Source organism: Mitsuaria sp. 7, from assembly GCF_001653795.1.
Taxonomy (GTDB): domain Bacteria; phylum Pseudomonadota; class Gammaproteobacteria; order Burkholderiales; family Burkholderiaceae_C; genus Roseateles.
In genome coordinates, this window is record NZ_CP011514.1 from 5,499,441 (window position 1) to 5,555,221 (window position 55,781).

A 55,781-nucleotide genomic window follows, 5' to 3' on the forward strand; every position below is an offset into this window, starting at 1 on the left:
AGCTTCCCGCCGGCGATCGCCCGCGCGCTGTCCATCAAGGCGGCCGTGCGCACCGGCACCATCCAGGACGTCGAGCACATCGTCGTCCTGACCCAGGAGAACCGCTCCTTCGACCACTACTTCGGCACGCTGAACGGCGTGCGCGGTTTCGGCGATCCGTTCCCGGCGCCGGTGGCCGACTCGGCCAACGTGAAGGGCCGCTCGGTCTGGGTCCAGCCCACGGTCAACAACGCCGCGCCCGGCGCGATCGCGCCCTTCCACCTGAACACCGCGCAGAACTTCGCCTTCATGCGCGTCAGCGGCACGCCGCACTCGTGGACCGACGCGCAGGCCGCCTGGGACAACGGCCGCATGAACAACTGGCCCAAGGCCAAGCAGAACCATTCGATGGGCCACTTCAAGGAGCAGGAGCTGCCCTTCCAGTTCGCCCTGGCCAACGCGTTCACGCTGTGCGACGCGTACCACTGCGCCACGCAGACCGGCACCAACACCAACCGCCTGTTCATCTGGACCGGTACCAACGATCCGCTGCGCCTGGGCAACGGCCCGTCCACCGACAACAGCCACGACTGGTTCAACCCGAACCCGCTCGACGACTACACCTGGACGACCTATCCCGAGCGGCTGCAGTCGGCCGGCATCAGCTGGCAGGTCTACCAGAACATGGACGACAACTTCACCGACAACTCGCTGGCCGGGTTCAAGGTGTTCCGCGACGGCTGGTACAACCGGCCGGGCTTCTCGCAGGTGCTGAAGGACCGCGGCATCTCGACGCGCGACCTCGACCTGCTGCGCGACGACGTGATCAACAACCGCCTGCCGCAGGTGTCGTGGATCGTCGCGACGGCGGAAGGGTCGGAGCATCCCGGCCCGTCCAGCCCCGCACAGGGCGCCGACTACACGGCGAAGGTACTGGACGCGCTCACCTCGAATCCCGACGTGTGGGCCAAGACCGTCCTGTTCATCAACTTCGACGAGAACGACGGCTTCTTCGACCACGTGCCGCCCCCGGCCGCGCCGTCGTACGTGACCTGGAACGCGAACCCGGCGCAGGCCGTGATCGCCGGCGCGTCGACGGTCGACACGACGGGCGAGTACTGCGAGATCCTCAACGGCGCGTCGCCCACCTATCTGCACCGTCCGTACGGCATGGGACCGCGCGTGCCGCTGTACATCGTGTCGCCGTGGAGCAAGGGCGGCTGGGTGAACTCGCAGACCTCGGACCACACCTCGGTGCTGCGCTTCATCGAAGCGCGTTTCGGCGTGAAGGAAACCAACATCGGCGCGTGGCGCCGTGCGGTGGCGGGCGACCTGACCTCGTGCTTCAACTTCGCCGATCCGGAAGACAGCGAGTTCTTCTCGAAGCTGCCCGCCACCGTCGCGCTCGCCAACAAGGCGCGCGCGCTGCCAGGCACGACGACGCCGCCCATCCCCGGCGCGCTGCAGCTGCCGTCGCAGAACGCGGGTGTGCGTCCGGCGCGTGCGCTGCCGTATGACCTGCAGGCCACCAGCGCGCTGACGCCCGGGGCGGGTCCGAACGCGACGTCGATCGCGGTCACGTTCCAGAACACGGGCAGCGCCGCGGCTGTGTTCCATGTCTACGACCGCACGCGTCTCAGCGAGGTGCCGCGCCGCTACACGGTCGAAGCGGGCAAGCAGCTCACCGGCAGCTTCTCGCCGCAGAGCGCGGGCGCGTATGACCTGTGGGTGCTCGGGCCCAACGGCTTCCACCGTCACCTCGCCGGCAATGCGCGTCGCGCCGCGGCGGCGGGCCAGCCCAATCCGGATGTCGTCGCGAAGTCCGCGCCGGCCACCGGCGAGCTGGTGCTGACGCTGGTGAACACGGGTCCGGTGGCGGCGACCTTCACCGTCGCGCACAACAAGTACCAGGGCACGACGCCGCGCACGGTGAACGTGCCGGCGCGCAGCAGCAGCGAAGTGCGCGTCCCCGTCGCCGTCGCGGCGCACTGGTATGACGTGTCGGTGCGCGTGAACGGACAGGCCGACTTCCTGCGCCGCTTCGCCGGGCACATCGAGACCGGCGCGCCGTCGGTCAGCGATCCGGCGATGGAAGGCGTGGCGAAGGCGGATCAGTACCGCGTGCAGGGCGCGTGAAGACCCGCTGAGCTCGGTGCACTCTCACTCCCTCTCCCGCTTGCGGGAGAGGGTGGGGTGAGGGCCAGCAGCCGTGGCAATGCATCCACCGGGAGCGATGCTTGCCCAACCCGGACCTCCCCATGAAATCACGGAGGTCCTCATGTCCGTCATGCGTCTTCGTCTACAACGACAACCGCGTTCCGTTCTCCGATCCACCCTGGCCGCGCTCGCGGCGGCTGCCGCATTCGGCGCGACCGCGACCGGCGCGCAGGCGCAAGCCGGCGCCGTGCCGCAGGATGCGATCGGCTTCACCGAATACGTCGCCTCGCAGCTCCGTCAGCAACTGGGCGACGCCACCGTCGTCGTCCGCGAGCCCTTGACGCTCGGCGTCGCGGACCAGCGCACGAAGCTCGACAAGCTCTACGCCGGTTGCCAGACCAACCGCGGCAACTGCGCCGACGACGTGGGCGTGTTCGTGAAGACGACGACGCAGCAGTTCCGCGCCTCGACCATCCCCGCGACGCGCGAGTCGCTGCGACTGGCCGTGCGCACCGCCGAATCGGTGCAGCAGGCGCAGCGCGAAGTCGGCGGCGATGCCGCGACCTTCCGCCCGCGGCCCTTCATCGGTCCGCTGGTGACGGTGCCGGTCTTCGACACGATGCGCGCGTCGCGGCTGATCAGCGAGAAGGACTACAAGACGCTGAACCTCTCCGTCGACCAGGTGCGCGAGACCGCGCGCAAGAACACCTACGACGCGATGCCGCAGGTGCTGCAGCACGCCAAGCCGGTGCCCGCGGGCGAGGTCGGCAAGCTCGACGGCCCGGTGCCGCAGCCGAGCCGGCTGATCTTCATCGACGACTGGAAGCCGCTGGCCGACGCGCAGAAGGGCAAGCTGGTCGTCGCCGCGCCGGCCAACGACACGGTGCTCTACGTCAGCGACGACGACGCGGCGACGCTGGACGCGCTGCGAGCCCAGGTGCGCGAGCTGATGGGCAAGTCGCCCAACCCGCTGACGGACGTGCTGCTGCGCTGGTCGCCGTCGGGCTGGGTGCCGGTGCAGTGACCGGCGGTCAGCGTCCGCCGTCCGCGGCGGACGTCGCCTGCCCGTCCCGGAACAGCCGGCGCGCCAGGTACCAGCCCGCGCGCTGCGCCGCGAGCCACAGACCCAGCGTCAGGTAGAACGTGCCGGCCATGATCGCGGCGCGCGGCAGGAGACCGATGTCGCCCACCGCGCTCCCCGCGGTGAAAGCGAGCGTGACGGCGCCCAGCGTCAGCCGCATGCCGCAGAGGCTGGACAGCCAGGCCATCAGCGTCGGCAGTCCGACGGTCAGGAGCAGTGCGATGGCCTTCCATCCGCCCGCCGGCCGCGCGGGCTGCACGCGGAAGGTCGGGTTGGGCACGTACAGGCGCAGGCGGTAGACCGAGACGCCGGCGGAGATCCACGCGGCCAGCAGTCCCGCGACCACGGGCATCATCGTCGGCACCGCCCACACGGTGAGGCCCCACAGCGCCACTGCGGTCGTGATCATCGCGGGCGGTCCCTTCAGGCCGAGCAGCAGACCGACCGGCAGGAACACCAGGCTCAGCACCGCCACGTCGCCGTACACCGGCAAGAGCTGCAGCGCCAGGCCGGCGAGGGCGAAGCTCGCGGAGCCCACCCAGGGTGACGCGCGGTCCCAGCCTCCCGACTTGGGCGTCTCGGCCGGCCCGTCGGGCTTGACCCAGCGCAGGAAGTCGAGCGCCCGGCCGACGTACCCCATGATCACGCAGAAGATGGCCACCGAGGACAGGGCGGAGAAGGCTTGGCCGAAGCCCTCTTCCACGCTGCCCGCCAGCACGCCGCTGAGCACGCCGGCCAGCACGCCGATCAACGGCAGCACCGCGTGGCGCGTCTTCACGCCCAGCTTCTGGACGGCGTCCAGCTCGGCTTCGTCGAGACCCAGCCGGCGCAGCCGTTGCCAGCCCGCCCATTGCAGATGCAGCAGCAGCGCGTGCCCCATGAGCATGGCGCCGATGAGGGCCTTGAACCTGTTCCGCTCGTTCCCGGAGTTGGAGAGCCGGGCGATGCGGATCGTCGGCCCGAACTCTTCGAGCGTGGCCGGATCGGTGATCGGCGGCGGATGGCGCGCCAGCACCGCCGCGAGCGCGGCCATGCGCTCTTCGCCGAGCATCCGCTCGGTGCGGAAGTCGCGTGACCAGTCGAAGTGCTCGCGCAGCAGATCGATCAGATGCGAGGGCAGGTGCTCCTCGAGCTGCACCACGAGGTCGGCGAATCGCGCCGAGGCTTCGAACTGCCGATCCAGCGAGAGTTCGCCGAGCTGGCGGCGAAACGCCGGCAACGCGGCTTCCAGTTTCGCCGGGCCGAGCTTGAGCAAGTCGACGAGCTCGTGGCACAGCGCCTCCGGGGACGGTCCCTCGGACGGAGCCGGGAAGACGGGCTGTGCGGGTGGAGGGGGCGGCGCGGGCGCAGTAGCAGTTGCGGGTGCAGGTGCAGGTGCAGGTGCAGGTGCAGGTGCAGGTGCAGGTGCAGGTGCGGGCGTGGGAGCGGGGGCGGGCGAGGACTCGGGCGGGAAGGGCGCCGCGGCGGGCCATTCGGCGGGCGCTTCCTCGACGGCCTGCGCCGCGATCCGTTCCTGCCGGCGCGCGTGCGCCACGAGCCGGTCATAAGCCTCGCGCAACGCCTGGTAGGCCAGTGCGTCGTCGTCGGGCCGGGTCTTGCGCAGCGTCTTCGCATAGGCGCGCTTGATCTCGCCCAGATCGCTGCTGGGCGCGTCCAGCCCCACCGTGGCGCAGTCGCGGTGCCAGTCCTCGTGCCATGCTTCCATCGCCGCGCTCCCGGATCAGAAGCGGAAGCCGCCGTCGATGCCGTCCAGGGCCTCGCGCATCTGCTGCCGGGCGTGGCGGATCACGCGCGGGTCCTGCGTGTCGAGCGCCTGCTCGAACTCGCCGAGCCAGGACTGGATCGCCACGCGCTGCTCGCCGAGCCGGTCCTCGTAGAGCCGCTTGGCGCGCTCGACGAGGTATCGGTTCTCCTCCTCGTCGCGCGGATGGCGCTTGAGCGCGCGCAGCTGCTGCAGCGCCTCGGCGATCTGCGACTCGCTCATCTCGGTGGCGGTGTTGCGGATCAGCGTGCTGACGGTGCCCCCGCCCTTCACGTCGCGGACGTCGACGTCCAGCAGACCGTTGGCGTCGTAGGTGAAGCGCACCTCGATCGCGGACTCGCCGGCCGGCGCGGGCGTCAGCGGGATAGCGAGCTTGCCCAGGTGCAGGTTGTCGCTGCCGATCGGCGATTCGCCCTGGCGGATGTCCAGCTCCACTTCCTTCTGGCCGTCGTGCATGCTGTAGAAGCGGTCCATGCGCGAGACCGGCACCGGCGTGTTGCGCTCGATGATGGGACTGAAACGGTCGCCCACCGTCTGGTTGCCGATGCGCTGCGACGTGATCACGCCCAGCGAGAACGGCATCACGTCCGTCAGCACGACCTCGTCCAGCGCCGCGTCGCGCGCCTTCAGGCCGGCCTGCACGGCCGCGCCCTGCGCGATGGCCTGGTCGGGATCGATGGTGCGCAGCGGCAGGCGCTGGAACAGCCGCGTGATCATCTGGCGGACCATCGGCATGCGCGTCGCGCCGCCGACCAGCACCACTTCGTTGAGCGCCGCCGGCGAGAGCTGCGCGTCCTGCAACGCGCGCTCGATCGGACGACGCAGGCGCTGCAGCAGCTCCGCGGTGGCGGTCTCGAAATCGGCGCGGGTGATCGCCAGCTCCGCGCGGCGACCGTCGAGCATCAGGCCCATGACGGCGCTCTCGCGCTCGCTGAGGTCGCGCTTGGCCTGCTCCGCGGCGCGCCACCACAGCGCGGGATCCTTCTGCAACCGCTCGCGCTCGGCGGTCGACAGCGCGCCGCAGCGCTCGATGAACAGCTTGCCCACGGCGTGCGCGAAATCCTCGCCGCCCAGGCGCGTGTCGCCGGCGCTGGCGCGCACCTCGACGACGCCGTCGAAGTACTCCAGCACCGACACGTCGAAGGTGCCGCCGCCCAGGTCGAAGACCAGGAAGGTGCTGTTGTCCGGCCGGTCCTGCAGGCCGTAGGCCAGGCCGGCGGCGGTGGGCTCGTTGAGCAGCCGCTCGACCTTCAGCCCGGCGAGCTCGCCCGCGGCGCGCGTGGCGCGGCGCTGGGCCTCGTTGAAGTAGGCGGGGACGGTGATGACGGCCTCGGTGACCGGCTCGCCGAGGAAGGCCTCGGCATCGGCCTTCAGCGACTGCAGCACCAGCGCGGACAGCTCCTCGGCGCGCAGCTGCCGGTCGCCGAGCCGCACCGTGCGGTCGGTGCCCATCATCCGCTTGAAGGCCTGCGCGGTGCGGGCCGGATCGGTGGCGGCGCGCTCGCGGGCGGCCAGGCCGGTGATCAGCCTGCCCGCGTCGTCGATCGCCACCGCCGACGGTGTGGCGAAGTCGCCCAGCGCGTTGGGGATCAGTTGCGGACGGCCGTCGCGGAAGACGGCGATGAGGCTGTTGGTCGTGCCGAGGTCGATGCCGACGATCATGGGAGGCGGAGGGGTCGGGTGTTGCGCGGCTCGCGCCGCGTGCGCGCGGATGCGCGAAGCGGCGGCAGGATATCAGCGCCCCGCCGCCGCGGACCCCCTCGCTCGCCCGGAGTTCCCCCGCCTGGGGGCGGGTTCCGTGCGAATCCCGCGTTCGTTCACACGGCCGTGGCGCCCGCGTTGCGCACCGTCAACAGATCGCCCAGCTGCACGCGGCGAAGGAACTCCGAGCGGATGCGGTCGGCGACCGCGCTGACGACGTTGCTGCCGTCCTCCGACGGATCGATGTGGACCCGGAACGGGCGTTGGCCGAAAGGCGCGCCCACCACATCCACCACCGCGCGCGCGACCTCGGTCGGATCCGCGTCCGCCGGTTCGGCCGCGGCCAGGTTGGTCATGATTTCCTGTGCCAGGCCTTGCGTCGGACCCTGGTCATAGGCCGCGACGCGTTCGACGTCGCCCGGCGAGCCCGAGTGCACGAAGTGGTTGGTGCCCTTGGTGAAGGCGCCGGGGACGACGATCGCCGTCTCGATGCCCCAGCGCGCCAGTTCACCGGCGTAGCTGACGGCGACCGCGTCCATCGCCGCCTTGGCCGCGAAGTAGGGCGCGAGGTACGGCGGCGTGCCGCCCCGCGTGCTGCTGCTGCCGATCCACAGCAGCAGGCCGCGCGCCTGCTTGCGCAGCTGCGGCAGCGCCGCGCGGTTGACCCGCTGCGCGCCGATGACGTTGACGTCGTAGAGCTGCGCGTACTGCTCCGGCAGGAAGGCTTCCGCCGGGCCGAAGGCCATGTGGCCGGCGTTGTGCATGACGACGTCGAGCCGGCCCTGCTCGGCCACGATGCGGGCGATGGCGGCGTCGGCAGACTCCTGCGACTGGACGTCGAGCTCCAGCGCACGGAGTCGCACGCCGTGCTCGCGGGCATAGGCGTCGACGGCGGCCACCTGCGGCGCGTTGCGGCCCTGCGTGGCGCGCATGCTGGCGTAGACGATGTGGCCGGCGTCGGCCAGCGCGCGGGCGCTCATGGCGCCGAAGCCGCTCGAGGCGCCGGTGACGAGGATGACCTGGGCGGAAGACGAGGACGTTGAAGTGCGCATGACAGTGCTCCTGGCAATGGGAACGAAGAGGAGACCCCTGGCGTTCAGGCGAAGCCGCCGTTGGCGCGCAGGACCTGGCTGTTGATCCAGCCGCCGTCCTTGCCGACGAGGAAGGACACGGCGTTGGCGATGTCCTCGGGCGTGCCCAGGCGTTCCAGCGGGGGAACCTTGGCGACGCTGTCGATCTGCTCCTGCGACTTGCCCTTGAAGAACAGCTCGGTGCCGACGGGCCCCGGGGCGACCGCGTTGACGGTGATCGAGCGGCCGCGCAGCTCGTTGGCCAGCACGTGCACGAGGCCTTCGACGCCGGCCTTGGACGCGATGTACGGGCCGTAGTTGGGGAAGGACTTGGCGATCACGCTGGTGGACAGCGCCACGATGCGGCCGCCGGCGGCGACCTTCTCGGCGGCGTGGCCCAGCACGAGGAAGGCGCCGCGCAGATTGGTGTCGATGACCTGGTCGAAGGCCTCCAGGCTGGACGGCTTGATCGCGGCCATCGGCATCACGCCGGCGCTGTGCACCACGGCGTCGAGGCGACCGTAGCGGCGCAGCGTCTCTTCGAACAGCGCGGCGACCTGGGCGGCGTCGGAGACATCGGCCTGCACGGCGGTGGCGCGGCCGCCGGCGGCTTCAATGGCGGCGACGGTTTCCTGGGCCGCGGCGGCATTGCCGGCGTAGTTGACGACGACCGAGTAGCCGTCTGCGGCCAGCCGCTTGGCGATGGCCTGGCCGATGCCGCGCGAGGCGCCGGTGACGAGGGCGGTGCGCAGGCCGCGGTCGGTGGAGAGGGCGGTCGAGATCGGGGTCGACGTGGAAGTGGCGGACATGGTTCGCTCCAAGGGTTGTCGGAAGTCGGGGGAGGGCTTCCGGGTTGCGATGGAACGAATTCTGGTTGTTGATTCAATCCGGAAAAAGACGCGACAATCGACTTGTTAATTCAACCTGACTCAACAAAAGCCTGGGAGGATGGCGGCATGGACCGATTCGACACGCTGCAGCTTTTCACCCGCATCGTGGAGCTGCGCAGCTTCACGCAGGCGGCCGCGCACCTGGACATCCCCCGGGCGACGGCCACGCACGCCATCAAGGCGCTGGAGGCGCGGCTGGGCACGCGGCTGCTCGATCGCACCACGCGCGACGTGCGTCCGACGCTGGACGGCCAGGCGTACTACGAGCGCTGCGTGCTGGTGCTCAACGAGCTGGACGATGCCGAGGCCTCGTTGAAGCAGGTGGCATCGAATCCGCGCGGCGTGCTGCGCGTGGACATGCACGGCATCCATGCGTCGCACGTCGTACTGCCGCGTATCGACGAGTTCCGCGCCCGCTTCCCGCAGATCGAGCTGGTGGTCAGCGGCGGCGACCGCCTGGTGGACTTGGTGCGCGAGGGCGTCGACTGCGTGCTGCGCGCGGGCACGCCGCGCGACTCGACGCTGATCGCGCGCAAGCTGGCCTCGATGCCGCAGATCATCTGCGCGAGTCCCGACTACCTCGCCCGCGCCGGCACGCCGCGGCATCCCGACGATCTGCCGTGGCATCAGACGGTGCGCTTCTTCGCCAGCGGCGGCGGGGCGGACTATCCGATCGAACTCATGGTGGACGGGCAACTGCGGCGCTACGCGCTGCCGGGCTGGATCTCGGTGAACGACGCGCAGAACTATCACGCCTGCGCGCTGCGCGGTTGCGGGCTGATCCAGGTGCCGCGCTTCCACCTGGAGCGGGACCTCGCGGAGGGGCGGCTCGTCGAAGTGCTGTCGGACTGGGAGAGTCCGGCGATGACGCTGTCGGCGCTCTATCCGCAGCATCGGCAGCTGTCGCCGCGGGTGCGGGTGTTCGTGGACTGGTTGGCGCAGCTTTATGCGGAGAAGTTTCCGGAGACCTCGGCCGCGCTTTGACGGGCGCGACCGAGGTGGCGACCGAGGTGGCGTCCGAAGGCGCGCCGCGCCGCAACGCATAGGGCGCTTGTCCTCTGCGGCAACAGGCTAGAGCATGTCCAGATCGATATGGTCCGGATTGAGCAAGGTCCTGCCTGCCGCCACCGTCTCCGGCGTAAAGGAGGCCGCCTGGTCGTCGAGAGCCGCCTGCAGGATGGCGGTCTTCTCTTCCACGTGGAGGAGGTAGCCGAGCCTCACCTTCAATCGCTTCAACTCGATCTCCAGGTTGGCGCTGCTCACAGAATCGACGTCCTGCGCATGCAAGCCCTGGTGCACCTCCAGGAAGCGACGCACCACGGCTGCCGGTGTTGCGTCCGCCGGCACCTCACGCGCAAGCGCCGCCGAGTTGATGGGCATCGGGATCAACGGGTGATCTTGCCCGTCCAGGCCGCGTCTCACGCCACCGTTCGATTGATTCCACTTGGTGCCGGCTGCCATGAACGGCAAGCTCGGCACACCTGCGCTGACCATGGCGATCGGCGCAGGAACGAGTCTCGCATCCTGGTTGGACGGCTTCTCCCAACCCCAGGCGATCGATCCGAGATAGGTGCCGGTCAGCTTTCCCTCGGTGACCAAGGCCGCGACCTCAAAAGACATCGACCACGCTTGTGCGGGGAATTCCAGCACAACTTGCGGACTGTCATAGATCTGGGCTGGAGCATCGCGCACCAATCGATTCCAGTGGGCGCCGAGGTCGGCGCCGGCAGCGGCGTGTTTGAGTTGTTCCGGATAAAGGCGATCCTTGTTCCTTGACGCGTACAGAGGGCTGACCTGAGGTTCCCCGTCGTCGGGATGCGTGTCGTACTTGTCGATGCCCCGTCCCAGATCCCCTTCCTCGGCCGTGAGCTTGAACTGCTCCTTGAGCGGGTTTCCAGGGGGCGTGTCCGGCGTCGCCGCCACTGCGGGATCGTCGCGGGTCGCCTTGAGTGTCTTCACCGTCTGGATCAAGCCGATCCGCTCAACCTGCTCCGCCATGGCGCTGATCGTGTCATTGGGTAGAAAGTCGAGCTTGATGTGCGCCCCCGCCACCGTCTGAGGACTGTCGTCCGATCCCGCAGTGAGATTCTTCGCCTCGTAAGTGGCCGCCTTGAAAGTACCACCGTTCGTCTGGACCTGCCGCTGCAGGACTCGGGGACCGAAGAGCTGCGCAATCCGCTTGCGTTGCGCGCTTTGACGAATGGATCCATCGATCGTCTCGGCAAGGGCGCCGACGGGCGTCGGTGCGCTGTCCACCTTCCGGCTGCCGGAATCGCGCTCGCCTTGACGTCGTGCGACTTCGGGAAGTGCGGGAAGAGGTGCGGCGGGGATCATCGATTCGCTCTCCATGCGGACGTCAAGAGTCTCAGGCCTGCGCAGGGGGATCGATATCGGAGATCTTCGGATTAAATGCTGAAGAAAGTCCTGGAAAGCAGGTGAGGGTCTTGAGCGATTGAACGCAGCATCCCGCCAAGGTTCCTCACAGGGCGAAGGGCATAAACGACTGCGCGCTTGACGTCTGGCGACTGTGTGTATTAATGTACCAATACACGCTGACAACACCGTCGGCGACCGCAGCTTGCCGATGGACGCCGACCTCCTCTTCAGCATCAACCCGGGCTCCCCTGAGCCGATCTACCGCCAGCTGGTGGAGCAGCTGCGCCGCCGCGTGGCCAGCGGGCAGCTGGTGGCGGGGCAGGAGATCCCTTCCGTGCGGGAGCTGGCGCAGGCATTGGCGGTGAATCCGATGACCGTCTCCAAGGCCTTCGGGCTGATGGAAGCCGAGGGGCTGGTGGAGCGCCGCCGCGGCTTGCCGATGGTGGTGGCGGCGCAGCATCAGAAGGCGATGAAGACGCGCGGCCGCGTGGAGCTGCTGCGTCCGGCGCTGGAGAAGGCCGCCGCGGAGGCGCGCCAGCTGGAGCTGCCGCCGGATCAGGCGCTGGCGCTGTTCAAGGCGCTGCTTGAGGACCAGGGAGAGACGCGATGAATCACACGCTGAAGCAGACACTGCACGAGACGCTCGATCACTCATTGACGATCAGCCCGGCGCGCAGCCAGGCGCTGACCGACGAGGCGCTCGCCGCGCCGCCGGTGAGCGCGAGCGGCCTGCGGGTCGACTTCAAGGGGCAGCCGGGCGTGCTGGCGGGCCTCGATTGGACGCTGGAACCGGGGCAGGTCGTCGGCCTGCTGGGCCGGAACGGCGCGGGCAAGACCACGCTGCTGGAGACCCTGCTGGGCCTGCGCGAGCCGCAGGCCGGCGAGGTGCGTCTCTTCGGCCGGCCCGCATTGACGCCCGACGACGCGCTGCGTGCGCGGCTGGGCTACGTGCCGCAGCAGGCGGCGCTGTTCGAGGACTTCCAGGCCGGCGACCTGCTGCGCTACTTCCGCAGCTTCTATCCGCGCTGGAACGACGCGAAGGTCGACGGCCTGATGTCGCGCTGGGAGATCCCGCGCGACCGGCGCATCGCCCAGCTGTCGCAGGGCCAACAGCAGCGGCTGTCCATCATCCGCGCGCTGGCGCACGAGCCGGACCTGCTGGTGCTCGACGAGCCGGTGGCCAGCCTCGACGCCGCCGGCCGGCGCGACTTCCTGCGCGAGCTCGTGGACCAGGTGCTGGACCGCGGCACGACGGTGCTGTTCTCGACGCACATCCTGTCGGACCTGGAACGCGTGGCCTTCAACGTCGCCTTCCTGAGCCGCGGCCGCATCGCGCTGCAGGCGCCGCAGGATGCGCTCGCGGACGAGGTGCGGCTGCTGGCCGGTCCCGTGGGACGACTGCAGGCGGCGGTCGACGCGCACAAGGGGCAGGTCTTGAGCCGACGCGACCTCGGCGAGCATCCGCGCTGGCTGGTGCGTTTCCCCGACGGGAACCTCCCGCAAGGCGACGCCGCGCTGCGCTGCGAGGCGCTCAGCCTCGAGGACCTTTTCCTGGAACTGACGCAATGAACGCGGCGATGAACGCGGCGCTCCCGCTGCCCGGCGTCGGCGGGCATCTCGCGGTGCTGGTCGCGACGACGCGCCCGTTGCGCCGCATGTGGTGGCTGCTGCTGCCGCTGGCCGCGATCACGGGCCTGGCCTCGATGAAGTCCGCGTCCGCCGCGGGCGGCGCGTTCTGCATCACGCTCGCGATCGGACTGCAGTTCGTGTGGTGGCTGTGCGCAGGCGCGCTGAACACGCAGAACCATCCGATCACCGCGCGCCTCGTTCCCGGCCACCTGCGCCTGCTGCGCGAGGTCGCGGTCGCGCTGTTCCTCCTGATCGCCATGGTGACCGGGCTGCTGCTGCATGCGGTGTTCGGCCACTTTCTCCTGCTCACCATGCTGGCGGGGGCCGTGCTCGTCAGCTTCTCGACGGCGCTGCGCTGGCCGATCACCTGGTTCGTGTTCTGGGTCTTCCCGTGGATCCCGAGCGCGCTGCTCAAGGACACCGCCGTCTGGCGCGAGACCGCAGCGGTGCTGCGCGACTGGCACGAGCAGCAGCCGGTGACGCAGGCGGCGTTGGTGATGCTCGCACTGACCGTGATCCTCTGGCACCTGTTCCAGGACGGCGGCTCCGGGCACCTGCGCTCCTGGCAGTCGGCCAAGGTGTTCAACGACCTGATGTCGATGAAGGGGACCTGCGCGTCGCGCACGGCGCGGCCGCCTGTCCACCCGGTCCTGCGATTCCTCGGCAAGCCCTTCACCTGGGGTCTGCCGACCTGGACCCGCCACCTGATCCGCACCGCCACCCCGACCGCCGACAGCGTGGCGGCCCGTGCCGAGGTCGCCACCCTGCGCAGCCTGCACTGGTCGGCGACCCTGGGTGTGACCGCCGTCATCTTCCTGGCGCTGCTGCTGGCGGAACTCGCGGTGCTGTACTGGTTGCCCGCAGCGCGCGCGGCGACGGTGCTGCAGGGCGCGCTGCCGGGGACCTCGTTCGGCGTGATGTGCGCGCTGTTCGGGCCGCTGCTCAGCATTGCCGCGATGCTGAGACGAACCCGCACGGAGCAGTCCTTGCTGACGCTCGTGCCGGGCATGCCGCGCGGCGAGGCGATGAACCGCGTGCTCGCGCGCCGGATGCTGACGCAGTTCCTGCTGCTGCTGGGCTTCGGGGCGGCGGTGTTGACGCTGATGGTGGCGCTCGTGCCCGGCGAGTGGCCGCGCGACCAGCCGCTGATGGGCCTGCATTTCGCCGCCATCGCGCTGCCCGCAGGAGTGCTGCTGTGGCAGGACTGGTCGCGCAAGGGGCAGCCGGGAGCGATGCAGGCCGTGCTGCTCATGCTGGGCGGCATGCTGGTGGCCGGACTGAGCATCGGTGCGAACCGGTTCTTCCAGATCATGCCTTGGCATGTCCTGGCCGTGACGGCACCGTTGACCGTCGTGCTCGCCGCGTGGCGCTGGCGCGCGGTGCGGCGCATGGCGCCGTTCTGGCCGGTGGGCCGGCACGCCGGAGACTGAATTTCACGTTCGCAGATGGCACGGTGTGCCATGGCTTCTATTGCATGAAGGAACGCCAGGAAGACTTTCTCTTCCAGAAAGCGGAAGGCCTCCTTTCGGAGGCCCTCACACTCTTTACACTGGGGCTCCCTCTCGGGTTGGCTTACCAGCGCGTCGGGGGCAAGTGTACTCCAACGACGTCCTAGGGCAGGGGCGGGATGCTTCCACCAGCCAGCGTATTCGAGCAGATTGTTTCCAAGCCTCGATTGGACAGCTATCGCAACTACTGGAAAGTGGGAGCGGATGAAGCGGTCGGTCTCTACATGTGGAACGGGGAAATTTGCGGCGAACTTGCAAAGCTCCTTTCCTACTTCGAGGTCGCCCTCAGGAACAACATCCATCGGGAGCTCAGTCTGAACACGACCGGAGGTGTTTCACCAAGCAGCCACTGGTGGGACGCGCTCTCGAGCCAGCTGAAATCCGGAACGATGGACAAGGTCACCGAGGTCCGTCAGAAGGCACTTCCGGCTTCTCCCAGTGCCGATGAGATCGTTTCACGACTGTCCTTCGGCTTCTGGCCCAACGTGTTGACGTGGGTGGCACGGCATCGGACTACGCTGATGTCACGAATCCTTCCAGCACATCCGCTGAGCCAGCCTGGCGCGCCGCTCAATTGGACAAATGCGATCGCCCGCCGTAATGCGCTGACCGAGTTCTTCGAGATCAAGGACCTGCGGAATCGCATCGCGCACCACGAGCCACTGTGGAAGTTCGCGGCCGCCATGGACACGTCGACATCGCCCGCGACCATCCTTGCACCGGCTTCTGTGGACGAGGCTTCCAGTCTTTCCCGATTTGCGCGTCTGCTCCAGCATTACGACCTTGCAGTCAATGCGCTTTCACCCGATCTTTTCGCGCACATCCATCGTTCGTCTTGGCGGGTAAGGGTGGACTACCTGCTGTCGAAGCGTGGACTGAGCCGTTACAAGAACGGCGCGCATGTCACCGAGCCGAGTGCCATCAGCACACTTGCGCTTCGGCAACAGTTCGCCGCAGTGATCAGGCGAAACCGCCCCGTCCGCCTCCTCGATCAGGCCGGCGAAGGTCTGTTCATTCCGGTCTAGAGTTTCCTTGGCTCAGATCGGCAGCTCGGTGTAGTACCGCCCGCCGTGGAAGATCAGCGGCTGCGCCTGTTCGGCGCGCGTGCAGGCCTCCACCTCGCCGACGAAGATGACGTGGTCGCCTTCCTCGTACTGGCTTCTGTTCGCGCATTCGAAGACGGCCGCGCAGCCCTCCAGCACCGGCGCGCCGCCGCAGCCCTCGCGGAAGCGCACGCCCGCGAAGCGGTCGATGTCGCGCGTGGCGAAGCGCTGCGCCAGCTCCTTCTGATCGGCCGCCAGGATGTTGATCGCGTAGTGCGAGCCGCGGCTGAACACCGGCATCGAGCCGGCCCGGCGCGCCAGGCTCCACAGCACCAGCGGCGGGGACAGCGACACCGAGTTGAACGAGTTGGCCGTCAGGCCCACCAGGGTGCCGTCCTCCGCGCGGGCGGTCACGATGGTGACGCCGGTGGCGAACATGCCGAGCGCCGCGCGGAACTCCTGCGGGTCCATGGGCGAGGTGGCGCAGGTCGGAGACGGCGTGATCAGTGGCGGCTGGGACATGATGACCGGGATTGTCGCCTGCCTAGAATCCCGCCATGGATGATGCTGAATTCACGCCCGATGCCGACGTTCACCTGCCGTCGGCCCCTGCCTACGGCTTCGGTCGTTGCGACTGCCGCCGCTGCGGCCCCGACGGCGCGCCCCGCCGGCCCGCGCGGCGCCTGTTCACCGGTCTGATCGCCGCCGGCGGCGCGCTGGCGCTGTCTCCCGCCTGGGCCCAGGACGGGGTCGAGGTCGGCAAGCAGAGCCGCTTCACGAAGCTCGTGTCGGCCGAACAGATCGAGGCCGCCGCGCAGCAGCAGTACGTGCAGATGATGCGGCAGGCGCTGTCGCAGAAGGCGCTGGCGCCGCCCAACAACGCGCAGCTGATCCGCCTGCGCGCGATCGCCCAGCGGATCATCCCGTTCACGGCGGCGTGGAACGCGCGCGCGCAGCAATGGCGCTGGGAAGTGAACCTGATCGGCGGCAAGGAGCTCAACGCGTTCTGCATGCCGGGCGGGAAGATCGCCTTCTACTACGGGATCCTGCAGCAGCTGCAGCTGAGCGACGACGAGGTCGCGATGATCATGGGCCACGAGATGGCCCACGCGCTGCGGGAACACGCCCGGGAGCGCATGGGCAAGAGCATGGCGACCAACGGCGCGATCCAGCTGGGCGCGGCGATCTTCGGCCTGGGCGACTTCGGCCGTGGCGTGGCCAACATGGGCGGGCAGCTGCTGTCGCTGACCTTCAGCCGCGAGGACGAGAGCGAGGCCGACCTGGTCGGCATGGAGCTCGCGGCCCGCGCCGGTTACAACCCGCAGGCCGGCATCACGCTCTGGGAAAAGATGGGACAGGCGAGCAAGGGCGCGCCGCCGCAGTTCCTGTCCACGCACCCGTCCGGCCCGACGCGCATCCGCGACATCGAGCGCACCTTGCCGCGCGTGCAGGGCCTCTACGCCCGGGCGGCCAAGCCCGAGCAGCGATATCAGCCGCCCGCGCCGGCGGCCAAGTCCTGAGGCCAATCGGTGGACGGCGGCGCGAGGACCCCTGACGGGCACGGGTAGGACCCGGGAGACAAGGCGCCCCTTTCGAGGCCTGATGGCCCGAAAGGCCGATGCCATCGGGCTTCCCTACGGTTAGGTGTTGGCACAGCGATTGCCGACGCCGTCCACGAGGTCCACACTGGCGCCTCGTCACTGAAGGTCCACATGCAGGGTCAGGAGTCATCGCACGGGGCGGGTGCATCGGCTGCACCCGAGGAAGGCGTCGCGCACGTCGGGGCCGCACTCGACTACGTCACCGACGCGGTGATCCTGCTCGAGCACGACTGGACCATCGAGTTCGTCAACGTCGCCTTCGAGCGCGCGAGCGGCCGGCAGCGCGAGGCGCTGATCGGCAGGAATTACTGGACCAGCCTGTCCGGCGCGATGGGCGAGCGCTTCGACGTCGAGGCCCGGTCGGCGATGCAGACGCGCGCCGCGCACATCTACGAGGAATTCAACGCCCGCCTGAGCAAGTGGTTCGAGTGCCGGGCCTTTCCGTGCGAACACGGCCTGGTGGTGCTGTTCATCGACATCACGACGCGCAAGGCCGACGAACTGACGCGGGTCGACTTCGAGGAGAAGCTGATGCGCATCCAGCGGATGGAATCGCTGGGCACCCTGGCCGGCGGCGTGGCGCACGACTTCAACAACATCCTGGCGGCGATCCTCGGACACGCGGGGATGATGCTCGACGAGCTGCCGGCGACCTCGCCGCTGCGCGGCCACATGCAGCAGATCAAGCGGGCCGGCGACCGGGCGCGCGAGATCGTGCAGCGCATCCTGGCGTACGCGCGCGGCAGCAGCCATGAGCTGTCCAAGCACCGCCTGCGCCCGCTGGTCGAGGACAGCATCGGCCTGCTGCGCTCGACGCTGCCGGCGTCGGTGCGCTTGACGGTGGACCTGCACGGCGACGACTGCGTCGCGACGGTGGATCCGGCGGAAGTGCAGCAGGTCGTGCTGAACCTGTGCACGAACGCGTGGCAGGCGATGCCGGGCGGACACGGGCAGCTGCACGTCGGCCTGCGCGCGGTGCACTTCGACGTCCCGCATGCGTTCGCGATCGGCCGCGTAGCGCCGACGCATTACGCGGAGCTCAGCGTGCGCGACGACGGCCACGGCATGGAGGAGGACGTGGCCAAGCGCCTCTTCGAACCCTTCTTCACGACCAAGCCGCGGGGGCAGGGGACAGGTCTGGGCCTGCACATCGTGCACGGCATCGTGCATGCGCACGGCGGCGCGATCGACGTGCAGTCGCGACCGGGGACGGGGACCGTGTTCTCGGTCTATCTGCCGGTCGTGGGCAGCGAGACCGCGACGCTGGACACCGCGGCCCTGGCGAAGGTCGCCGAGCCCGGCGTGGGCGAGCACGTGCTCTATGTCGACGACGATCCGATCGTGCTGATGATGGTGGAGGCGCTGCTGAAGAAGTCGGGCTACGACGTGCGCACCTACGCCGAGCCGACCGAATGCCTCGCGGACATCGAGAGCGGGCGCGTGCCGGTGCAGCTGCTGATCACCGACTTCAACATGCCCGGCATGAACGGGCTGGAGCTCGCGGTGGCGGTGCGTACGACCCTGCCGACGGTGCCGGTGATCATCACGACCGGCTACATCGGCGACGAACTGACCGACGCGGCGGACCGCATGGGCGGCGTGGCGGTGCTGCAGAAGGAGCGCAGCTTCGAGGAGCTGGTGGAGCTGGCCGCGCTCGCGCTGCGGGGCTTTCCGGAATCGCGCTTCCTGGACACCGGCCTGTCGCCGCTCTGAAGCCGTCGCGCCGTCTTGCTCCCTCTCCCGCTTGCGGGAGAGGGTGGGGGTGAGGGCCAGCGGCCGTCGCAGTCCCTCAGCCCCAGCGCCCGCCGACGAAGGGATTCGTGCGGCGCTCTTCGCCGAAGCTGCTCTCGGGTCCGTGGCCTGGGACGAAGACCGTGTCGTCGCCCATCGGCCAGAGGCGCTCGTTGATGGAGCGGATCAGCGTGTCGTGATCGCCGCCGGGGAAGTCGGTGCGGCCGATGCTGCCGGCGAACAGCACGTCGCCGACGAAGCAGCGCTTGGCGCTCGCGGAGTGGAAGACGACGTGGCCGGGCGTGTGGCCGGGGCAGTGGCGCACGGTCAGGGTCTCGTGGCCGATCTGGACGGTGTCGCCGTCCTCGAGCCAGCGCGTGGGCGTGAACATCTCGGCCGGCGGGAAGCCGAACATCGCGGACTGCTGCGGCAGCCCCGTGATCCAGAACTGGTCGCCCTGATGCGGTCCGATGATGGGCAGGCCGCGCAGCCGCGCGAGCTCGCCGGTACCGCCGGCATGGTCGATGTGGGCGTGGGTCAGCCAGATCGCCTTCAGCGTCAGGCCCAGGCGTTCGACCTCGGCGAGCAGGCGCGGGATCTCGCCGCCCGGGTCGACGATCGCGGCCTCCCGCGTGACGTCGCACCAGACGATGGAGCAGTTCTGGCGGAAGGGGGTGACGGGGACGGTCTGGTCGCGGAGCGGCATGGCGGGCGTGAAGTTCGGAATCAAAGGGTCGAACTTTGGATCAAAGGGATGAACTTGAAGCTAGGCTAAGCATGTGGTCGTCAAATCAAAGGGTAGAACTTCGCCCGTGGTAGCGCCTCTAGCTGAGGCTTCTTGCCTTAACGAGCGAAGTGAAAAACAACGCCCGACAGTCAAGAAGTTTCTACCACCTCCGTCGCTGTTCACGCTCGCGCAGCAGCAATAGCTTGGAATCGCGCTTCGTCAGTGTGTGCTCTGCGAGCACTGCAAGCACCTTCCCGGTCTGATATGGCCAGCCGGATGGATCATCCCCAAGCGAGGCATACAGGAGATCAAGAACTTCGCGAGGATGCCGTTCCGCGATCTCGGTATGAGATTCGTCAAGCATCGACATGAACGAATTGTTCGACACAACAAGGCTCGGCAGGATGACCACGGAAATCTCTGCGAACCGATCTGGTATCGCAAACGCTAGGTCGACAAGCCGACCGGAGGTGCTCGGCGTTCTGGCAGCGAGCTGTCGGGGCCAGACCTTTGTTAGGAATGGCAGGAGCAATCCAGACCAATCGGCGTCCTCGTCCTTGCTCCAACGCTCGACGTACCAAAGCATCTGCATACGAAAACTGTCTTTGGCATGGATGAGCACTTCCCGCAGCTCGGCGTCGGACAATTGCGGAACATCGTCGCCCCTGCGTTTGGAATTGCTCCAGGTTGCCAGGAGCAAACCGGCAACCGTTCTGGTTTGGTCCCTTCCTGGCGGCTCGGGCGACCTTGCCAGCGTCAACAATCCAGCCTTGAGGTGTGGGAACAGATCGGCGTGTAGCACACGCGAGGTCCACAAAAACCCGGCCCAGAACGCCTGGTTTGCGGTCTCATCGCCATCAGCAAGCACGGACAGCAGGTGCTGGGTAGCCCATTCGCGGTCGGTCTGAAACAGCCATCCCAGATCCGCCGCGATCATCGCAAGCGCCTGATTCCTTCGATCAGTTGGAAGGTCAAGGAGTTGCTCCGTCCTATGTTTCCACGAGGCCGGCAGCCCCTCGCCAGCTTTGTCGTTGTCCGCGAGTTGCTGCCGCTGAGCCAAGGCGAGCCGTCCAGCAGGGCTATTCAGGCCTTCGTCCACCCACCGTCGTTGCGACTTTGAACTTCGCGACGCTGATTGGGGCGAGCGCAATGAGGTGATCATCGCGCTCCATAACGATTCAAAGGTCACGGGGCAATCGCGCTGCAGCTGCTGATGCTTGTTATGGATCCATGCTGACGCTGGGTGAGGAATCGCTGTGAGCTCCTCAACCGTCAGGCTAGCTAGGCGACCAGCAGTGGCTACCAGCAAGCGTCTGGGTGTGACCTCGTCCGCTTGGGAGGAAAGGTAGGTAGACCAAGCTCCGGCTGGGAACAAGCTCGTCTTCTTGGCATGGGTGAGCACACTCAGCGCCCGCGATGGACGCTGCTTGACCAGCCCGCGGAACGGATCCCGATGCAACCGTGTAAAGAAGTCGCGACCGGAGAGTTCTTCCGCCTTCGCAAGCACTTCACCTAGTGGCAGTCCCGCGATTTCGGTGGAATCCGTATCCGCCCTAACGGCAAACACTTCGGAGACCTGAGGCCGCGCTGTGTGCCTGGCCGATTCTTCGCTCCAATCAGCAGCGATTGCTCGAAGCTCAGCTGACGCCGTCTCGTAGTCAAAAGAGAATTGCGCGCCGTGGATCGAAAGCCAGTGAAGTCTGTCCAGTCGTTGATGAGCTGCCATTACAGCGGCATCAGACCGCTCTTCTAGCCAAGGGATTCGGCCGATGAGAAATCGCTCTTCGATCTGCCTTTTCATCTGTGCTGGGAGTTCCGCCCACCGATCTCGCAGAGTGAACAGAAGGTCTCTCTCCTGTCGCGAGGACCAAAACGTTTCGTCATCAATAGCGAGAACCGTCAGGCCGGCTTGCTCCGGCGTAGTGAGACTTCTGTGTCCCGCGGCCCAGATCCTCAACCGGATGAAAACCTGATCCTGCCGAAACGCCCACTGTGCCACCTCGCACGTCGCAGCTTTGGGATCAGTCTCGAAGAGTTGGGAAACCAACTTCGTGAACATCACCAGATGACCGGTCAGACCGTGCGCATCGGCAGCAATTTCCTTTCCATCGTCCGCGCGGATGGTGTCGAAGTACGGAGAGCTCCCTCCCGTCACTTCAAGCTCCAAATCCACGCTGTATTCCAGCGCCTGGCGAAACTGAACGACACCGTAGGCAAGGAGGTCCGCAGGAAATTCGATAGGCTGGTGAGGATGTGGATAGCTGACGTCAAAGCGCACCAGATCGTTCAATGAATCCTCGATGTCCGCTTCAGGCGCGATGGAAGTGACTGGATGCTCCAGTACCAAACGTGGCCTGCAAACATTGACTGCCTCGCGCACGAGCGCAGTTGTCCAACCCTCTGCCTTCGCCTGCGCCGCAATCTGGAAGTATCGGAGATCGGCATCCGCCCTCTGGCTTCGCATGGCCGCTATGGTCATCCGCCATCTGGAGCGAAGCGCAGGCGAAAAATCTTCGCCTTGCGCGAGCCGCCTCTCGATCCCATCAAGAACCATGGGATGTAGCGTCGGATGCCACGCGGCCCACCAAAGCGCGGCAGGCTGATGTGCCACGTTGATGAGCCACATACCAAGATAAACCAGTCGGGTCGGCAGCTCGGTGCCTCCATTTGCGGTCAGACCGGGGCGGTGACCTTTCTGTGATTGACGTGCACTAGGGTGTTCTGATGCTTGGATGCCTAGTCCATCCCAGGCTCCTTCGGGAACCGGCCGCAAAGCATAGTGATCTGCCCCATCAACTGGGGCTGGTGACTCGTCAGAGTCGAGCCCGTACGCATCGAACGGATCGAAATTATCTCCAATGTCAGTGTCCAGATACCGCCGATCAGGCCGCGCATAACGCCGAAGTGGATCAACCACGCAGAGCCAGGTGGCAGGGAGCCTTGTCTCAGGGGCAGCAATGAGCCGAGCGCCTTCCTCAGTCGACATGAGGTGAGCGACCATACCTCGTTCGTGCGGCGCCATCTGAGCGGGCCCAAGCTCTGCTGCGGTCTTGAGCAGCTGCCGGTGCCATGCATTCGCGTCGCGAGCTCTCCCCGCCCAAGCCTCTAGCGAGGTCCAAAGGGCTGCATGGCGATCAGTGCTGTCGTAGGGGATGGGAGTCACGCCCTTGTGAGCCCATTGAGCCAACGCCTCAGATGCGTTCCCAGACTGGAACGCATAAAGAGACTGCGAAGGTTCTGAGAAGCGGCTCAAGGCCTCAAGCAGATACTGCACCGGCGGATCATCTGCGGAATAACCCAGGAAGACGATTCGGAATCGTTTCAGCAAAGCCTGGATGTAGCGCGTCGCCCAACCGTCGGCGAGATAGGCATGGCCAAAGTCCGCGCTGGAGAGAACGAACTCCTCGTCTCGCGCTCCGCGATACGTGGGATCGACGCAACCGTGCAGATGGATGATGCCGTGGAAGTCCTGAGGGCGATGTGGGTCGGGCAATCTTGGGGGATTGAACGATGCAAGGCCTGGCTCGCAATTCTCGAAGAGCGCGTCGAAATTCGTGGTCACCAGACGAGGTACTCCGGCCTTGTCCCTGGACAGGTCGAGGAGCAGTCGATGCGCATCTAACTTTGCATTTCCTGCAGGCTGGAGCGCGATCGCCACGGCTTGGCGAACGTCCGACGAGTCGAACTCACGCTCCAAGAGCCCAAAGATCCGATCTGTGGCAACCGTCCCGGGTTGATCCTTAGCTAGCTTGAAGAGCCGCCTAGCAGGACTATCGAAACCAGAGCCGAGAATTTCCAGAACGCGCTCTGCCAACCTCACGAAGTCCGGAAGTCCTGCTTGCGCCAGCGAAACTCCCGCCCCGCAGAAGAAGAGCACCTGGCCGGCATCCCGCGCCGTCAGAAGTTCGTCGGGAATATCAGGGCCGTTCGGAACAAAGCGCATGTCTCATTCATCCATGGGTTGTTGGCGGCGGGTGCGGTGATGACGTGTCAAGAGACACGGCTCGGCAGGGAGTTGGAGCCCGCTTACAGAAGGTTCCGCACGCTTGAGGTAGATGCAGATGCGGCGATGGGAAGTCGCCTTGGTGCTCGACTGCCTCAGTTCAACGTCTGCAGATGTGCAGGGAGCACAAGCATTGAACCGCCTAGTTCTTTGGTCTGGTACCCGCGGCGCGCTCGACGACCTCGGCGCAAATCATCGCGGACGTTGACATCCCGGCTGCAGAACTTCCCTCGAAAGGCGAGGCGGTCCAGTTCAGAAGTCGTCCGATCACCGCGCACACGCCGCCGCGCACAACGCGACCTCCTGGTTGTTCACGAGGAAGGTATGGTTCGCATGCGGATACCCGACATAGGAGTTGTTATGTGTGCAGCCAGGCGCGTTCCCCGCAAATTCCGGTCGAGATAGATCGCTACTAGACTCACCGACCAACCCATCATTCGGAACGGGCAATCTGCGCTGCAGGTAGTTGTTGATGATTAGATTCTTCCAGTAGCCCTTCCCGAAGTCGAGCTGGCGGTAGCCCCCCGAAATGCTGTGATATGAAACTCCAGACGGTCCCGCTGCGCGACGCAGTCGGTCCAAAAGGGTAGGAGGCGAATCCGATTTGATCAGCTGACGGGCCGAGTCAGCTTGAGCTGCGAAGCCTCGCGGATTCGCTCCGCCTATCGCTTCACCCCAGTAAGCCATGCATCGAGGAACCCAGTTCCCTTGCAGGGTCCCGTCGTTCGGCGTTCCGAGAGTGATGACCTTCCTTACGAAGGCTTCACCGCCCGATAGTGAGACCGCCGCCCTTGCGACAAGTCCACCCATGCTATGTCCCACGAGGACAACCCTGTTCTTCGATACGCTCCCGGCGCTATCGAGCAGTCTCAAAAGGCCGACTAGTGTGGAAGCGGCGTGATCGATGCCCCGGTGGCACGCGTACTCGAACGCGAAGGCTACGAATCCGGCACCGGAGAACTGATGCATCAGATCTCGCATGTAGCTGCTATCGGCAGTGAAGCCATGGATGAAGACCACAGCATTGCCTGCAACGAAGTCGTCATGAGTCGCCCTCGCGCCGTCAGAGTAGCGCAAGATGGCATCGCCTGTTCGCACTAGCCGGTGCTGGGCTGAGCTCATTGCAGTCACGACGGCACCCCAATGGCAAGCATGTGAGCCTCCAGTCGCACCTCCGAATCCCCCGAGCTACCGATTGCATCCGGATCAATGAGGCTCCAGTAGTCGAATGGCGTCAGTTCAGCCCGCGAGCCTTCAACAATGCGAACGCCGCCAACGGTCCGGATTTCTCCACTCGGAAACAGCGCAATAGTGACAAGGGATGACTCTTCCGCGTGAGATATGGCGGGGTGAGCGAGCCGAATTGGAATTGGATCTGGAAGTTTCTCCATGAAGAAATCCGACAGCGCGTTCATATCGCCGCCGAGTCTCACCCGGTACATGACCGTGACGATCTCGGTCGCTTGTGCGTCGGTAGCCCATTGAGGAAGGCGGGTCTTGACTTCCCGCTGCTCATCGGGAGGCAGCCAGCGAGTGTCTCGCGAAACTACGATTTGATCAGGCCCCGATCGGCTTTCGCTCTCAGTTTGTTCGTGTTGAGTAGTCGCGATGTGACGTTGCTGCTCCCCTCTCCAGCCAGCCTTCGGAAGGTCTTTATATGGCCCTTCTATTGAAACACCGATGTAGGCGGCCTGCTCGTCGGTGAGCGTGGTGAGCTGCGCGTTCAGCGACTGCAATTGCAGGCGTGCTACTTCTTCATCCAAGTGTCGAGGGAGCACGTAGACTTGGCCTACCTCGTACTTGGCGCTGTGCGTGAATAGCTCAATCTGCGCGATTGCCTGGTTCGCGAACACCGATGACATAACGTAGCTTGGATGGCCGGTGCCGCACCCCAGGTTCACGAGGCGGCCCTTGGCGAGCACGATGATGCGCTTTCCGTCGGGGAAGACTACGTGGTCGACCTGCGGCTTTATCTCATCCCACTCGTACTGCTCGATCGACGCGATGTCGATCTCGTTGTCAAAGTGACCGATGTTGCAGACGATGGCGTTGTGCTTCATTTGCGCCATATGGTCGTGCGTGATGACATGCTTATTGCCGGTGGCCGTGACAAAGATGTCTGCCTTATCGGCGGCGTAGTCCATCGTGACCACGCGGTAGCCTTCCATTGCCGCGCGCAGAGCGTTTATTGGGTCGATCTCAGTCACCCAGACCTGCGCGCTCAAACCACGCAGAGCCTGAGCAGACCCCATTCCCACGTTACCGTAGCCGCACACTACGGCAATCTTGCCGGCGATCATCACGTCGGTTGCCCGCTTGATTCCATCCACCAGGCTCTCGCGGCTGGCATACAGGCTGTCGAACTTGCTCTTCGTGACGCTGTCATTCACGTTGATGGCGCGAAACAGCAGCTTGCCAGATCGGGACAGTTCCTTCAGGCGATGTACTCCGATCGCTGCCTCCTCGGACACACCAACGATCCTGGCACTCATGCGCGTGTACCAGCTGCCGTCGGCGGCGAGCCTGGCATTGATCGCGGCAAACAGAAGTCGCTCCTCCTCGCTTCGAGGATTGGTGATAACGCTCGCATCCTTCTCGGCCATTTGGCCCAAGTGCATCAGTAACGTGGCGTCGCCGCCATCGTCTAGGATCATGGTCGGGCCCTCGGTCTTGGATCCCTTCGAACCAAACTCGAAGATGCGATGGGTGTAGTCCCAGTAGTCCTCCAGGGTTTCGCCTTTGTAGGCAAAAACTGGAGTGCCCTGCGCTACCAACGCGGCGGCGGCGTGGTCCTGCGTGCTGTAGATGTTGCACGAAGCCCAACGCACCTCGGCGCCAAGCGCCTGCAGTGTCTCCACCAGAACAGCGGTCTGGATCGTCATGTGCACACTGCCGGCGATGCGCGCACCTTTCAACGGCTGGATAACGGCGAAGTCGCGCCGGATCCCCATCAGCGCGGACATCTCCTGTTCCGCAATGCAGATTTCCTTGCGCCCCCAGTCGGCGAGTGTCAGATCGCCCACTGCAAAGTCACTCTCGGCCGGTTGCGGGAGAACGCGCACCACAAGGACTCCTCAAAGTTTGAGCTCCCCAAGCATAGCCGGAGCGGTCGAAGTGGCGCGGTGGTCTATACGCGGGGCCATGGGCATCAAGCGAGGCCCGCTCCGGGATCTGCGAGTTCCCACGGACCCGCAAGCCCGTAACCGTAGCCTGCAGGGCGTCAGTGTCCGAGCCTACAAACTCGAAGCAGACCTCAGCGTCATGCTGTCCGGCCAAGAAGGGCTGGATCGCCCGCTGAGTCGGGCCGGCACATGCGTATCGCCACTTTCCCGGCGTCTAAGCCGATGAAGCGTCATTCCTTCTTGCGAAGCCGTCACAGGGCTAGCGCGAGCCCTCGTAGTCGCGCAATACCGCACCACTATGCGCAATGAGCCGCTCTCACACGCTATCCTCAGTCAGCAAGCGTAATGGGTAGAGCCAAGTTGTGACCCATATGCCTTCAGCCAGCCATTAGTTCGAGCACCCATTGGTGTACACCGAAGCCGCGGCTCGAAGTCGACTGCCTACGGCTGGGAATAGTCTTTCGGGCCGCCCGCTCCATGTCCGCTTTTGCTGGCGGATTCAACCAGTCGATGCAACGCGCTGATCGCCGCGAACGTGCCATGCAACTGGTCTGGGATGCGCAGGCGGCCCCAGTCAAACCGGGCACCCTGGGCATCATCAGCAACAGAGTCGCAACCAGTAGCGACAGTCACCGACAGCATGGCTGTCACGACCAGTGCATGCGGTCGAGGCTGGCCGGCAAGGGCGCGCGGGCTACCAGCACGAGCAGACTGACTGGGCAACCTCCTCAACGTCCGAAAGAGCTTGTCTCTGCCGCCGTCATCAAGGTTGATGGCGGATCGCTTGACTTCATGATTGCCGAAAGCAACATCGGCAATTTGAATGGAAAGGGTGGAGGCGATGAAGGTCACAGGGACGCTAGGGCTGAACCATGCCCGCCGTGAGGCCCGCCTGGACGAAGTGGCGAGAAGCTCGCTGTTGACCACCGACACCAAGCCAGGCCACCTCTCCGACCGAGGTTGTGAGGAGGCATACAAGTACTTCAGCAATCTGCCAGGATTTGGCCATGGAACACGGATTGAAGTCGATGGCACGTCAACCTACGTGTTCGGGTTTGGATATGCGTTACAGATCAAGCTCTAGGGAGGGGTGATGAAAAGGACTCTGTTGACGACGACGCTGCTGCTGTTGTCTGGATCGATTCAGGCGCAGGAGCTGAAGCTGCACGAAGTGACGCGCCTCAGATCCGCTTCTGTTGCCGCATCGGTCCCCGTCGAGCCGACCGATCTGAGTGTGCGGTCTCAAGCGAGTCCGTACATCGAGATCTATACGCCTAAGGTCTACAACAACTTCGCACTGCGAGTGCGCTTGGAGCAGATCAAAGACCGCATTGCCACACTGCAAGGGATCGACGCAAGCAAGCTGACCCAGCAGCTTGGAACGATCCAGGGCGCGTCTGTGCAGAGGGTCAACGCGGCAATTCAGGCCAATGCGTTGCCTACAGCGGGGGTTGTCAACAAGGCCACCACAACGACGCCGGCGGGCACGTCGACCACGCTGAACACGACGGAGCTCACTCAGAACACCGCAAGCCCTGCAGGTGCTACGACGCCTGGCGCGGCGAGTACGGTCGCCAAGGAGAGCACGTCTTTGCAACTGATGACGCCCATGTCCCAAGGCTCAGGCACTGACGTCACGACCACAACAACCTCATTCACGCCATCGATCCCGACCCTGCCTTCGGCGGGTACCTTTGCTGCGCCTACCCAGGTCTCGCAGGGGGCATTGAACGCTCTGGCGGAGCAGGTGCAGCTGGAGATGGAGTTGGCGACGGTGCAGACGCTGCTGGAATCGCCCCTGAACTCTGAGTACTCCCCGAATGGAAACGGGCGCATGCAAGTGACGATTGGCGTGCCAATTTCCGTTCCAGCGATGGCCAACTATGAGACTCGGGGAGAGGCGGTCGAAGTTCTAGTTGCCGTGTGCGCGGCGCAGCTTGGCTCTCCGCAAGCGGTACCGGAAGCAGCCAAGCCGCTTCTGGTGAACTTGATCCCGAGAGAGAAGACCTACAACATCGCCGCCATCACCAACAAGTCTTTCGGAGTGGGGCTCGGCGCGATCGCCGGCGTATTCAGCGTCGCTGGCAACTTCTCTTGGACGCGCGATACCTATTACATCGTTCGCGCTCAGGATACGGTCGCGTTGCTCGGGCATCAGTCCTCTCCGTACGATGGAGTGTGCGAAGGGGGCGCTAGGCCCTTACGTTTCGGCTGGCTGTTCAAGCCGGTACTTGGTCAAGAGGTGGTGTCCGCAGGTCTGCGGGAGGCTTTGGTGCAGCTGTCGATCCCTCGGCCTGACCGGGGTGCGACGATGCGCATGTTCATTGAAACGCGCTGGAGGAAGTTCGAGAAGAAGACGGGCACCGTCGGTCGGGTGATCGAGGAAAGCAGACGCTCGGAGAACTTCAATGTCCCTGCGTTGTTCGACACGTTGAATGTGCTCGACATCGCGTACCGTGATGCGCGTCAGAACAACAGCTCCATCTCGATCGCGGGTCATTTTCTGAGGGGGACGAAGGTGCGCTTGGGAAACACGGAGGTGATTGGAGTGGAGAATACCGGGCGCTCGCTGGAGTTCATTGCATCGAATGCAGCACTCGCTACCGCCAACATCATCGTAGTCAGCCCCGACGGGGAGTACGTGAACCTTGACCGTTCACTCTATCCACCGCTGACAGCAGCGGAGTCCTCGGACCCCCGGGCAAACATCGTCCTAGGGAGCTTTGCGAACGACCACTTGGCGCTGAACGATTGTCTCAGTTCGAAAGATCCGGTTTGTTCGGTCGGGAAGGCAGTCTTTGCGACGCTGGATCCTAAGGAGGTCCGAAACGCCCGAATCAAAATGAAGGGCGGTAACGAGTGCGCCATCGTTGCCAACGATCCGGAACGCCCTTGGGGAGGCGCCTCGGTCAGGCTTAAGAGCTCCAGCATTGCGGAGGTGACCCTGCCCATCAAGCAGTGCCTCAGCATCAAACCCATCGCTGGCGAGTATCCGTTGATTGCGCGCATCGGAGACTCGCTGTTCGGGTTCCCCGGCGACAGGCTTGAGATCAGAGGCAAGGAAGTGGTCTTCGATGCGCCGCGTTCGGTGGTCGAAAACAGCCGGATCGTCGAACTCAGCAGGTTCTTACTGGGCGAGCAATACCGAAACACCTATCGGTTGGATGCAGCATCGCACTTCCGCGTCGACTCGATCGCGCTGAATTCGGTTCTGAACGACAGGCTTACTTTCCTCGTCCTGGGCAACAACCTTGAGGCGGCAACGACCAGGATCGTGCCAACACCTCTGCAGAAAAGCGTGGTGGTCTACGAGGGAGGAGTCGCGCTTGAGTTTGCGCTGAGCAAGAAAACCGCCGAGTCGGTCAAGAAGGTGTTCTTCCAGAACGGCGACAAGGGGGCCAATGACAAATCCGTCTTCGTCTTCGATTTGCCGCAGGCGGAGGTGAAAAAGCAGGCGAAGACGGAACCTGAGGATCCTCGTGCGTTCAAGATGACGCTGACCGGGACTCTGCCAAAACAGTGAGCCGACGCGAACCAAAAGCTATTGGAAAAGAGCCCACTGCGTCTCTCACAAGGCGCTCCTCGAAGGTACTCGATCCGAGACACTTCCGCGGCGGATGATGACAAGAGAAGAGCTTCCAGCGCTTTGGCTGATCGATGAAGCGTACTTCGACGACACCCAGGCATTGCCTCTCACCTGCACGGCACCGCTGAGGATCGTCCTCAAGGACGAGATCAGCCCGTCGGCGTTCGGCGAATTCGTCGTCACGCCCGACTCCCATAACGTCTACCAAGCTATGACGTTGCCATAGTTCCTCGTCTGAAATCCGTCCTCGGAACGTGAACCTTGCAATGTGCTTCACGTTGGGTACCTGGAGGCTCTGCATGTTCGCGTTGGTGGTACCGAAGAATGCCAGACGAGCTTGGTCCTCCGTTGACAGAGCATGTTGGTATGTATGAACGCCTGAAGTACGCCGAGCATTGCGGCGGCGTACGGGGGATCGGGGAGCAACCGATTCGGTCCCTTGATTTGTCGCCGTGTCCGACGCCAGATGCTCCAGCGGATCCTGTTCAGTCCTTTCCAACAAGGCGGCCCAACGTCGAAGCTATCGCTGATCAGAGGGAAGGCTGGGGGAACCTGCAGTTCGGTCCTTCAATTCGGCACCTCAGCGGTGGACTTCGGACGCCCGCATTAGAACAGCCGACTCCGCGCCGGGATCGTCCGCGTCAGAACGCGAGCACGTACGGATAGATCAACCGGCCCGAGGCCATGGATCTCGGCGAGACCACCACCTGCTTCGAATCGTCGAGGAACTGCTCGGCCCGATGACCCTCGACGCCCTGGAACTGGACCTGCAGCACGCGAGGCGTCGTCCACTCGCCGTTCACGCCGAACTTGACGGTGCCCATGACGGTCTCGAAGCTCGCCTCGCGGGCGTAGGCCGACAGTTCGGCGTCCTCCAGTCCTCCCGTGGCCTCCACGGCCTGCGCGATGACCTGCATCTGGGCATAGGCCAGCGGCACCATGTAGTGCCCCAGCGGATCCACGCCGGCGGAGGCGGCGCGGGCGCGGTAGGTCTCCAGCAGACCCTGGACGCCCTCGAACATCAATCCGGGGGAGGGCACCCAGTACTCGTAGTTCACGAAGCCGTTCAGCAAGGGGCCCAGCGATGCCTTCACCGTCGCGTTCTGCGGGCCGATCATCGCGGCGCCCACCATGCCGGGCCGGAACGCATGCGCGTGGATCGCCCGGACCAGGCCGATCGAGTCCTGCAGGTAGGAGCACAGGAACAGCAGATCGCACCGGCTCTTCGCGACGGCGTCGATGACCGGCGTGAAGTCCGCCGTCGCCAGCGGATAGGTGGCTTCATGGACGACCTCGAAGCCGTACTTCGCCGCGTTGGCCTTCGCACCCAGGATGGGATTGCGGGAGAACTCCGCGTCCGCCGACAGGAGTCCGACCGTCCTGGGTCGCGGGTGCTGCTCGGCGGCGAGCGCGAAGAATCCCTCCGTGAGCGCGGCGTTCGGATCCGGGCCGGTCGGGATCATCGCGAAGTAGTTCGGGTAGCCGAGCGTGTTGTTGACGCCCAGCCCCATGAGGCCGACGAAGAACCGTTGACGAGCCATGATCGTCGGCATGGCGGGCAGGAGCGTGCCGGTGCCGTACCCGCCGAAGACGAGGTCGACCTGGTCGTCGTCCATGAGACGTCGATAGAGCGCCGGCACCTTCGAGGCGTCCGACTGGTCGTCGTGGCAGATCAGCTCGACCGGGCGGCCCAGCAGGCCGCCCCGCCGGTTGATGTCGTCGAGCCAGATCTGGTGCGCGAGGCGCGCGGCCTGCCCGTTGCCGCCGACGGCGCCGCTCAATGACAGGACGTAACCCAGGCGGATGGGCGCGGAGGAGGCGTGCGGGTGCTCGTTCATGGCTTGGCGATCAGGAACACGGTCAGGGAATGGATGACGCCGCCCTGGAAGTGCGCGATGTCCATGCCATCGACGACGGACGCGCCGTCGCGAGGCCCGGAGCCCCATCGCAGGATGCCGATGCCGTGATGGCCCATCGCGGGACCCTGCGCGCGGAACGCGAAATCAGGCGGCAGCGTGGCGAGCAGCTCCGACACGGCGTCGTTGATCTCCGCGTGGCCCTTGGCCGTGCGCTCGGGTTCGTTCAGCACGGCATCCGGCGCATACAGCGTGGTGATCGCGGCCAGACGCTTCTCGGCGTCGTGCTCGCCGAACACCTGCGTCAGGTTGGCCTGCATCAGACGGTCGTAGTCGATGGGTGCTTCTGCTGTCGGTTGGTCAGACATCTCGTCCTCTTTCACTTGTCGTCAATCGGGAAGTGCCGTGTGTCGTGTCGCGCGAAGGCGCGTATCACCGCGGACCTTCGGACCGCCTGGCGTCCTGCGTCCACGGCGACGTCGATCTCCTGGCGCGGGAGCGTCAGACGGGTCTCGATCGCCCGCGCCCGTGCCGCCGTGGCGGGCTCGGCGTTCTGGAAGCCGAGCAGCTCGACGAGGATCTCCACGTCGTCGCAGCGCCAGCCGGCGGGCACGCCGCCAAGGGCATCGATGTCGCTCGCACTCAAGGTGCATCGATGCCGGACCAGGGCGTCCCGCCACCGCTGCATCGCGGCCTGGAAGGAATCCGCCGCCAGGCGCGCGGCGGCATCGATGGCGGCATCGGTCGCCGCCATCGCGGAATCGATCCCGTCGGGTCCGTCGAGCCGGCGATTCCAGGACCCGCTGGGACCGCGCCCCGCATCCACGACCAGGAAGAGCAGCTTGCGGACCCGCACGGCATCGCGTGCCGTCATCGGGCTGTGGGCGTTGCTCGCGATCGCCCGCGAGATCAGGAGACTGGACAGGCCGAAGTTGTCCGTCACGCCGCCGTCCACGAGCATCACGTAGCCCGGGCCGTCCGGATCGCGATAGCTCCGCATCGCTTCCGCCACCGATCGCAGCAGTCGGGGCGCAGCAGCGTTCTCCAGGGTGGGCCGGAGGTAGGCGGGCTCGGGGATCGGACAGTCCGTCGGGAAGGTCCTCAGCACCGTCGGCCTGAAGACCAGCGGCACGGCCATCGACGCGGCCACCGCATCGGCGACCGGGAACTGGCGGAGGTCGGAACACAGCGCGCCGAAGATCCCCGGCAGGAAGGGGAAGCTGCTGCGGTGATAGAGATCGGTCGCATTGATCCAGAGGTCCGGGCGTCGCTTCGCGTACAGGTCGGCGAAGGTCGCGTGCTGGAAGACTTCGTCGTCCATCACCTGCGCGAAGTTCGAGCGTTCATTGAGTCCGCCTCGCAGCATGCGGACCCAGTTCGCCGGCGAGGCCAGGCTCAGGTTCATGTGCGACTCGAAGTCGCGCGTCAGCACCCGCTCCTTGATACTGGACAGGCCCTCGCGACCATTCAGCACGTAGTACGCCGCGGTCAGCGAGCCGCCCGACACCGAGCTCATGAAGGCCAGTGAATCGAGCAGGTCGCCCTGGCTCGTCTTCTCGGCCGCCAGGCCTTCGAGCACGCCGGCCGCGAAGGCGGAGGCCCTCAGGCCGCCGCCCGAGAACGCAATGCCGATGGTGTATTCCTGGACGAGGTCTTGGGGGCGGCCCATCTCCGGCGCCACCGCCTGGTCCAAGGGAACGTTTGCGGGCGGGCGCGGTGCGGTCGCGCAACCGCCCAGCGCGACCGCGGCCGCCACGGACATCACGGCCGTCATGGCCGCGCGGAGCGAGCCCGCCACGCGCATGTCATGACCCCCTGCGATGCGCGGGCCGGCCCTCCCGCATTCCCGCCTCAACCAGGCTTGTACTCACGATTCACGGTGAGCTGCCGCTCCCGTTCTTCGGGCGAGAACATCGAGGTCCCCGATTGCGTCGCGCCCGCGGAGACTTCGTCCTGCAGGACATCCCAGTGCTCGGCCAGCAGGCCGTCCTGGATGCGGAAGATGTCGATCACGACCTGGGGCGTCGGTGCCCATCCGCGGATGCGGCCGTGGATCGCCACATAGGCGCCCTCGGCAATCATGAGCCCGGGCTCGTAGAAGAGGTCCGACGGGAGTTGGGCCACCAGCGCGCCCAGGGCCGCGCGGCCTTGCGGAATGGATGGGTTGTGCTGGATGTAGTCGGGGGCGTAGAGGCGCTCCACCGCCTGCGCGTCCCGGCGCTGGAACAGGGCCGTCATCGCTTCCAGCACCAGTGCCTTGTTGTGTTCCGTGTTGCCGCTCATCAGATCGTCTCCGTCTCGGTCGCCGTGTCCACGACGCGCAAGGCGCCTTCCATTCGGAGGAAGGTTCCGTCGGGAACCGTGGCGTTTGAATAAAGCCTGCCCTGGGCAAAGTCCTCGACGTGAACCACCGTCGCGCCGCTGCCTTCCACCCAGGTCACCAGGAACAGGCCGGGGCGGATCAGGGTGGCCTTGAACTTCACCTCTTCGACCTTGGCGAAGGGGCCCTCGGCGATATCGAATCGGATCGTGTCTTCCGACAGGATGCGGAGTCTCACGGAGAACTCCTTGAACGAGACGTCGAAGACGAGCCCGACGGGATATTGCGTCGCGTCGGCGGCGGACTGCGGGATGCTCATGACTCTCCTCAAGAACTTGGCCGCCGCGAGTGTCTCCGGCCGACATCGCCCATGCACTGTCTGGAGATGCTGTCGGCAGTCTGAATGTGCTTCGCGTTCTTGAGGCGTCTGCCATGTCCGAGCCAAATCGCAGCGTGGCGACGGGTCGTACACCCCCACTAAGTAGGACGCCCTTCCGGAAGCGGAGTCGATAACATCCCTTCGCCTTCAGATCGGGGAGTTGACGCAATGAGTGTTGAACAACAGGGCCGTGCTGAGATCGCGCTCGCGGAATTGGCGAGGGACGACAGCGCCCGGGAGGTGCTGCGCACCGCCGGTCAATCACGCGGCGTGGCGATGCTCCTGCGCTGTCTTCCGGTCCTGTTCGTGGGTATCGCGGTGCTGATCGATCATCGAGAGCCCTACCTGGTGTTCGGCAGCCTGATGCTGTGGCTCATCATCGAACTGGCGGTGAGGGTGGTCGGTCTCCAAAGACAGGTCGATGCATTGATCCGTCTGCAGAAGTTGCTCTAGAGACGTCCCCTCACGTCCGCAGCCGCGCCACCGCCCAACCCATTGCCGGCCACGCCACCCGACGGACGAGGAACGAGCTCAGCGCCAGCACCGAGCCGACCAGGATCGGCAGGATCGGGCCGAAGGTCCACGCCATGCCGAGCACGAAGCCGAGCAGGTACTCCGCGCGGTAGGTGGGCAGCGCGATGCCGCTGAGCAGGATCGCCAGGAGCACGACTGCGGCGTGATCGGGCGTCCCGAGGCTGAAGGCCAGCGATAGCCCGATGCCCGCACAGACGGCGCCCAGGGCGGCGATCAGGATGGCGCGCTTTGCCGGGCCGGAGGTCGCGCGGCGCAGGAAGCGGCCGGAGAGGATCCACGCCAATGCCGGCAGGGACACGATGCCCCATCCGTTGGACACGGACGGCAGATCGGGATTCGCTAGCAGGTGATGGCTGACGATGCCGCCGTGCGTCCATTGCCAGGCGAGGTGCGCGAGCGCCAGCAGCGCGACCAGGATCGTGAGCAGCGCGCGGACGCGGCGTGTGTCCGCGGCGGTGGTGAGGGCGAGGGACATCGCGCACTCCTGGAGTGGAAGAAGCGGCGATCGTCGGCGGCGGGGCCAGGCCTTGCCCGTCGAAAGCGATGAGCTGTCGAATGCGGCGGATGGAACGTAGATCAGCCCGGCTGCGGTGCTCGCGTGTTCACCGCCAACTGGTCGGCGAATGCCCGTTGGTAGGCGGGGCGTGCCTCGCCGCGCGCGACATAGGCGCCCACCCGCGGGAACTCGTCGAGGAGGCCCGTCGACCGCAACCGCAGCAGCACGTGCACCATCATCAGATCCGCGGCGCTGAACGCGCCGTCGAGCCAGTCGGCATCGCCCAGGTGCGCCGACAGCTGTTGCAACCGCGTGCGCACCCGGGCTTCCAGCGACGGGAGCCGGGCCGCGTACCAGGGCTGGTCGCGCTCGAAGAACCGGGCCATCGTCAACTCGAGGATGGGCGGCTCCACCGTGTTCACCGCGGCGAAGACCCAGGTCACGGCGCGCGCTCGCGCGTCGGCGTCGTCGGGCAGCAGTCCGGCATGCCGCTCACCGATGTGCAGGACGATCGCGCCCGTTTCGAAGAGCGCCAGCCCGCCTTCCTCATACGTTGGAATCTGGCCGAACGGATTGAGCGCCATGTGCGCCGGCTCTTTCATGGCCTTGAACGAGACGAGGCGGACGTCGTAAGGCAGCCCCGCCTCCTCCAGAGCCCAGCGGACGCGCGTGTCTCGCGCGAGCCCCTTGCCACCGTCGGGTGAGCGGTCGAAAGCGGTGATGGTGATGGTCATGACGTCGATCCTTGCACGAAGCGTGTCTGGGAACGACGAACGACCCTCACCGCGATCGACAGCTCAGCGCGAGAAAGCTGGCGCGGTGGGTGTCTTCAACGTCCGGAGCGGAAAGCCCGCGCCGCCAGTCGAGCGAAGACGGCAACGACCATGAGCGCCACGCCGTCGAGGACGAACAGGCCGACCCCCGGTCCTGCCCGCTTGGCCAGGTCGGTCGATTGGCCGAAGTGGCTCGCGCCGATGCCATAGGCTTCAACGAAGGCCATGGCGGTGATCCACGCTGCCGTCGCGGCGATCGCGATGGCCAGTACGGTGGCCACGTTGGCCTTCAGATAGCTCTTCCTCTTGAGCGTCGTGGCCGGCGCAGGGTCGACACCAGTCGCCGCTGTCGCTGCTGTCGCCACGTCGAGATCTGCCTGCATGTTCATTCCTCCGTCTGTCCGAGGAGGCGTTGTATGAGGAGCGCTCGATGGCGTGTTCCGACGTGTCGCGAACTGCGGAATGCGCCGTTGAATGGGGCCGTGCCGCGGGCGGACGGAGGCGCGGTCGGACGTGACTCGCGATGACGTTTGCTGCGACTAAGGGACGCATGCTTCAATCTCTGCATGCCAAAAGACACCGCCTTCCTGTCTGGCACCGAGAACCGCTCGATGTCCTTGGCAACGGTCATCCCGGTGCTTCTTTACCCGGATGTCGCGGCTGCGGCGGCGTGGCTGGTCCGTGTCTTCGGCTTCAGCGAGCGCCTGCGCATCGGCGACCATCGGGTGCAGCTCGATATCGGCTCCGGCGCCGTGGTGGTGGCGCAAGGCGATGCGCCAGCAGAGCCTGGCTTCTCGATCATGGTCCGTGTCGCAAGCGCCGATCAGCATGCCGCGCGAGCGGCGGCGGAAGGCGCCAAGGTCCTGTCCCGACCGCACTCGTTCCCGTACGGAGAGCGCCAGTACACCGCTGCGGATCTGGCGGGGTACGTGTGGACGTTCTCGCAGTCGGAGCGCGATGTGCATCCCGGTGATTGGGGTGGTGAGCTCGTCGCTGGGAGTGAGACCGAGATCGATCGCCGGTTCCTCCTTCTCTCGCTGCAGCGGGCGCTGCTGGGAGAAGTGCACCCTCAGCTACGTCAGGCCTCCATCGAGGCCGATCCGGCGTTGAGCGTGCTTCGCCTGCGCTTCGAGTACGACGGCTCACCGGAAGAGGAACCGAGGAACAGTTGCAGTTGTGCCGCAGCGGAAGTCATCGCGGACTTCGATGCCTCATGGGCACTGGACGAGCAGCATGTCGGTGTCTCGATCGGAGGCACGTTGTCGCCGCTCGCCCATGTGGGTTATCTGCGTTTCGAGGAACAGTTGCCGGACTGAAGAAGAGGTCGCGATCCCTGCAGACCCGGCCAAGGCGATGACGATGCGGTGACGCTGTCGCTCCCGCGCACCACTCGACAAGCGTGATCCGGGCAATGCGTCACGGGGCAATCCGGCGCCGTGCGGGATACCCGATTCGACGGATTGTTCAGCGCGATCGCTGTCGGTAGGGTGCTGGCCGCCATGCAACCCATCAGATTCACATCCATGATTCCGCTCCGCGTTCTTGCCAGGACCCTCCTCGCCGTCGCCCTCGTCCCCTTGCTCGCTTCCTGCGGCGGCGGTGGCGACGACGACAAGCCCTGCGGTCCGGAAGTCCTGATGCTCACCTTCAGCTGGAACTCCAACGGCTCGATCGACCGCAGGGTGAGCGGCAAGGTCGGCGTCCCGTTGACGGCGACACCCACCATCACGGGACTTCCCGCCTCGTGCGCCGGCCAGCAGTCGTTCGCGGTCAACGTCGCACAGGGGCTGCCGAGCGGGCTCGTGCTGGACACCAGGACCGGCGTCATCTCCGGCACGCCCACCCAGGCGATCGGCATCGGCGGTCCGTCCGCCGATGGCGGGCTGGTGGCGATGTACCTGCCGGGCTACCGCAAGATCGAAGCACTGGGGATCATCAACATCGCGCCGTGAGCCGCGGACAGGGAACGGGCGCTTGAACGAAAAACGCCCGCTTGCCGACGCGACTGCGTGGTCAAGCGGGCGTGGGGAAGTGGCTTCCCGTTGAGGCTGTTTAGAGCGAGTTGAGGAAGGCCAGCAGCGCCTCGCGGTCCGCCGTGCTCAGCTTGACGAAGCGCTGGCGGCTCGCGTCGCCTTCACCCCCGTGCCACAGCACCGCTTCGGTCAGCGTGCGGGCGCGGCCGTCGTGCAGGTAACCCACCTTCACGCCGGTGCCGGCCACGCGCTCGGTGTACCCGATGCCCCACAGGGCCGAGGTGCGCCACTGGCTGCCGCTCGCCTGCGATTCGGCGAAGTTGTCGGCCAGGTCGCTGCCCATGTCATGCAGCAGCAGGTCGGTGTAGGGCTTGATGGTCTGGTTGCGCATCTCGGCCAGCTCGGTGCCCGACCCCGTCTTCATCTCGGCGATGTGGCAGGCCGTGCAGCGGATGGTGGAGAACACCTTCGAGCCCGCCGCGATCTTCACCGGATCCACGTCCAGGTAGGGCAGCGGCGTCACGCCCTTGGGGAAGCCGCTGACGACGCTGCGCTGCGCCGGCACGCCCAGCTGGGCCACGTAGCGCGAGAGCAGTTGCAGCTCGTCCTCGGTCACGCCCTTTTCCACCTTGGTCTTGTTGCACTGGGCCGGGCCGGCCAGGCAGTCGCGGTTCGGGTAGACCGGCGAGGTGACCGACATGTCCAGCAGCAGCGCATTGGCCGTCTGGTGGCGCAGGCTCACCTTGGCCGCCTTCCAGCCGTAGCGGCCCACGCGCACGGTCGCCGTCTCCGGGTCGTAGACCAGGTTGGCCTGACCCTTCACGCCGTCCTCGTCCGCCGTGGTGCGCACGCGGGACAGGATGTCCGCGTCGGTGATCGCCTCCAGCAGACCCATGCCGATCACCGGCTGCGCGCTGCGCAGCGAGTACACCGTCGGCGTCGGACCGTCGAAGCTCACCTTGGGCTTGCTCAGCGTGATGACGGTGCCGTCGGCCAGCGTGACGGTCTTCGTGTCGAAGCCGGCGACGCGCACGCCGTTGCCCCAGTCCTGCGCCGCACCGGTGGTGGCCGAGCGCGCGTTCATCTGCACGGCCTCGCCGTACACCGGGTGGGGCAGCTGCTTGCCGTTGCTGTCCAGCGCGGCGACGCGCACGGCCATGGTGTCCAGGCGCTGGTTCAGCACCTGCGGCGCCAGGCTGCGTCCGTTGTTGATGTGGCAGCCGAAGCAGTTGGTCTGGTTGAAGCGCGGACCCTGCAGCTTCACCGCGTCGTTGTTGCGGTCGTTGCCCTGCTCGTTGTGGTCACCGGTCCACATGTTGGTGTGGAACCAGCGGCGGCCTTCGACGAAGGTCTGCATGTTCTTCATGCCGATCTGCGTATTCGGCTGCTGGAACATGAAGGTCGAGTTGTCCGCGTAGTCGTACGAGACCGACCCGGTGCCGCCCGACAGCGTCTCCACCGGCAGCGGCGCGTTGTTCAGCCGCGGCTGGATGCCGTACTGCGGACGCAGGCCGCTGCCCACCACGTAGGTCACCTCGTTGGTGTAGTAGCGGAAGTTGCCGTTGTCCTGGATCGCGTCCATCGCGGCGCGGCTGGAGAAGAACGAGCCCGTGAACTCGATCGCGTCGCCGACCTTGAGGTTGCGCGACGGGATGTTGACGCCGTTGGGCACCATCACGCCGTTGGCGTTGGGGGCGAGGTCCGAGTGGCCCGGCACGTTGTCCAGCACGACCGAGCAGCCGTCGTTCGCGCCGATGACGCCGCCGTAGCCCGAGGTCGGCCGGGCGAGCGCGCCTTCGGGCGGCTTGGCCACGATCGGGCAGGAGGTCTTGTCGACGAACCCGTCCGTGTAGGTGGTGTTGTCCAGCAGCCGGCCGGGCGACATCCAGCCGTAGCCGGTGACGTTCGGATCATCGATGCGGCGGAAGAAGGAATGACCGCCGCCGCGCTGCGCCTGCTGGTAGTACTGGTTGACGACGATGCTGGGCTTGGTGACGCCGGCCACGCGGCTGTTGTCGATGAACTCGACGCCCCAGGTGCGGTTCTTGAAGTAGTTGGCGATGAAGTTCAGGTAGGCGCCGGGGCCCTTGTCCTGCGGCTTGCCGTTGGCGTCCACCGTGTCATTGGGACCGAAGCCGATCTCGTTCCAGTCCTCGCCGCGCTCGCGGCCGTGGCGCGAGCGGCCCACGAAGCCGAAGCGCGTCACCAGCGTGCCGTCGGGCAGCGTGAACTGCACCTGCTCCAGCGTGGCCGGCGCGGCGGGCGTGACCACCGTGGCGCCCTTGGGCGGGGTGGGCACGGCCGAGGCGGTGAGCATCGGCAGGGTGTTGTCGCTGCCCGGCGAGTTGAAGCTGACCTCGAGCAGCGAATAGCCGTACTGCGTGCCGCGGGCGACGCCCTGCAGGCGCACGTAGCGCGCGTTGGCGTTCAGGTTGAAGAACTCCTCGGTGCCACCCTTGCCGCCGGCCACGTAGCGCAGCTGGTACCAGGTCGTGCCATCGTCGGAGACCTGGATCGCGTACTCCTTGCCATACGCGTTCTGCCACACCAGCTTCATGTAGCCGACCGGCGTCTTGGTGCCGAAGTCGAACTGGATCCAGGCCTTGTCGTCGAACGCGCTGGCCCAGCGCGTGTTCAGGTCGCCGTCGAGCGTCTTCTGGGCGGTGTCGCCGTTGTTCTCCAGCGCGCTGGAGGTCGCCGTGATGCCGGTGATGGCCTTGCCGGGCTTGCTGATGTCCAGGCCGGTCGGCGACTGCAGGGACGGGGGCACGGCAGGCGTGGCGGGCGTGCCGCTGTCGCCGCCTGAGGGCAGGCTGGGCGGCGCGGGAGCGGGCGGAGGCAGCTCGGGCTCGTCGCCGACGGGCGCCGATGCCGGCGGCGCGGGGGCGGGCGTGGGCGCCGGGGCCGGGGCGCCGGACAAGGGCGGCGTGCCGCCGGCGTCCGAGCTGCCGCCGCCGCCGCCGCAGCCGACCAGCGTGCCGGCGGCGCTGAGCGCGACGACGGCGGTGAACACGATGCCCCAGGGGCTTCGCGGGGAGGGGCACGCCGACGTCGGGTCAGCCTCTGATGGGTTGTTGTGGCGCATGGGCGCTCCTGCAGGTCCGTAGAACGAGACACCGGGGGAGCGCGCACGAACGCCTGACCCAGGTGGACTTTCGCCTAGTTCAAGCAGAGAACGTGCCGGTTGCGGATGGACACAAAGTGCGGTCAGCGTTGCAAATCGCGGGGATTCGCGTGCCGACCCTAGTCCCAAAGAGGTATCCGGGCGATGTGCGAATCGATGCCAGGGTCAGGTTTTGTCAGCCCTGGCATCAGACGCGACAAATAGTGTCACTTCGCAGCGGCGGTTGACGGCATCGCCGTGGCGCCGGGCTTGGACAGTTGTCCCGCCTTGATCCGCCAGCCGGACGCGTCCTTGACGACGACGAGCAGCAGGGCGTTGGCGGGTTCCACGCGCTGGCCGTCCTTGCCCAGGAAGCCTGCGCGCAGCAGCACGACCGCCGCTGAATCGGAGATGCCGGAGGTGACGACATCACTGGCCGCCAGGGTGGTGCGCCTGGCCCATGACCCGTGGGCGGTCTGAAGGTCGGCGACGATCTGCGTCCGCCCCGACAGCCGGGTCTCGACGACCGGCACCCACTCGGCGTCGTCGGTGAACAGGTCGTTGAAGGCCGAGGCCTCGTGGGAGTTCCAGGCCTCGATGAAGGCCTGGGCGACGTCGCCGGGCTGGGCCGGCGCGGCGATCGCGGCCGCACTCAACGCCGTGGCCATGGCGAATACGGTGATGCGTGAGAGAGCGTGCACGTCGGCTCCTTGCCTGATCGGTGGAAGAGCCGCGAGGGTAGGCGGCGCCCGGTGAAGGCGATATCCCTCGTTGCCGCGTTGCGGCCGTTTCTGAGGATGCTAGGGCAGCACGCAGTGCGCGACCGCGCCGAAGTGGCAGCCGCTGCCGGCCACGACGAACAGGTGCCAGATGCCGTGGGCGTGGCGGCTGCATCCCGGATTGGCGAAGAAGTAGGTCCCGGCGGTGTACGCGCCGGCCCCGGCGACGAACAGCGTCACGCAGGCCACCGGCAGTTCCTGGAGGGCGGGGATGCACACCATGGTGGCCAGCCACCCGATCGCCAGGTAGACCTTGAGCATGGGGCGTTCGACCTCGCCCCACACCGTGCGCCGGATGCCCCACAGCGACACGATCCAGACGCTCGCCAAGGCCACCCATCGCAGCCAGCCGTCGCCGGTCAGGACCGCGAAGGGGGTCATCGTCCCGGCGATCAGCAGGAAGATGGCGCAGTGGTCCAGACGGACCCAGAGGCGTTGCTGCCGGCCGCGGGTGCTGTGGCAGAGCGTGGACGCCGCGAACAGCGCGATGAGCGCCGCGCCGAAGATGCAGGCGACGGCGAAGCGCCGCCCGCTGCCCGTGCCCAGCGCCTGATACGCCAGCCACGCGGCCGCGGGGACCGCCGCCAGCAGGCCCATCAGATGGGTGCCGGCGTTCAAGCGTTCGCCTGGGTACATCGCCCCCTTCAGCGTCATGAGGTGGTCCAGCGTAGCCCGCTCATGTGACACCCTTTCGAATGTCGTGATCACGTCGCTTCAAGCTGGCAGGGCCTATGCGTCGTGCTGCCAGCGCTTGTGGACGAACTCCAGGCTGTAGCCGTCCGGGTCCAGCACGTTGGCGGCGTAGTAGTCCGGGTGATAGTGCAGACGCGCGCCGGGGGCGCCGTTGTCACGGGCGCCGTTCGCCATCGCCGCCTCGTAGGCCGCGCGCACGGCCTCATGACTGTCGGCCACGAAGCCCACATGGGCCGCGTCGCCATGGGCGACGCCCTCGCGCAGCCAGAAGAACATGCGGCCGTTGGCGCCGAAGCCCTTCAGGTCGGGATGGCCGGGAGGGCCGTCTTTGCCGTCGTAATCCAGCCGGTTGCTGATGCCCAGCGCCGCGAGGACCTGGGTGTAGAAGGCGATGGACCGTTCCAGGTCCGGGACGGTGAGGAAGACATGATCGAGCATGGGATCTCCAGGAGTCGGGCTGTCAGACGATTCGCATCGGCGGGTCAGATGATGTACCCGCCCGCGACCTCGATGTCCTGGGCGTTGATCCAGGCGCCGTCCTCGGTGAGCAGCGAGGCGATCACGCGGGCGACGTCCTCCGGCTCGCCGACGCGGCCCAACGCGGTCTGCCCGGCGAGCAGCGCTTCGAACTCGTCGTTCAAGCCGCCGCCGAGCTCGGTGCGGATCGCTCCCGGCGACACCGAGTTGACGCGGATGCGGCGCCCGCCGAACTCCTTCGCCATGTAGCGGGTCAGTACCGCCAGTCCGCCCTTGAACGCCGCATACGGCGCCACGCCGGATGTCGCGACGCGGGTCGTCGCGCTCGTGAGGTTCACGATGCTCGACCCCGGCTGCAGCAGCGGCAGCAGCGCTTGCGTCAGGAAGAACGGTCCCTTCAGATGCACGTTGAACAGGCCATCGAACTGCTCCTCCGTGACCGTGTCGATGGGATTGAACAGACCGAAGCCGGCGTTGTTCACCAGGCCCTGCAGATGGTCCGTGTGCCAGGTCTTGCGCAAGGCCTGTTCCAACGCAGCCCGGAAGGCAGGGAAGGATTCCACCGCGGCCACGTCCAGGCGCAGCGCGACGGCCCGGCCGCCTTGTGCTTCGATGTCGTGAACCACCGAATCCGCCGCGGCGGGATTGGCGTTGTAGGTGAGGATCACGCCCAGCCCGCGGCGGGCCGCTTCCACAGCCGTGCTGGCGCCGATGCCGCGGCTGCCGCCGGTGATGACGACGACATTGCTGGCGGCGATGGCGGAGGTGCTGTTGCCGCTGTCGTTGTTGCTGCTGCTGGTGTTCATTTCAGGCTCCGGTCAATCGATGGGTTGGGATGCCTGGACGATAGGGATCGCACCGGAATCGGTCGCAACGGTTCCTGGCGTTGTCCTGCCTATTTCTGCTTTCCGGATGTCAGGCGGAGGTCCCGCGCGATCTAATGGCGCCATGAATCAGCCACTGAGCGAGCTGCGCGCTCTCGCCGCGCGCGCCGAGAACCGCGCGACGGACACCGGAATTCCACGCGTCTTCATGGTCCAGGGCGCCATCCCGGAGCACGAGCTCGCGGTGGTCTATGAACCGATGATCAACCTGATCCTGACGGGGGAAAAGTCGATGACGGTGGGCGGGCAGACCTTGCGCTACGACCCCGCCACCTACTTCGTGATGTCCGTGGACCTGCCTGCGGCCGGCATGGTCAGGGCGGCGGCGGACGGCGCACCCTACCTGGCGGTGGCGTTGACGCTGGATGCGACCGTCTTGGCCGACCTCCTGTCGGAGTTGCCCGATTCGCTCGGGCGCGCTGCGCCATCGTCTGCCTTCTCCGTCGCCGCCGTCACGCCTGAACTGCTCGACGCCTGGGTTCGCATGCTGCGTCTGATGGACCATCCGGAGGACATCGCGGGGCTCGCTCCCGCGTTTGAACGCGAGATCCTCTATCGCGTCCTTCAAGGACCGATGGGCGGAATGCTGCGCGACATCGCGACGCCGGATACCGCGCTCGCCCGGATCAACCAGGTCATCCAGCGCCTGCGGCGGGACTTCGCGCAACCGTTGCGCGTCGATGACCTGGCCGCGGAGGCGGCGATGAGCGTCTCCGCCTTCCATCGGCAGTTCAAGGCGGTGACGGCCTTGAGCCCGCTGCAGTATCAGAAGCAGGTGCGACTGCTCCATGCGCGCAAGCTCCTGATCGCCGCACGCGGCAGCGTCACGACGGTGGCGCACGAGGTTGGTTATGAAAGCCCGACGCAGTTCAGCCGCGAGTACGGACGTGCGTTCGGACTGCCGCCGGCGAAGGACGCCGAGCGGATCGTCGCCGGCTTGCGCCTCACTCCCGCAACGCGGCCTCCAGCGTCCGCCGGACCCGCTGGAACCGGTCGGGATCGGTCGCCTTCAAGGTCCTGAGATCCTGGCCGACGCGCGCCAGCCGATCCTCCGCGCCGTCGGCCTTGAGCGCCTCGATGTCCTCGCGCAACTGCTCGAAGCGCGCGAGTGGCCCGTTCGGGCCATCGGGCGCGCCTTCCGGATACAGCACGTCCATCAACGCCTGCACCGCGTCCGACAGCCGGCCGAGCTGCCGCCCGTAGCTGTGCTGCGAGACGATGCGCGCCTCGGTCTGCGGGGCGCTCGAATTGAACGCGTTGATGTTGTAGGTGATGGGCAGGATGGGCTGCGTCAGCTGGCTGGGTGCCAGCGTCAATGCCCGGAAGGGCCAGCCGATCAGCTGCGAGACATCGAAGGACGGCGACGACGTGGTCATGCGGGGCTCCCTGGGTGCATGTGCACGACGGAGCCTACGGAGATCGGCGCGCCGGCGAATCCCTCATCGAGGGGACGTGCGACTAAAGTGCTCAACGCACACGGCGTCGACGAGCGACGCCGCCGGCAATCGCCACCACGGACATCCTGCCCATGATCACCTGCCATCTCCGCTACGTCATCGATCCGCTCAAGCTCAAGGAGTTCGAGCATTACGGGAAGCTCTGGATCCCGCTCGTCAGGAAGTTCGGCGGCGTGCACCATGGATACCTGCTGCCTTCCGAGGGCGCGAACGACATCGCGCTGGCGTCGTTCTCGTTCCCGTCGCTCGCCGCCTACGAGGAGTACCGCATCAAGTCCTTCGACGATGCGGAATGCCAGGCCGCGTTCCGGTACGCCGAGGAGACGCGCTGCATCGTGCGGTACGAGCGCACCTTCTTCCGACCCGTGTTCGAGTGAATCCGACAGCGCGGCACTGCGCTCAGGCTGGAATCACGAACGCCCTCAGCTCGACCATCAGTCCATCGCGGAAGCGCCAGACGTCCGCATAGGCGTTCTGGATCGGCTTGCCATCGTCGCCTTTGCTCTCGATGGTGCCGAGCGCGATGACGAAGTCCCGCTCGGCGACCAGATCGGTGACGGTGAACGAAGGTGCTTCGGCATAGCCGGTCGACATCCATTCCCGCACCGCGGCCTTGCCGTTCAGCGTGTCCTCGCCGACCGTGGTCCAGAGGATGTCCTCGGCGCAGTACGCCAGGAATCCCTCGGTGTCACCGCGTGTGATGGCGGCATTGGCGGCCGTCAGGGCTGCCTTGTTGCGATCGGACATGAGGGCTCCTTGATGAATGGATCCCTCGTCAGGGCAAGCCGCGCGCCGTCGTCGTTCAGCCGCGCGATGCCGACCATTGAGCGCGGCTCAGGCAGTAGGTCAACTCCTCGTGAATCACGCCGCCGATCTCGCGGCGACCAGGCGGATCCTGCCTGCGCATCCCCGCCCGCTCCATCAACGCCCATGACCGGACGTTGGCGGCCAGGCTACTCGCGTCCACGAGCGTCAGCCCCAGGTCGCCGAAGCACCAGTCGATGAAGGCGGAAACCGCCTCCGTGGCCAGGCCCTGACCGCGATGGGCCGGGTGCAGCCACCATCCGACGTTGCCGCGGTCCATGTGCTCCGCGGAACGATAGGCGCCGACCTCGCCGACGACGCGGCCGCTCTTCGCGTCCTCGATCGCCAGCATCAGCCAACCCGGTTCTTCGAGCGTCAGTCGGGACTGCTTCATCAGCAGCGTTGTCGCTTCTTCCACGGTGGCGGGCTGGAACAGCGCGCGATCCGATCCCTGCGGATCGTTCCGGTAGGCGAGGTAGTCGGCAAGGTCCTCCAGGGACGGTGTCCTGAGCGAGAGACGCTCAGCGGGGATGCGGATCATGCGTGTCGTTCACGGTGAAAGGGTGGAGACGGAAAGGCAGACTACCGCGTGCTCGCCTCGACGGCCTCGAGGATCACGGCGGCCACGTCCTCGGGACGCGAGAGGTGCGGCACGTGGCTCGTCGGCAGCGTCGTGACCTTGGCGCCGATCTTCCTGGCCATGGCGCGCTCCAGGTCCGGCGGGATCATCCGGTCGTTGGCACTGACGATGTACCACGACGGGCGCGTCTTCCACGCAGCGACCGTCACCTTGTCCAGCAAGGCCTGACGCTGCAGCGGGCCCTGCGTCGCCGCCATCACCGTGGCCTGGGCCGCGGGCACGTCCTGAGCGAAGTACTCGGCGAGCGCCGCGGGCGGCAGGGTCAGCCAGCCCTCGGCGTCGGCCTTGAGCTTCTGCACGCCGGGGGACGGCGGATAGTCCTTGCCGAGCTCCCGCGTGCCCTGGCCCACGTCCGGCGCATACGCGGCGACGTAGACCAGCGCGGCGACCTTGTCGTCGGCGCCGGCCTCCGTGATCACGGAGCCGCCCCACGAATGACCGACCAGCACGACCCGGCCCTTCTGCTGGTCGATGGCGCGCCGCGCCGCCTGGACGTCGCCCTGCAGCGACGCCAGCCCGTTCTGCACCGCCGTCACCTGGATGCCTTTGGCCTGGAGGAGAGGGATCACCTTCGCCCAGTCGGACCCGTCGGCATACGCGCCGTGGACCAGGACGACTGAAGGCACGTCGGCCGCGTGGGCCTGTCCGCCCGCGAGGGCCGCGACGGACAGGGTGAGGGCGCTGAAGAGGGCACGTGTGCTCATGATCCGCCTCACTTCGTGCTGGCCTTGACCGCTTCCAGGATCACCGCCGCCACGTCTTCCGGACGCGACTGCTGCGGCACGTGGCTGGTCGGCAGCGTCGTGACCTTGGCGCCGATCTTCCTGGCCATCGCGCGCTCCTGGTCGGGCGGGATGATGCGGTCGTTGGCGCTGACGATGTACCAGGACGGACGCGTCTTCCACGCCGCGGCGGTGACCTTGGTCTGCAGCGCCTTCAATTGCAGCGGACCTTGCGTCGAGGCCATCACCGCGGTCTGGGCCGCCGGCACGTCCTGCGCGAAATCTTCGGCCAGCGCGGCCGGCGGCAGCGTCAGCCAGCCGTTGGCATCGGCCACCAGCCGCTTCACGCCGGGCGACGGCGGGAAGTCCTTCCCGAGTTCCAGCGTGTCCTGTCCGACGTCCGGCGCGTAGGCCGCCACGTAGACCAGCGCGGCCACCTTGTCATGCACGCCGGCCTGCGTGATGACCGAGCCGCCCCACGAGTGGCCGACCAGCACGACCTGACCCTTCTGGGCCTCGATGGCGCGGCGCGCCGCCTGGGCATCGCCGTCCAGCGATTCGAGGCCGTTCTGGATCGCGGTGACCTGCACGCCCTTGGCCTGCAGCAGCGGAATGACCTTGGCCCAGTCGGACCCGTCGGCGAAAGCGCCGTGGACCAGGACGACCGACGGCACGTCGGCCGCGAGGGCTTGTCCGCCGACCAGGGCGGCGGCTGCGGTGGCGACGGCGGTGATGAGGCTGCGTGTGTTCATGGGATTCTCCTGAGGGTTCGGTAGAGAGAGGGAAAGAGGTCGGACGTCGGTGGCGAGAGGGGTTGGGAGCTCTTGTCGTCGGCGTCGTGTTGCGATGGATGAAGTGTGCGAGGGGGGCCCCTTTCAAACATGCCTCGGGGTACGGGGTTCTTTGCATCGCGTACGGATCGGTGCCGGCCGGTGATCCAATGCGATCCATGCCTGACCGACTCGCTTCCCTGCTGACCCACTTCGCCGTGCGTGCCGAGACCTTCCAGACCGGGGCCTTGTGCGGGATCAGCCCGGTCCCCACGCCCGCCGGCTGCGGGCAGCTGCATCTGATCCGGGAGGGGCGTGTCGAGGTGCACCACGGCGCCCCCGACCCGCTGCTGATCGAGGAGCCGAGCGTGCTGCTCTATCCGCGGCCGCTGGCGCACCGCTTCATCACGGACAGCCGCGAGGGCGCGCACTTCGTCTGCGCCAACGTCGCGTTCGAGGGCGGCGCCAGTCATCCGATCGCCGCCGCCCTGCCGCCCTGGATCTGCCTGCCGCTGACCGCGGTGGCGCCCTGCGAGCCGGTGCTCCAGATGATGTTCTTCGAGACCGGCCACGGCTACTGCGGCCGGCAGGCGGTGCTGGACCGGCTGTTCGAGGTGCTGCTGATCTGGCTGCTGCGCGTGCTGATGGATCAGGGCAAGGTGCAGTCGGGCATGCTCGCGGGGATGAGCCACGCCAAGCTGAAGCTGGCGCTGATCGCGATGCACGACACGCCCCAGCGCGACTGGTCGCTGAACGACCTCGCGAACGAGGCCGGCATGTCACGCACGGTCTTCGCGAACGGCTTCCGCGACGTGGTCGGATGCACGCCCGCCGCCTACCTGCAAGGCTGGCGCATCGGGCTGGCGCAGAAGGGATTGCGGGCCGGCCGGGCGCTGAAGCACATCGCTTCCGATGTGGGCTACAGCGGCGAGGCGTCGCTCTCGCGCGCGTTCCGGGACCACGTCGGGGTCTCGCCGCGCGAGTGGCTGAAACAGACGGCGGCGGTTCAGTGAGCGGGGCAGCGCGTGGGTCAGCGCGCGCTTCAGTGAGTTGAGCGGCGGTCTGATTTGGCCGCGTCGCACTGCAGACCCGCCACGCCCAGCGCCCGCGCCGCCGCGCAGGCATTGATCGCGCCGGACACGCCCATCGAATCCAGGAGCGCGCGCTTCAAGTGCTGGGAGTCCGCGCCCGGTGCCGCCGCGCGCAGCAGCGCGATCACGCCGGTCGCATGCGCCGCGGCGAGCGAGCTCCCGGCATCGATGTCGTAGCCGCCGCCCGGCACCGTCGTCAGCACGGCGCGTCCCGGTGCGGCGAGCCATCCTTCGGTGCCGCCGGCCTCGCCCGTGCTGGCCACGACCAGCGCGCCGGGCACCTCGCTCGGAAAACCCTTGCCGAGCCGGCCCGGCGGCGCCGCCGCAACCAGCACCGCGCCGCGTGAGAGCGCGTGCTGCGCGAGCTTCGTCAGCAGCGGATCGCTCGGACCGCCGAGACTCAGGTTGATCACGTCGGCGCCGTCGGCGATGGCCGCGCCTAGCGCCTGCGCCAAGGTGAAGGAGTTGCAGCGCGCCGGCGCCGGTCCCGCCTCCGCGCCGGCACGCGCAGCGTCCGTCCAGCACGCGCGATAACTTGTCACCACCGCGCCCGGCGCGACGCCGACGATGCCCTGGCGGTTGTTCACCTTCGCGGCGATGAGGCCCATCACTTCCGTGCCGTGGCGCTCCGGCACGGCATCGACCTGCGCGCCGCCGCCGGCGACGTAGTCCCGCTGGCTCGCCACCTGGCCGAGCAGGTCCGGATGCCGCGCGTCGACGCCGGTGTCGATGACCGCGACCTTCACCCGCGCGCCGATGCTCACCTGCTGCAGCGCCGCGGTGGACATCTGCTGGAAGCCCTTCTGTAGGCCGAAGTAGGGATCGTTGTAGAGCGAGGCCGTCGAGGAAGCTTCTGGCGCTGGTGTCGGCAGAAGCGGCAAGGACGGCGTGGGCGCTGTCGCCGGAGCGGGTGTCGGTGTCGGTGTCGGTGTAGTCGGGGCCCGTGCGGGTGATGGTGTTTCAGGCGCGGGGCTGCTCAGCGTCTCGAACTCGTTGAGCGGTTGCGCGAGCTTCACACGCGCGTCCCGGCGCAGGCGCGCGAGCACGGCATCGGCGTCGTCGCCCGCGCCCAGCGCGTAGAGCATGCAGCGCAGGTTCAGCGGCGCGATGGTCCAGGCGGACTGTTCGCGCAGTCCGTACTCGCGCGCAAGCGCCTCGGACATCGCCAACGCCCGCGCGCTGCCCGCGTAGCCGGCCATCCGGCGATAGTCGCCTCGCGCCGAACCGCCGGCGCCGGGCAGCGGCTCGCCGCGGTCCTCGACGGCCAGGATGATGAGTCGGGCGTCGGAAGCGACGGCATCCTCACCTCCGGCGGCCTGGGACGGACCGGCGAAAGCCAGCGCAACGAACAGGACGCACAGCGCCAAGGCTCCCGCGATCCCCATGCGACGCGCGATCGGCGAGTGCATCGCTCAGCGCCCCGGCGCCGCGGCGCCGACCGGCTCCGCGAGCAGCACGCCAGGCTCCGCGCGCAGCCGGTCCACCATCGCGGGAACGGCGCCCGCCGGTGTCGGCTGCAGAGGCGCCAGCAGCAGGCTGCTCGCGTCCTCGTCAGCGCCGACTATCCGCAACCCGTGGTGGGTCAAGACCTGGCGCAGCCGGCCCATGTCCACGCGCTCTTCCGGCACCAGTCGAACGACCGCACTGGCGGGCAGCGCGGCCGGCTGGCTCAGCGTCACGTAGTCGGCGGGCGGGTGGCCGTCGCTCCACAGGCGCAGACCCAGCACGCACATCGCCACCGCCTGCACCGCCACCGCCGCCGTCAGCCAGCGCGTCGTGCGCGATCCGCCATCGTTGGCCGAGGCACCGCGCACCCCTTCCACCGGCGTCGCCGGACCCGCGTCGCGATCGCGCGCCCACAGCCGGTCCAGGCCGGCCTGGATCGCGGCTTCGTCGGCGTCAACACCTGGCACTCGCGCCGCACCCGCGGCGCCCGCCGTGCTCGCGGTGCCTGTCCCACGCGGCGCGTCCTGCATGCCGCGGTGGATGTTGCGCTGCAGTTCCAGTTCATCGCGGCAATGCGCGCAGTGCGGCAGGTGCGCCTGCACCAGGCGGCGCTGCTCGGGCGTCGCCGTGCCGGCCACGACCCAGGCGATCGCGTCCCACACCTGGCGGTGCTCGTTCGGTTGACCCATCGCCGGATCGCCGGCTGGCAGTCCATGGGCGTCGGAGGGGGCGTCGGGGGAAGTCATCGGATCGGTCCTTCGGTGCCGCTGGCCGGGGAAGTCTCGCCGCCCAGTTCGGGCAGCACGTTGCGCAGCCGGACGCGCGCATGGAACATGCGGGCCTTCACGGTGCCGGTGGCGCAATTCATGATGCGGGCGATGTCCTCGCAGGTCTCGCCCAGGTAGTAAGCCAGCTCCAGCGTCACCCGCTGTTCCACCGGCAACGCGGCCAGGCCCCGCGTGACCCAGTCGCGCAGCTCCCGGTCCACGGACTCGTTGACCGAGGGCTCGGCCATCGCCAGCTCGGCCTCGTTCACCGAGGACGCGTTGATCTCCTGCGCCGTCACGCCGTCGCGCAGCGCCTTGAGCATGCAGCGGTAGGCGATGCCGTGGATCCAGGTCGAGACCCGGGACTCGCCGCGGAAGTTGCCTGCGGTCCGCCACACGATCCACAGCGTGTCGTTGACGACCTCCTCGGCCAGGTCCGGCCGGCCGCAGCTGCGCAGCACGAAGCGCGACAGCCGCGGCTGGCAGTGCCGGTACAGCTGCTCGAAGGCCGACCGGTCGCCGGCCGCGGCGGCCTGCAGCCAGGCACGCAGACGCGACTCGGCGGCCGTGTCCGCTTCATTCGGAACAGGTTGAAACATGGGCGACTGATTTCTGCAGAAGTGTCCCTCATGGGTGCCAGAATCGCCGCCGATGGTTGCCGTGCCCCCAAAAAATCTCGCCCGAGCCGTCGCCCTCCTGGCGTCGGGCCTCGTCGCGTCGGGGCTGGCCGCTGCCCAGAACTGGGGCGGCACGGTCTCGGCGGTGACGGAGCGCGTCTCGCGCGGCATCAGCCTCAGCGGCGATCGTCCGGGCGCCACCGCCGACCTCTACTACCGCGACGACCGCAACTGGAGCCTGGGCCTGGGTCTGGGCACCATGCACATGCGCAACGGGGCGAAGGCGGAGGCCATCCTCTCCGCGACCCGGTGGTGGCAGATCGACGACCGCCGCGTGGTGACCTTGTCGGGCGCCCATTACGCCTACGCCGGCGGGGGCAACGCGGACCGGCTGCGCTACAGCGAGGTGTCGCTCGGCGGGCTGTGGGACACCACCGCGTGGGGGCAATGGGGCGCGACAGTGTCGGTGTCGCCGGACCTGGCGGCGTACTCGTCGTGGGGCTACCTCGGCCACCGCGGCGCGACCATCGCCGAGCTGACCTGGCACCGGCGCCTCGTCGATGCGCTGGCCGCCGACGTGGGCTGGGGCATGGTCTCCAACTGGGGGCATGGCAGCGGGTCGTACCGCTTCGCCAACGCGGGACTGGCGTACACGGTCGGGGACTGGCGCTTCAGCGCCGGGCGGCTGTACAGCTCGCTGCCGCAACGCGGCGACCCCTCGCTGCAGCGCTGGGTCGCCGGCGTGGCCTGGTCCTTCTGAGCCCTCTTGCTCCCTCTCCCGCTTGCGGGAGAGGGTGGGGGTGAGGGCCAGCGGCCTCTCGCAGTCAGCCCGACTGCTGCTCCAGGAACCGCTGCGCATCCAGTGCCGCCATGCACCCGGTACCGGCGCTGGTAATCGCTTGGCGATAGATGTGATCCTGCACGTCGCCCGCGGCGAACACGCCCGGCACGCTGGTCATCGTGGCGAAGCCCTCCGAGCCGCTGCGCGTCAGCACGTAGCCGTCGCGCAGCTCGATCTGTCCGCGGAAGATCTCTGTGTTGGGCTTGTGCCCGATGGCGATGAAGCAGCCCTGCAGCGGGATGTCGATGGTCGTTCCGCCCTGCGTGCCCTTGATGCGCACGCCGGTCACGCCGCTCGCATCGCCCAGTACCTCTTCCAAGGTATGGAACACCTGCAGCGCGATCCTGCCCGCCTCGACCTTGGCCATCAGCTTGTCGACCAGGATGGGCTCCGCGCGGAACTTGTCGCGACGATGGATCAGGTGGACCCTGCTGGCGATGTTGGAGAGGTAGAGCGCCTCTTCGACCGCGGTGTTGCCACCGCCGACGACACAGACCTCCTGCCCGCGATAGAAGAAGCCGTCGCAGGTCGCGCAGGCACTGACCCCGCGGCCCATGAATGCTTCTTCCGACGGCAGTCCCAGGTACTGCGCCGACGCACCGGTGGCGAGGATCACCGCATCGGCCGTGTAGACCGCGCTGTCGCCGGTCAGCGTGAACGGACGCTTGGAGAAATCGACGCCGCTGATGTGGTCGAAGACGATCTCGGTCTGGAAGCGCTCGGCATGTTCCTGGAAACGCTTCATCAATGCCGGCCCCTGCACGCCCATCACGTCGGCCGGCCAGTTGTCGACCTCGGTCGTGGTCATCAACTGGCCGCCTTGCGCGATGCCGGTGACCAGCAGCGGCTTCAGGTTCGCGCGCGCCGCGTAGAGCGCGGCGGTGTAGCCGGCCGGGCCCGAGCCGAGGATCAGCAGGGCGGTGTGTCGTTGGGGGAGGCTCATGTCGGATCCTGCGTGGCGGGTCGGGTCTTGCGGGGTCACAGCTTGGCGCGGTCCAGGCGTTCGGCGAATTCATCGGCGGGCAGGAAGCCGATGGTGCGGGCGGCGGCCAGTTCCTTGCCCTGCGGATCGAAGAACAGGATCCCCGGCGGGCCGAACAGCTGGAAGCGCTTGAGCAGGGCCTTGGCCTCCGCGCTGTTCGCCGTCACGTCGGCCTGCAGCAGCCGCGCGTTGCGCAGGCGCGGGGCGATCGCGGGGGCGGAGAAGGTGAGGTGCTCCATCTCCTTGCAGGCGACGCACCAGTCGGCGTAGAAGTCCAGCATCACCGGACGCCCGGTCGACGCAAGCGCCGCGTCGAGCTGCGCCACCGTGGTGATGCGCTCGAAGCTCGGCGCCTGCGTGGCGCGCGACGCGGCCTCGGCGCTGGCGAGCGGCAGGCCGCCCACGGAGCTCCGCGCCAGATGACGCAGCGGCATCAGCACGCTGTCGCCGCCGGAGAGCGCGCCGCCTATCATCGCGGCGGACCACAGCGCCACCAGCGCGCCGCCGGCCTTCAGGGCGCGTGGACGACCGGTCTCGAAGGCGCCCAGGCAGATCGCCGCGATCAGCGCGACGGCGCCGATCAGGAACATCAGCGCGCCGGTGGGCAGCACCGGCGAGACCAGCCACAGCGCGACCGCGATCAGCAGCAGGCCGAAGAAGGTCTTCACGTGTTCCATCCAGCGGCCCGCGCGCGGCAGCAGCGTGCCGGCGGAGAGTCCGAGCAGCAGCAGCGGCACGCTCATGCCGCAGGCCAGCGCGAACAGCGCCGAGCCCCCCAGCACCACGTCGCGGGTCTGACTGATGTAGACGAGCGCGCCGGCCAGCGGCGCAGCGACGCACGGCCCCACCAGCAGCGCCGACAACCCGCCCATCAGGAACACGCCGACATGCTTGCCGCCCTTGATTCGGTTGGAGGCGTTGTTGACGCGGTCCTGGATGAAGCCCGGCATCTGGAATTCCCAGACCCCGAACATCGACAGCGCCAGCACCGACAGCAGCAGCGCGAAGCTGCCCAGCACCCAGGGGTTCTGCAGCGCGGCGGCGAAGCCCGAGCCGAGCAGGCCCGCCACGACGCCGGCGCTGGTGTAGACCATCGCCATGCCCAGCGAGTACGCGACGGCGAGCGAGAAGCCGCGGGCCCGCGAGACCGGTGCGCCCTGACCGACGATGATCGACGACAGGATGGGGAGCATCGGCAGCACGCAGGGCGTGAAGGACAGCAGCAGACCGCCGAGCAGGAACATGCCGACGACGCGCAGCAGGCTGCCCGACTGGAGCGCCGCGGCGCTGCTGTCGAGGGGGGGCTGGTCGGCGACTGCGGAGGTCGATGCCGTCGATGTCGCGGATGTCGTCGACGCCGTTGATGGCGATGGGGCGACGGTGGCCGTCGAAGACGCCGATGCCGTCGAAG

The 55,781-nt window shown here is 67.0% G+C and carries 52 protein-coding genes and 1 pseudogene (2 of these 53 cut by a window edge); 19 read left to right on the plus strand and 34 right to left on the minus strand.

Features of this window, described 5'->3' with window-relative positions; translation table 11 throughout:
• A protein-coding gene (locus ABE85_RS24170) for a phosphocholine-specific phospholipase C (protein WP_067280867.1) crosses the window boundary here: on the plus strand, positions 1–2,115 show its 3' portion. 78 nt of this gene lie to the left of the window's left edge; only the last 2,115 of its 2,193 coding nucleotides appear in the window; its start codon lies off the left edge, out of view; its stop codon occupies positions 2,113–2,115.
• A 142-nt stretch (positions 2,116–2,257) separates the two neighbouring features.
• Positions 2,258–3,160 carry a hypothetical protein gene (locus ABE85_RS24175; RefSeq protein ID WP_082938905.1) on the plus strand — a complete coding sequence of 301 codons (903 nt, stop codon included), beginning with the start codon at positions 2,258–2,260 and terminating at the stop codon, positions 3,158–3,160.
• A 7-nt stretch (positions 3,161–3,167) separates the two neighbouring features.
• On the opposite strand, the gene ABE85_RS24180 is transcribed toward ABE85_RS24175, so the two are convergent.
• The 4 genes from ABE85_RS24180 to ABE85_RS24195 all read right to left on the minus strand — a co-directional run bounded on the left by ABE85_RS24180 (position 3,168) and on the right by ABE85_RS24195 (position 8,559).
• A complete protein-coding gene (locus tag ABE85_RS24180) occupies positions 3,168–4,922 on the minus strand; it encodes a hypothetical protein (protein WP_082938906.1) in 1,755 nt (584 codons plus the stop codon).
• 15 nt (positions 4,923–4,937) lie between these two features.
• A complete protein-coding gene (locus ABE85_RS24185) occupies positions 4,938–6,641 on the minus strand; it encodes an Hsp70 family protein (protein ID WP_067280872.1) in 1,704 nt (567 codons plus the stop codon).
• Between the two features lie 155 nt (positions 6,642–6,796).
• Positions 6,797–7,732: an SDR family NAD(P)-dependent oxidoreductase gene (locus ABE85_RS24190; RefSeq protein WP_067280875.1), complete on the minus strand. Its 936-nt coding sequence runs from the start codon at positions 7,730–7,732 to the stop codon at positions 6,797–6,799.
• Positions 7,733–7,776: 44 nt separating this feature from the next.
• The gene (locus tag ABE85_RS24195) at positions 7,777–8,559 is read right to left on the minus strand and encodes an SDR family oxidoreductase (RefSeq protein WP_067280878.1); all 783 of its coding nucleotides are present in this window, start codon (positions 8,557–8,559) and stop codon (positions 7,777–7,779) included.
• A gap of 147 nt (positions 8,560–8,706) precedes the next feature.
• Here ABE85_RS24195 and ABE85_RS24200 point away from each other — a divergent pair, with 147 nt between their 5' ends.
• Positions 8,707–9,624: a LysR family transcriptional regulator gene (locus ABE85_RS24200; protein WP_067280881.1), complete on the plus strand. Its 918-nt coding sequence runs from the start codon at positions 8,707–8,709 to the stop codon at positions 9,622–9,624.
• Between the two features lie 87 nt (positions 9,625–9,711).
• Here ABE85_RS24200 and ABE85_RS24205 read toward each other — a convergent pair whose 3' ends face one another.
• Positions 9,712–10,974, minus strand: a complete 1,263-nt coding sequence (locus ABE85_RS24205) for a hypothetical protein (RefSeq protein WP_157522863.1) — start codon at positions 10,972–10,974, stop codon at positions 9,712–9,714.
• 250 nt (positions 10,975–11,224) lie between these two features.
• On the opposite strand from ABE85_RS24205, the gene ABE85_RS24210 reads away from it, so the two are divergent.
• From ABE85_RS24210 to ABE85_RS24225, 4 genes are all read left to right on the plus strand, one after another.
• Positions 11,225–11,626 (plus strand): GntR family transcriptional regulator, encoded by a 402-nt coding sequence (locus ABE85_RS24210; RefSeq protein WP_067280888.1) that lies wholly within the window; start codon positions 11,225–11,227, stop codon positions 11,624–11,626.
• Positions 11,623–12,585 carry an ABC transporter ATP-binding protein gene (locus ABE85_RS24215; protein ID WP_082938907.1) on the plus strand — a complete coding sequence of 321 codons (963 nt, stop codon included), beginning with the start codon at positions 11,623–11,625 and terminating at the stop codon, positions 12,583–12,585. The genes ABE85_RS24210 and ABE85_RS24215 overlap by 4 nt, the downstream gene beginning before the upstream one ends.
• Complete coding sequence (locus tag ABE85_RS24220; protein WP_067280891.1) at positions 12,582–14,075, plus strand: hypothetical protein; 1,494 nt, start codon at positions 12,582–12,584, stop codon at positions 14,073–14,075. The genes ABE85_RS24215 and ABE85_RS24220 overlap by 4 nt, the downstream gene beginning before the upstream one ends.
• Before the next feature lie 197 nt (positions 14,076–14,272).
• The gene (locus tag ABE85_RS24225; RefSeq protein WP_082938908.1) at positions 14,273–15,178 is read left to right on the plus strand and encodes an Abi family protein; all 906 of its coding nucleotides are present in this window, start codon (positions 14,273–14,275) and stop codon (positions 15,176–15,178) included.
• 12 nt (positions 15,179–15,190) lie between these two features.
• Here ABE85_RS24225 and ABE85_RS24230 read toward each other — a convergent pair whose 3' ends face one another.
• A complete protein-coding gene (locus ABE85_RS24230) occupies positions 15,191–15,718 on the minus strand; it encodes a flavin reductase family protein (protein ID WP_409072563.1) in 528 nt (175 codons plus the stop codon).
• Positions 15,719–15,753: 35 nt separating this feature from the next.
• On the opposite strand from ABE85_RS24230, the gene ABE85_RS24235 reads away from it, so the two are divergent.
• Both ABE85_RS24235 and ABE85_RS24240 read left to right on the plus strand, forming a co-directional pair.
• Positions 15,754–16,716 carry a M48 family metallopeptidase gene (locus tag ABE85_RS24235; RefSeq protein WP_082938909.1) on the plus strand — a complete coding sequence of 321 codons (963 nt, stop codon included), beginning with the start codon at positions 15,754–15,756 and terminating at the stop codon, positions 16,714–16,716.
• A 192-nt stretch (positions 16,717–16,908) separates the two neighbouring features.
• The gene (locus tag ABE85_RS24240) at positions 16,909–18,510 is read left to right on the plus strand and encodes an ATP-binding protein (protein WP_067280896.1); all 1,602 of its coding nucleotides are present in this window, start codon (positions 16,909–16,911) and stop codon (positions 18,508–18,510) included.
• Positions 18,511–18,586: 76 nt separating this feature from the next.
• Here ABE85_RS24240 and ABE85_RS24245 read toward each other — a convergent pair whose 3' ends face one another.
• From ABE85_RS24245 to ABE85_RS27180, 3 genes are all read right to left on the minus strand, one after another.
• Positions 18,587–19,234, minus strand: a complete 648-nt coding sequence (locus ABE85_RS24245) for an MBL fold metallo-hydrolase (RefSeq protein ID WP_067283485.1) — start codon at positions 19,232–19,234, stop codon at positions 18,587–18,589.
• Positions 19,235–19,415: 181 nt separating this feature from the next.
• Entirely contained in the window at positions 19,416–23,198 is a 3,783-nt protein-coding gene (locus ABE85_RS24250) for an SIR2 family protein (RefSeq protein WP_067280898.1), read from the minus strand.
• Between the two features lie 327 nt (positions 23,199–23,525).
• Positions 23,526–24,239: an alpha/beta hydrolase gene (locus ABE85_RS27180; protein ID WP_310732609.1), complete on the minus strand. Its 714-nt coding sequence runs from the start codon at positions 24,237–24,239 to the stop codon at positions 23,526–23,528.
• On the opposite strand from ABE85_RS27180, the gene ABE85_RS28600 reads away from it, so the two are divergent.
• Positions 24,156–24,359 (plus strand): hypothetical protein, encoded by a 204-nt coding sequence (locus ABE85_RS28600; protein ID WP_231993370.1) that lies wholly within the window; start codon positions 24,156–24,158, stop codon positions 24,357–24,359. The genes ABE85_RS27180 and ABE85_RS28600 overlap by 84 nt on opposite strands.
• Positions 24,360–24,910: 551 nt before the next feature.
• Here ABE85_RS28600 and ahcY read toward each other — a convergent pair.
• Positions 24,911–26,323 (minus strand): annotated as a pseudogene (gene ahcY, locus ABE85_RS24255) (adenosylhomocysteinase); the annotation flags it as partial.
• A 498-nt stretch (positions 26,324–26,821) separates the two neighbouring features.
• On the minus strand, positions 26,822–27,232 hold the full coding sequence (locus ABE85_RS27785) for a hypothetical protein (RefSeq protein WP_157522872.1): 411 nt from the start codon (positions 27,230–27,232) through the stop codon (positions 26,822–26,824).
• Positions 27,233–27,488: 256 nt separating this feature from the next.
• On the opposite strand from ABE85_RS27785, the gene ABE85_RS24265 reads away from it, so the two are divergent.
• Positions 27,489–29,903, plus strand: coding sequence for a hypothetical protein (locus tag ABE85_RS24265; RefSeq protein WP_157522875.1), 2,415 nt, complete (start codon positions 27,489–27,491; stop codon positions 29,901–29,903).
• Between the two features lie 94 nt (positions 29,904–29,997).
• Entirely contained in the window at positions 29,998–30,192 is a 195-nt protein-coding gene (locus ABE85_RS24270; RefSeq protein ID WP_067280904.1) for a hypothetical protein, read from the plus strand.
• A gap of 415 nt (positions 30,193–30,607) precedes the next feature.
• Here ABE85_RS24270 and ABE85_RS24275 read toward each other — a convergent pair whose 3' ends face one another.
• From ABE85_RS24275 to ABE85_RS24295, 5 genes are read right to left on the minus strand one after another with little or no spacing between them, the layout of a single operon-like run.
• Positions 30,608–31,804: an amino acid ABC transporter substrate-binding protein gene (locus tag ABE85_RS24275; RefSeq protein WP_067280907.1), complete on the minus strand. Its 1,197-nt coding sequence runs from the start codon at positions 31,802–31,804 to the stop codon at positions 30,608–30,610.
• The gene (locus tag ABE85_RS24280; protein ID WP_067280909.1) at positions 31,801–32,190 is read right to left on the minus strand and encodes a nuclear transport factor 2 family protein; all 390 of its coding nucleotides are present in this window, start codon (positions 32,188–32,190) and stop codon (positions 31,801–31,803) included. The genes ABE85_RS24275 and ABE85_RS24280 overlap by 4 nt, the downstream gene beginning before the upstream one ends.
• 11 nt (positions 32,191–32,201) lie before the next feature.
• Positions 32,202–33,620 carry a patatin-like phospholipase family protein gene (locus ABE85_RS24285; RefSeq protein ID WP_197507146.1) on the minus strand — a complete coding sequence of 473 codons (1,419 nt, stop codon included), beginning with the start codon at positions 33,618–33,620 and terminating at the stop codon, positions 32,202–32,204.
• A 53-nt stretch (positions 33,621–33,673) separates the two neighbouring features.
• Positions 33,674–34,105, minus strand: a complete 432-nt coding sequence (locus ABE85_RS24290; RefSeq protein WP_067280911.1) for a nuclear transport factor 2 family protein — start codon at positions 34,103–34,105, stop codon at positions 33,674–33,676.
• Positions 34,105–34,461: a MoaF-related domain-containing protein gene (locus ABE85_RS24295; protein ID WP_067280914.1), complete on the minus strand. Its 357-nt coding sequence runs from the start codon at positions 34,459–34,461 to the stop codon at positions 34,105–34,107. The genes ABE85_RS24290 and ABE85_RS24295 overlap by 1 nt, the downstream gene beginning before the upstream one ends.
• Before the next feature lie 228 nt (positions 34,462–34,689).
• On the opposite strand from ABE85_RS24295, the gene ABE85_RS24300 reads away from it, so the two are divergent.
• Complete coding sequence (locus tag ABE85_RS24300) at positions 34,690–34,974, plus strand: hypothetical protein (protein ID WP_067280916.1); 285 nt, start codon at positions 34,690–34,692, stop codon at positions 34,972–34,974.
• 10 nt (positions 34,975–34,984) lie between these two features.
• Here the strand turns inward: ABE85_RS24300 and ABE85_RS24305 are convergent, their stop codons facing one another.
• The 3 genes from ABE85_RS24305 to ABE85_RS24315 all read right to left on the minus strand — a co-directional run bounded on the left by ABE85_RS24305 (position 34,985) and on the right by ABE85_RS24315 (position 36,707).
• Positions 34,985–35,530: a hypothetical protein gene (locus ABE85_RS24305; protein ID WP_067280924.1), complete on the minus strand. Its 546-nt coding sequence runs from the start codon at positions 35,528–35,530 to the stop codon at positions 34,985–34,987.
• A gap of 101 nt (positions 35,531–35,631) precedes the next feature.
• A complete protein-coding gene (locus ABE85_RS24310; RefSeq protein WP_067280927.1) occupies positions 35,632–36,285 on the minus strand; it encodes a glutathione S-transferase family protein in 654 nt (217 codons plus the stop codon).
• A 95-nt stretch (positions 36,286–36,380) separates the two neighbouring features.
• Positions 36,381–36,707 (minus strand): hypothetical protein, encoded by a 327-nt coding sequence (locus ABE85_RS24315; RefSeq protein ID WP_157522878.1) that lies wholly within the window; start codon positions 36,705–36,707, stop codon positions 36,381–36,383.
• Between the two features lie 183 nt (positions 36,708–36,890).
• On the opposite strand from ABE85_RS24315, the gene ABE85_RS28165 reads away from it, so the two are divergent.
• Both ABE85_RS28165 and ABE85_RS24325 read left to right on the plus strand, forming a co-directional pair.
• Positions 36,891–37,640, plus strand: coding sequence for a VOC family protein (locus tag ABE85_RS28165; protein ID WP_197507148.1), 750 nt, complete (start codon positions 36,891–36,893; stop codon positions 37,638–37,640).
• 207 nt (positions 37,641–37,847) lie between these two features.
• Positions 37,848–38,276 (plus strand): Ig domain-containing protein, encoded by a 429-nt coding sequence (locus ABE85_RS24325; protein WP_197507150.1) that lies wholly within the window; start codon positions 37,848–37,850, stop codon positions 38,274–38,276.
• Between the two features lie 100 nt (positions 38,277–38,376).
• Here the strand turns inward: ABE85_RS24325 and ABE85_RS24330 are convergent, their stop codons facing one another.
• The 5 genes from ABE85_RS24330 to ABE85_RS24350 all read right to left on the minus strand — a co-directional run bounded on the left by ABE85_RS24330 (position 38,377) and on the right by ABE85_RS24350 (position 44,155).
• A complete protein-coding gene (locus tag ABE85_RS24330; protein ID WP_082938913.1) occupies positions 38,377–41,382 on the minus strand; it encodes a di-heme oxidoredictase family protein in 3,006 nt (1,001 codons plus the stop codon).
• A 245-nt stretch (positions 41,383–41,627) separates the two neighbouring features.
• On the minus strand, positions 41,628–42,101 hold the full coding sequence (locus ABE85_RS24335) for an SgcJ/EcaC family oxidoreductase (protein ID WP_157522881.1): 474 nt from the start codon (positions 42,099–42,101) through the stop codon (positions 41,628–41,630).
• Positions 42,102–42,200: 99 nt separating this feature from the next.
• Positions 42,201–42,833 (minus strand): PAQR family membrane homeostasis protein TrhA, encoded by a 633-nt coding sequence (trhA, locus tag ABE85_RS24340; RefSeq protein ID WP_082938914.1) that lies wholly within the window; start codon positions 42,831–42,833, stop codon positions 42,201–42,203.
• A gap of 75 nt (positions 42,834–42,908) precedes the next feature.
• Complete coding sequence (locus tag ABE85_RS24345; protein WP_067280942.1) at positions 42,909–43,310, minus strand: VOC family protein; 402 nt, start codon at positions 43,308–43,310, stop codon at positions 42,909–42,911.
• 44 nt (positions 43,311–43,354) lie between these two features.
• Positions 43,355–44,155: an SDR family NAD(P)-dependent oxidoreductase gene (locus ABE85_RS24350; protein ID WP_082938915.1), complete on the minus strand. Its 801-nt coding sequence runs from the start codon at positions 44,153–44,155 to the stop codon at positions 43,355–43,357.
• On the opposite strand from ABE85_RS24350, the gene ABE85_RS24355 reads away from it, so the two are divergent.
• Complete coding sequence (locus ABE85_RS24355) at positions 44,082–45,254, plus strand: AraC family transcriptional regulator (RefSeq protein ID WP_231993174.1); 1,173 nt, start codon at positions 44,082–44,084, stop codon at positions 45,252–45,254. The two genes, ABE85_RS24350 and ABE85_RS24355, sit on opposite strands and share 74 nt — an antisense overlap.
• On the opposite strand, the gene ABE85_RS24360 is transcribed toward ABE85_RS24355, so the two are convergent.
• A complete protein-coding gene (locus ABE85_RS24360) occupies positions 45,178–45,609 on the minus strand; it encodes a hypothetical protein (protein WP_067280945.1) in 432 nt (143 codons plus the stop codon). The genes ABE85_RS24355 and ABE85_RS24360 overlap by 77 nt on opposite strands.
• 152 nt (positions 45,610–45,761) lie before the next feature.
• On the opposite strand from ABE85_RS24360, the gene ABE85_RS24365 reads away from it, so the two are divergent.
• Positions 45,762–46,067 carry an NIPSNAP family protein gene (locus tag ABE85_RS24365; RefSeq protein ID WP_067280948.1) on the plus strand — a complete coding sequence of 102 codons (306 nt, stop codon included), beginning with the start codon at positions 45,762–45,764 and terminating at the stop codon, positions 46,065–46,067.
• Positions 46,068–46,089: 22 nt separating this feature from the next.
• Here ABE85_RS24365 and ABE85_RS24370 read toward each other — a convergent pair whose 3' ends face one another.
• From ABE85_RS24370 to ABE85_RS24385, 4 genes are read right to left on the minus strand one after another with little or no spacing between them, the layout of a single operon-like run.
• Positions 46,090–46,437 (minus strand): nuclear transport factor 2 family protein, encoded by a 348-nt coding sequence (locus ABE85_RS24370; protein WP_067280953.1) that lies wholly within the window; start codon positions 46,435–46,437, stop codon positions 46,090–46,092.
• 55 nt (positions 46,438–46,492) lie between these two features.
• On the minus strand, positions 46,493–47,035 hold the full coding sequence (locus ABE85_RS24375; protein WP_067280956.1) for a GNAT family N-acetyltransferase: 543 nt from the start codon (positions 47,033–47,035) through the stop codon (positions 46,493–46,495).
• 41 nt (positions 47,036–47,076) lie between these two features.
• Entirely contained in the window at positions 47,077–47,838 is a 762-nt protein-coding gene (locus ABE85_RS24380) for an alpha/beta fold hydrolase (RefSeq protein WP_067280958.1), read from the minus strand.
• Positions 47,839–47,846: 8 nt separating this feature from the next.
• Positions 47,847–48,608 (minus strand): alpha/beta fold hydrolase, encoded by a 762-nt coding sequence (locus tag ABE85_RS24385; RefSeq protein WP_067280962.1) that lies wholly within the window; start codon positions 48,606–48,608, stop codon positions 47,847–47,849.
• Positions 48,609–48,805: 197 nt separating this feature from the next.
• Here ABE85_RS24385 and ABE85_RS24390 point away from each other — a divergent pair, with 197 nt between their 5' ends.
• The gene (locus tag ABE85_RS24390; RefSeq protein WP_067280964.1) at positions 48,806–49,639 is read left to right on the plus strand and encodes an AraC family transcriptional regulator; all 834 of its coding nucleotides are present in this window, start codon (positions 48,806–48,808) and stop codon (positions 49,637–49,639) included.
• Positions 49,640–49,668: 29 nt separating this feature from the next.
• Here ABE85_RS24390 and ABE85_RS24395 read toward each other — a convergent pair whose 3' ends face one another.
• The 3 genes from ABE85_RS24395 to ABE85_RS24405 are packed head-to-tail and all read right to left on the minus strand — an operon-like array spanning position 49,669 to position 52,529.
• Entirely contained in the window at positions 49,669–51,126 is a 1,458-nt protein-coding gene (locus tag ABE85_RS24395) for a S8 family serine peptidase (RefSeq protein WP_067280965.1), read from the minus strand.
• 3 nt (positions 51,127–51,129) lie between these two features.
• Positions 51,130–51,909, minus strand: coding sequence for a zf-HC2 domain-containing protein (locus ABE85_RS24400; RefSeq protein WP_157522884.1), 780 nt, complete (start codon positions 51,907–51,909; stop codon positions 51,130–51,132).
• Complete coding sequence (locus ABE85_RS24405; protein WP_067280969.1) at positions 51,906–52,529, minus strand: RNA polymerase sigma factor; 624 nt, start codon at positions 52,527–52,529, stop codon at positions 51,906–51,908. Before ABE85_RS24405 ends, ABE85_RS24400 begins: the two co-directional genes overlap by 4 nt.
• 52 nt (positions 52,530–52,581) lie before the next feature.
• On the opposite strand from ABE85_RS24405, the gene ABE85_RS24410 reads away from it, so the two are divergent.
• Positions 52,582–53,307, plus strand: coding sequence for a hypothetical protein (locus ABE85_RS24410; protein ID WP_067280972.1), 726 nt, complete (start codon positions 52,582–52,584; stop codon positions 53,305–53,307).
• A 64-nt stretch (positions 53,308–53,371) separates the two neighbouring features.
• Here the strand turns inward: ABE85_RS24410 and trxB are convergent, their stop codons facing one another.
• Both trxB and dsbD read right to left on the minus strand, forming a co-directional pair.
• Positions 53,372–54,331, minus strand: coding sequence for a thioredoxin-disulfide reductase (trxB, locus tag ABE85_RS24415; protein WP_067280975.1), 960 nt, complete (start codon positions 54,329–54,331; stop codon positions 53,372–53,374).
• 35 nt (positions 54,332–54,366) lie between these two features.
• Positions 54,367–55,781, minus strand: partial view of a protein-disulfide reductase DsbD gene (gene dsbD, locus ABE85_RS24420; protein ID WP_067280978.1) — the 3' portion only. It continues 568 nt past the right edge of the window; only the last 1,415 of its 1,983 coding nucleotides appear in the window; its start codon lies beyond the right edge, outside the window; it ends in the stop codon at positions 54,367–54,369.

Coding starts and splice junctions, on each gene's coding strand:
- ABE85_RS24175 (WP_082938905.1), top strand. CDS start 2,258: ATGTCCGTCATGCGTCTTCGTCTACAACGACAACCGCGTTCCGTTCTC.
- ABE85_RS24180 (WP_082938906.1), bottom strand. CDS start 4,922: ATGGAAGCATGGCACGAGGACTGGCACCGCGACTGCGCCACGGTGGGG.
- ABE85_RS24185 (WP_067280872.1), bottom strand. CDS start 6,641: ATGATCGTCGGCATCGACCTCGGCACGACCAACAGCCTCATCGCCGTC.
- ABE85_RS24190 (WP_067280875.1), bottom strand. CDS start 7,732: ATGCGCACTTCAACGTCCTCGTCTTCCGCCCAGGTCATCCTCGTCACC.
- ABE85_RS24195 (WP_067280878.1), bottom strand. CDS start 8,559: ATGTCCGCCACTTCCACGTCGACCCCGATCTCGACCGCCCTCTCCACC.
- ABE85_RS24200 (WP_067280881.1), top strand. CDS start 8,707: ATGGACCGATTCGACACGCTGCAGCTTTTCACCCGCATCGTGGAGCTG.
- ABE85_RS24205 (WP_157522863.1), bottom strand. CDS start 10,974: ATGATCCCCGCCGCACCTCTTCCCGCACTTCCCGAAGTCGCACGACGT.
- ABE85_RS24210 (WP_067280888.1), top strand. CDS start 11,225: ATGGACGCCGACCTCCTCTTCAGCATCAACCCGGGCTCCCCTGAGCCG.
- ABE85_RS24215 (WP_082938907.1), top strand. CDS start 11,623: ATGAATCACACGCTGAAGCAGACACTGCACGAGACGCTCGATCACTCA.
- ABE85_RS24220 (WP_067280891.1), top strand. CDS start 12,582: ATGAACGCGGCGATGAACGCGGCGCTCCCGCTGCCCGGCGTCGGCGGG.
- ABE85_RS24225 (WP_082938908.1), top strand. CDS start 14,273: ATGCTTCCACCAGCCAGCGTATTCGAGCAGATTGTTTCCAAGCCTCGA.
- ABE85_RS24230 (WP_409072563.1), bottom strand. CDS start 15,718: ATGTCCCAGCCGCCACTGATCACGCCGTCTCCGACCTGCGCCACCTCG.
- ABE85_RS24235 (WP_082938909.1), top strand. CDS start 15,754: ATGGATGATGCTGAATTCACGCCCGATGCCGACGTTCACCTGCCGTCG.
- ABE85_RS24240 (WP_067280896.1), top strand. CDS start 16,909: ATGCAGGGTCAGGAGTCATCGCACGGGGCGGGTGCATCGGCTGCACCC.
- ABE85_RS24245 (WP_067283485.1), bottom strand. CDS start 19,234: ATGCCGCTCCGCGACCAGACCGTCCCCGTCACCCCCTTCCGCCAGAAC.
- ABE85_RS24250 (WP_067280898.1), bottom strand. CDS start 23,198: ATGCGCTTTGTTCCGAACGGCCCTGATATTCCCGACGAACTTCTGACG.
- ABE85_RS27180 (WP_310732609.1), bottom strand. CDS start 24,239: ATGCGAGATCTGATGCATCAGTTCTCCGGTGCCGGATTCGTAGCCTTC.
- ABE85_RS24270 (WP_067280904.1), top strand. CDS start 29,998: ATGATGACAAGAGAAGAGCTTCCAGCGCTTTGGCTGATCGATGAAGCG.
- ABE85_RS24275 (WP_067280907.1), bottom strand. CDS start 31,804: ATGAACGAGCACCCGCACGCCTCCTCCGCGCCCATCCGCCTGGGTTAC.
- ABE85_RS24280 (WP_067280909.1), bottom strand. CDS start 32,190: ATGTCTGACCAACCGACAGCAGAAGCACCCATCGACTACGACCGTCTG.
- ABE85_RS24290 (WP_067280911.1), bottom strand. CDS start 34,105: ATGAGCGGCAACACGGAACACAACAAGGCACTGGTGCTGGAAGCGATG.
- ABE85_RS24295 (WP_067280914.1), bottom strand. CDS start 34,461: ATGAGCATCCCGCAGTCCGCCGCCGACGCGACGCAATATCCCGTCGGG.
- ABE85_RS24300 (WP_067280916.1), top strand. CDS start 34,690: ATGAGTGTTGAACAACAGGGCCGTGCTGAGATCGCGCTCGCGGAATTG.
- ABE85_RS24305 (WP_067280924.1), bottom strand. CDS start 35,530: ATGTCCCTCGCCCTCACCACCGCCGCGGACACACGCCGCGTCCGCGCG.
- ABE85_RS24310 (WP_067280927.1), bottom strand. CDS start 36,285: ATGACCATCACCATCACCGCTTTCGACCGCTCACCCGACGGTGGCAAG.
- ABE85_RS24315 (WP_157522878.1), bottom strand. CDS start 36,707: ATGCAGGCAGATCTCGACGTGGCGACAGCAGCGACAGCGGCGACTGGT.
- ABE85_RS28165 (WP_197507148.1), top strand. CDS start 36,891: ATGCCAAAAGACACCGCCTTCCTGTCTGGCACCGAGAACCGCTCGATG.
- ABE85_RS24325 (WP_197507150.1), top strand. CDS start 37,848: ATGATTCCGCTCCGCGTTCTTGCCAGGACCCTCCTCGCCGTCGCCCTC.
- ABE85_RS24330 (WP_082938913.1), bottom strand. CDS start 41,382: ATGCGCCACAACAACCCATCAGAGGCTGACCCGACGTCGGCGTGCCCC.
- trhA (WP_082938914.1), bottom strand. CDS start 42,833: ATGACGCTGAAGGGGGCGATGTACCCAGGCGAACGCTTGAACGCCGGC.
- ABE85_RS24345 (WP_067280942.1), bottom strand. CDS start 43,310: ATGCTCGATCATGTCTTCCTCACCGTCCCGGACCTGGAACGGTCCATC.
- ABE85_RS24355 (WP_231993174.1), top strand. CDS start 44,082: ATGACGACGACATTGCTGGCGGCGATGGCGGAGGTGCTGTTGCCGCTG.
- ABE85_RS24350 (WP_082938915.1), bottom strand. CDS start 44,155: ATGAACACCAGCAGCAGCAACAACGACAGCGGCAACAGCACCTCCGCC.
- ABE85_RS24360 (WP_067280945.1), bottom strand. CDS start 45,609: ATGACCACGTCGTCGCCGTCCTTCGATGTCTCGCAGCTGATCGGCTGG.
- ABE85_RS24365 (WP_067280948.1), top strand. CDS start 45,762: ATGATCACCTGCCATCTCCGCTACGTCATCGATCCGCTCAAGCTCAAG.
- ABE85_RS24370 (WP_067280953.1), bottom strand. CDS start 46,437: ATGTCCGATCGCAACAAGGCAGCCCTGACGGCCGCCAATGCCGCCATC.
- ABE85_RS24375 (WP_067280956.1), bottom strand. CDS start 47,035: ATGATCCGCATCCCCGCTGAGCGTCTCTCGCTCAGGACACCGTCCCTG.
- ABE85_RS24380 (WP_067280958.1), bottom strand. CDS start 47,838: ATGAGCACACGTGCCCTCTTCAGCGCCCTCACCCTGTCCGTCGCGGCC.
- ABE85_RS24385 (WP_067280962.1), bottom strand. CDS start 48,608: ATGAACACACGCAGCCTCATCACCGCCGTCGCCACCGCAGCCGCCGCC.
- ABE85_RS24390 (WP_067280964.1), top strand. CDS start 48,806: ATGCCTGACCGACTCGCTTCCCTGCTGACCCACTTCGCCGTGCGTGCC.
- ABE85_RS24395 (WP_067280965.1), bottom strand. CDS start 51,126: ATGCACTCGCCGATCGCGCGTCGCATGGGGATCGCGGGAGCCTTGGCG.
- ABE85_RS24400 (WP_157522884.1), bottom strand. CDS start 51,909: ATGACTTCCCCCGACGCCCCCTCCGACGCCCATGGACTGCCAGCCGGC.
- ABE85_RS24405 (WP_067280969.1), bottom strand. CDS start 52,529: ATGTTTCAACCTGTTCCGAATGAAGCGGACACGGCCGCCGAGTCGCGT.
- ABE85_RS24410 (WP_067280972.1), top strand. CDS start 52,582: ATGGTTGCCGTGCCCCCAAAAAATCTCGCCCGAGCCGTCGCCCTCCTG.
- trxB (WP_067280975.1), bottom strand. CDS start 54,331: ATGAGCCTCCCCCAACGACACACCGCCCTGCTGATCCTCGGCTCGGGC.